At 70.4% G+C, this 57,671-nt stretch carries 44 protein-coding genes and 1 pseudogene (1 of these 45 running past the window's edge); 22 read left to right on the top strand and 23 right to left on the bottom strand.

Translation table 11 applies throughout. The features are described from left to right. Window positions 1-74: 74 nt before the first annotated feature. Genes R6Y94_RS10210 through R6Y94_RS10225 form a run of 4 tightly spaced genes read right to left on the bottom strand, consistent with a single transcriptional unit; the run spans window position 75 to window position 6,140 of the window. The gene (locus R6Y94_RS10210) at window positions 75-1,715 is read right to left on the bottom strand and encodes an extracellular solute-binding protein (RefSeq protein ID WP_318395557.1); all 1,641 of its coding nucleotides are present in this window, start codon (window positions 1,713-1,715) and stop codon (window positions 75-77) included. Between the two features lie 56 nt (window positions 1,716-1,771). Further along, window positions 1,772-2,734 (bottom strand): carbohydrate ABC transporter permease, encoded by a 963-nt coding sequence (locus tag R6Y94_RS10215; RefSeq protein WP_318395558.1) that lies wholly within the window; start codon window positions 2,732-2,734, stop codon window positions 1,772-1,774. After that, window positions 2,731-3,726, bottom strand: coding sequence for an ABC transporter permease (locus R6Y94_RS10220; protein ID WP_318395559.1), 996 nt, complete (start codon window positions 3,724-3,726; stop codon window positions 2,731-2,733). The genes R6Y94_RS10215 and R6Y94_RS10220 overlap by 4 nt, the downstream gene beginning before the upstream one ends. Then, window positions 3,723-6,140 (bottom strand): glycoside hydrolase family 3 N-terminal domain-containing protein, encoded by a 2,418-nt coding sequence (locus tag R6Y94_RS10225; RefSeq protein WP_318395560.1) that lies wholly within the window; start codon window positions 6,138-6,140, stop codon window positions 3,723-3,725. The genes R6Y94_RS10220 and R6Y94_RS10225 overlap by 4 nt, the downstream gene beginning before the upstream one ends. Window positions 6,141-6,432: 292 nt before the next feature. Here R6Y94_RS10225 and R6Y94_RS10230 point away from each other — a divergent pair, with 292 nt between their 5' ends. Further along, window positions 6,433-7,470, top strand: coding sequence for a LacI family DNA-binding transcriptional regulator (locus R6Y94_RS10230; RefSeq protein WP_318395561.1), 1,038 nt, complete (start codon window positions 6,433-6,435; stop codon window positions 7,468-7,470). 71 nt (window positions 7,471-7,541) lie between these two features. Here R6Y94_RS10230 and R6Y94_RS10235 read toward each other — a convergent pair whose 3' ends face one another. Together R6Y94_RS10235 and R6Y94_RS10240 are read right to left on the bottom strand one after the other, a co-directional pair. Continuing rightward, complete coding sequence (locus R6Y94_RS10235; protein WP_318395562.1) at window positions 7,542-8,456, bottom strand: cation diffusion facilitator family transporter; 915 nt, start codon at window positions 8,454-8,456, stop codon at window positions 7,542-7,544. Between the two features lie 120 nt (window positions 8,457-8,576). Beyond that, on the bottom strand, window positions 8,577-9,566 hold the full coding sequence (locus R6Y94_RS10240) for a LacI family DNA-binding transcriptional regulator (RefSeq protein WP_318395563.1): 990 nt from the start codon (window positions 9,564-9,566) through the stop codon (window positions 8,577-8,579). Between the two features lie 324 nt (window positions 9,567-9,890). On the opposite strand from R6Y94_RS10240, the pseudogene R6Y94_RS10245 reads away from it, so the two are divergent. Beyond that, window positions 9,891-11,120: pseudogene (locus R6Y94_RS10245) on the top strand (MFS transporter); the annotation flags it as partial. A 121-nt stretch (window positions 11,121-11,241) separates the two neighbouring features. Here the strand turns inward: R6Y94_RS10245 and R6Y94_RS10250 are convergent. Beyond that, a complete protein-coding gene (locus R6Y94_RS10250) occupies window positions 11,242-13,398 on the bottom strand; it encodes an MMPL family transporter (RefSeq protein ID WP_318395564.1) in 2,157 nt (718 codons plus the stop codon). A gap of 184 nt (window positions 13,399-13,582) precedes the next feature. Here R6Y94_RS10250 and R6Y94_RS10255 point away from each other — a divergent pair, with 184 nt between their 5' ends. The 3 genes from R6Y94_RS10255 to R6Y94_RS10265 are packed head-to-tail and all read left to right on the top strand — an operon-like array spanning window position 13,583 to window position 15,588. Next, a complete protein-coding gene (locus R6Y94_RS10255; protein ID WP_318395565.1) occupies window positions 13,583-14,740 on the top strand; it encodes a sensor histidine kinase in 1,158 nt (385 codons plus the stop codon). Beyond that, on the top strand, window positions 14,737-15,384 hold the full coding sequence (locus tag R6Y94_RS10260) for a response regulator transcription factor (RefSeq protein WP_318395566.1): 648 nt from the start codon (window positions 14,737-14,739) through the stop codon (window positions 15,382-15,384). Before R6Y94_RS10255 ends, R6Y94_RS10260 begins: the two co-directional genes overlap by 4 nt. 48 nt (window positions 15,385-15,432) lie before the next feature. Beyond that, window positions 15,433-15,588, top strand: a complete 156-nt coding sequence (locus R6Y94_RS10265) for a hypothetical protein (protein WP_318395567.1) — start codon at window positions 15,433-15,435, stop codon at window positions 15,586-15,588. A gap of 156 nt (window positions 15,589-15,744) precedes the next feature. On the opposite strand, the gene R6Y94_RS10270 is transcribed toward R6Y94_RS10265, so the two are convergent. After that, complete coding sequence (locus R6Y94_RS10270) at window positions 15,745-17,430, bottom strand: MDR family MFS transporter (RefSeq protein WP_318395568.1); 1,686 nt, start codon at window positions 17,428-17,430, stop codon at window positions 15,745-15,747. Then, window positions 17,427-17,930: a MarR family winged helix-turn-helix transcriptional regulator gene (locus R6Y94_RS10275; protein WP_318395569.1), complete on the bottom strand. Its 504-nt coding sequence runs from the start codon at window positions 17,928-17,930 to the stop codon at window positions 17,427-17,429. Before R6Y94_RS10275 ends, R6Y94_RS10270 begins: the two co-directional genes overlap by 4 nt. 107 nt (window positions 17,931-18,037) lie before the next feature. Here R6Y94_RS10275 and R6Y94_RS10280 point away from each other — a divergent pair, with 107 nt between their 5' ends. After that, on the top strand, window positions 18,038-18,619 hold the full coding sequence (locus R6Y94_RS10280; protein WP_318395570.1) for a TetR/AcrR family transcriptional regulator: 582 nt from the start codon (window positions 18,038-18,040) through the stop codon (window positions 18,617-18,619). A 333-nt stretch (window positions 18,620-18,952) separates the two neighbouring features. Here R6Y94_RS10280 and R6Y94_RS10285 read toward each other — a convergent pair whose 3' ends face one another. Next, window positions 18,953-19,375, bottom strand: a complete 423-nt coding sequence (locus R6Y94_RS10285) for an AfsR/SARP family transcriptional regulator (protein ID WP_318395571.1) — start codon at window positions 19,373-19,375, stop codon at window positions 18,953-18,955. Between the two features lie 359 nt (window positions 19,376-19,734). On the opposite strand from R6Y94_RS10285, the gene R6Y94_RS10290 reads away from it, so the two are divergent. Beyond that, the gene (locus R6Y94_RS10290) at window positions 19,735-24,270 is read left to right on the top strand and encodes a glycoside hydrolase family 2 TIM barrel-domain containing protein (RefSeq protein ID WP_318395572.1); all 4,536 of its coding nucleotides are present in this window, start codon (window positions 19,735-19,737) and stop codon (window positions 24,268-24,270) included. 70 nt (window positions 24,271-24,340) lie between these two features. Here the strand turns inward: R6Y94_RS10290 and R6Y94_RS10295 are convergent, their stop codons facing one another. Further along, a complete protein-coding gene (locus R6Y94_RS10295) occupies window positions 24,341-26,233 on the bottom strand; it encodes an adenylyl cyclase (protein ID WP_318395573.1) in 1,893 nt (630 codons plus the stop codon). Between the two features lie 479 nt (window positions 26,234-26,712). Between R6Y94_RS10295 and R6Y94_RS10300 the strand changes: the two genes are divergently transcribed. Beyond that, window positions 26,713-26,871, top strand: a complete 159-nt coding sequence (locus R6Y94_RS10300) for a hypothetical protein (protein ID WP_318395574.1) — start codon at window positions 26,713-26,715, stop codon at window positions 26,869-26,871. Window positions 26,872-26,937: 66 nt separating this feature from the next. On the opposite strand, the gene R6Y94_RS10305 is transcribed toward R6Y94_RS10300, so the two are convergent. The 8 genes from R6Y94_RS10305 to R6Y94_RS10340 form a co-directional block, all read right to left on the bottom strand. After that, window positions 26,938-27,258, bottom strand: a complete 321-nt coding sequence (locus R6Y94_RS10305) for a transcriptional regulator (protein ID WP_318395575.1) — start codon at window positions 27,256-27,258, stop codon at window positions 26,938-26,940. Continuing rightward, entirely contained in the window at window positions 27,258-27,716 is a 459-nt protein-coding gene (locus R6Y94_RS10310; protein ID WP_318395576.1) for a hypothetical protein, read from the bottom strand. The genes R6Y94_RS10305 and R6Y94_RS10310 overlap by 1 nt, the downstream gene beginning before the upstream one ends. Before the next feature lie 223 nt (window positions 27,717-27,939). After that, window positions 27,940-28,515: a DUF642 domain-containing protein gene (locus R6Y94_RS10315; RefSeq protein WP_318395577.1), complete on the bottom strand. Its 576-nt coding sequence runs from the start codon at window positions 28,513-28,515 to the stop codon at window positions 27,940-27,942. Between the two features lie 317 nt (window positions 28,516-28,832). Continuing rightward, a complete protein-coding gene (locus R6Y94_RS10320) occupies window positions 28,833-30,347 on the bottom strand; it encodes a hypothetical protein (RefSeq protein ID WP_318395578.1) in 1,515 nt (504 codons plus the stop codon). Window positions 30,348-30,424: 77 nt separating this feature from the next. Beyond that, complete coding sequence (locus tag R6Y94_RS10325) at window positions 30,425-33,259, bottom strand: PQQ-dependent sugar dehydrogenase (protein WP_318395579.1); 2,835 nt, start codon at window positions 33,257-33,259, stop codon at window positions 30,425-30,427. 87 nt (window positions 33,260-33,346) lie between these two features. Then, complete coding sequence (locus R6Y94_RS10330) at window positions 33,347-35,077, bottom strand: ThuA domain-containing protein (protein WP_318395580.1); 1,731 nt, start codon at window positions 35,075-35,077, stop codon at window positions 33,347-33,349. Between the two features lie 44 nt (window positions 35,078-35,121). Next, entirely contained in the window at window positions 35,122-37,995 is a 2,874-nt protein-coding gene (locus tag R6Y94_RS10335) for a ricin-type beta-trefoil lectin domain protein (RefSeq protein ID WP_318395581.1), read from the bottom strand. A gap of 145 nt (window positions 37,996-38,140) precedes the next feature. Beyond that, on the bottom strand, window positions 38,141-41,290 hold the full coding sequence (locus R6Y94_RS10340; RefSeq protein ID WP_318395582.1) for a glycosyl hydrolase family 95 catalytic domain-containing protein: 3,150 nt from the start codon (window positions 41,288-41,290) through the stop codon (window positions 38,141-38,143). A gap of 530 nt (window positions 41,291-41,820) precedes the next feature. Here R6Y94_RS10340 and R6Y94_RS10345 point away from each other — a divergent pair. The 5 genes from R6Y94_RS10345 to R6Y94_RS45100 all read left to right on the top strand — a co-directional run bounded on the left by R6Y94_RS10345 (window position 41,821) and on the right by R6Y94_RS45100 (window position 45,080). Further along, complete coding sequence (locus R6Y94_RS10345) at window positions 41,821-42,198, top strand: hypothetical protein (RefSeq protein WP_318395583.1); 378 nt, start codon at window positions 41,821-41,823, stop codon at window positions 42,196-42,198. Between the two features lie 110 nt (window positions 42,199-42,308). Beyond that, the gene (locus R6Y94_RS10350; RefSeq protein ID WP_318395584.1) at window positions 42,309-43,727 is read left to right on the top strand and encodes an amidohydrolase family protein; all 1,419 of its coding nucleotides are present in this window, start codon (window positions 42,309-42,311) and stop codon (window positions 43,725-43,727) included. 419 nt (window positions 43,728-44,146) lie between these two features. After that, window positions 44,147-44,350 (top strand): Scr1 family TA system antitoxin-like transcriptional regulator, encoded by a 204-nt coding sequence (locus tag R6Y94_RS45095; protein WP_412102731.1) that lies wholly within the window; start codon window positions 44,147-44,149, stop codon window positions 44,348-44,350. Window positions 44,351-44,508: 158 nt separating this feature from the next. After that, window positions 44,509-44,799 (top strand): hypothetical protein, encoded by a 291-nt coding sequence (locus R6Y94_RS10355; protein WP_318395585.1) that lies wholly within the window; start codon window positions 44,509-44,511, stop codon window positions 44,797-44,799. A 140-nt stretch (window positions 44,800-44,939) separates the two neighbouring features. Further along, window positions 44,940-45,080 (top strand): ribbon-helix-helix protein, CopG family, encoded by a 141-nt coding sequence (locus tag R6Y94_RS45100; RefSeq protein WP_412102735.1) that lies wholly within the window; start codon window positions 44,940-44,942, stop codon window positions 45,078-45,080. Here R6Y94_RS45100 and R6Y94_RS10360 read toward each other — a convergent pair. Continuing rightward, window positions 45,028-45,285: a hypothetical protein gene (locus R6Y94_RS10360; protein ID WP_318395586.1), complete on the bottom strand. Its 258-nt coding sequence runs from the start codon at window positions 45,283-45,285 to the stop codon at window positions 45,028-45,030. The two genes, R6Y94_RS45100 and R6Y94_RS10360, sit on opposite strands and share 53 nt — an antisense overlap. A 179-nt stretch (window positions 45,286-45,464) precedes the next feature. Here R6Y94_RS10360 and R6Y94_RS10365 point away from each other — a divergent pair, with 179 nt between their 5' ends. From R6Y94_RS10365 to R6Y94_RS10385, 5 genes are all read left to right on the top strand, one after another. Next, entirely contained in the window at window positions 45,465-45,689 is a 225-nt protein-coding gene (locus R6Y94_RS10365) for a hypothetical protein (protein ID WP_318395587.1), read from the top strand. Between the two features lie 615 nt (window positions 45,690-46,304). Next, window positions 46,305-47,603 (top strand): extracellular solute-binding protein, encoded by a 1,299-nt coding sequence (locus tag R6Y94_RS10370; protein ID WP_318395588.1) that lies wholly within the window; start codon window positions 46,305-46,307, stop codon window positions 47,601-47,603. 10 nt (window positions 47,604-47,613) lie between these two features. Then, on the top strand, window positions 47,614-48,639 hold the full coding sequence (locus R6Y94_RS10375; protein WP_318395589.1) for a sugar ABC transporter permease: 1,026 nt from the start codon (window positions 47,614-47,616) through the stop codon (window positions 48,637-48,639). Beyond that, on the top strand, window positions 48,639-49,505 hold the full coding sequence (locus R6Y94_RS10380; RefSeq protein WP_318395590.1) for a carbohydrate ABC transporter permease: 867 nt from the start codon (window positions 48,639-48,641) through the stop codon (window positions 49,503-49,505). Before R6Y94_RS10375 ends, R6Y94_RS10380 begins: the two co-directional genes overlap by 1 nt. A gap of 310 nt (window positions 49,506-49,815) precedes the next feature. Further along, complete coding sequence (locus R6Y94_RS10385; RefSeq protein ID WP_318395591.1) at window positions 49,816-50,949, top strand: Ig-like domain-containing protein; 1,134 nt, start codon at window positions 49,816-49,818, stop codon at window positions 50,947-50,949. Window positions 50,950-51,026: 77 nt separating this feature from the next. Here R6Y94_RS10385 and R6Y94_RS10390 read toward each other — a convergent pair whose 3' ends face one another. After that, window positions 51,027-51,662, bottom strand: coding sequence for a GrpB family protein (locus R6Y94_RS10390; protein WP_318395592.1), 636 nt, complete (start codon window positions 51,660-51,662; stop codon window positions 51,027-51,029). A gap of 147 nt (window positions 51,663-51,809) precedes the next feature. Between R6Y94_RS10390 and R6Y94_RS10395 the strand changes: the two genes are divergently transcribed. Together R6Y94_RS10395 and R6Y94_RS10400 are read left to right on the top strand one after the other, a co-directional pair. Beyond that, on the top strand, window positions 51,810-53,000 hold the full coding sequence (locus R6Y94_RS10395) for a phospholipase (RefSeq protein WP_318395593.1): 1,191 nt from the start codon (window positions 51,810-51,812) through the stop codon (window positions 52,998-53,000). Between the two features lie 407 nt (window positions 53,001-53,407). After that, window positions 53,408-53,785, top strand: coding sequence for a hypothetical protein (locus R6Y94_RS10400; protein ID WP_318395594.1), 378 nt, complete (start codon window positions 53,408-53,410; stop codon window positions 53,783-53,785). A 648-nt stretch (window positions 53,786-54,433) separates the two neighbouring features. Here the strand turns inward: R6Y94_RS10400 and R6Y94_RS10405 are convergent. Beyond that, on the bottom strand, window positions 54,434-55,405 hold the full coding sequence (locus tag R6Y94_RS10405) for a helix-turn-helix domain-containing protein (RefSeq protein ID WP_318395595.1): 972 nt from the start codon (window positions 55,403-55,405) through the stop codon (window positions 54,434-54,436). 237 nt (window positions 55,406-55,642) lie between these two features. Here R6Y94_RS10405 and R6Y94_RS10410 point away from each other — a divergent pair, with 237 nt between their 5' ends. Both R6Y94_RS10410 and R6Y94_RS10415 read left to right on the top strand, forming a co-directional pair. After that, window positions 55,643-56,440: an alpha/beta hydrolase gene (locus tag R6Y94_RS10410; RefSeq protein WP_318395596.1), complete on the top strand. Its 798-nt coding sequence runs from the start codon at window positions 55,643-55,645 to the stop codon at window positions 56,438-56,440. Further along, entirely contained in the window at window positions 56,430-57,224 is a 795-nt protein-coding gene (locus R6Y94_RS10415) for an MBL fold metallo-hydrolase (RefSeq protein WP_318395597.1), read from the top strand. The genes R6Y94_RS10410 and R6Y94_RS10415 overlap by 11 nt, the downstream gene beginning before the upstream one ends. A 60-nt stretch (window positions 57,225-57,284) precedes the next feature. Here the strand turns inward: R6Y94_RS10415 and R6Y94_RS10420 are convergent, their stop codons facing one another. Beyond that, a protein-coding gene (locus R6Y94_RS10420; RefSeq protein WP_318395598.1) for a response regulator transcription factor crosses the window boundary here: on the bottom strand, window positions 57,285-57,671 show its 3' portion. The gene runs 243 nt beyond the window's last position; the window shows 387 of its 630 coding nt (coding positions 244-630); the start codon falls outside the window, past its right edge; its stop codon occupies window positions 57,285-57,287.

Raw genomic sequence — 57,671 nt, forward strand, 5'->3', positions numbered from 1 at the left:
GGGGGGGGGGGGGGGCCGGGGCGCCCCCACCGGGGCGGGGGGGGCCCGGGGGGGCCCCCCCCGGACCGGGAAGGTCAGCCGTGTTCCTTCTGGTACCGCTCGTACGCCTCGTTGACCTTGTCCATGTAGGCGTCCATGTTCTTGCCCTTCAGCTCGGCAAGGTAGGCGTCCCACTGGGCGAGGTCCCGCTGACCGAGGATGAACTGCAGGGTCGCCTGGTAGACGAAGTCCCGCAGCGGCGTCTGCCACAGCGACACCTGCTCGCGCTCCTCGTCGGTGAACGGGAACGGCGGCATCACCGTCCGTGGCGTACGGGCGTTCATTACCTTCTGGAACTCCTGCTCCTCCGGGGAGAAGAAGGACTGCACCAGCTCCGGCTTGCCGCCGTAGGCGAAGACGCCGTTGTAGAACCCGAAGTCCTTCTGCAGGTGCTTGGGAGCCTCGGGGTTCAGCCCGATGACGTTGACGTCGGGGGCCAGGGTGGGCTTGCCGGAGGCGTCCTTGACGAAGGTGGTGCCCTCGACGCCCCAGCGGGCGAACGTCTGCCCGTCGTCGGAGTAGAACAGCCAGTCGATGAACTGCATCATGGCGACGAAGTTCTTGCTGTCCCGGGCCTTCTTGGAGATCATGATGCCGTTCTCCAGCCGGGGGGCCGGGTTGATCTCGCCGGCCGGGCCGATCGGCAGCGGGATCTTGGTCAGTTTCGCGTTCGGCAGGGTCTTCGCCAGGTCCGGGCGGTAGTCGTTGACCAGCGTCTGCGCGTTGCTGCTGATCACGAACGACTTGCCGTTGGCCAGCTTCTGCCGGGCGTTGTCGTCGGTCTGGGTGAAGCTCTCCGGGTCGAGCAGCCCTTCCTTCACCAGCTTGTTGAGGTAGGTCAACATGTCCTTGTACTTGTCGCTCGCGGCCGTGTAGAAGAGCTTCTTGGCGCTCGGGTCCCAGCTCACGTGCTGGAAGTTCCAGCCGGCGCCCTCCAGGCCGTACGAGGCCGCGAGGATGTTCAGCAGGTTGCCGGCCGGGTTGGGCTGGCTGAACCGGTCGGAGAACGGGAAGGTGTTCGGGTACGCCGCCTTCATCGCCTTGAGTACGGTGTAGAGCTCGTCCCAGGTCTTCGGGATCTCCAGGTTCAGTTCCTCGAGGATGTCGGTCCGCATCGCGAGCGAGTAGTCCCACCACGGCTTCTCGTGCACCCCGGGCAGCAGATAGAACTTGCCGTCCGCCTGGCGCCGCTGGTTGATCTCAGGAGTTAGGTTCCACTTCTCGATCTTGTCCTTGAAGTTCGGCATCAGGTCGAGGTAGTCGCTGACCGGCAGGATGGCACCGGAGGAGACGAAGGTTTCCTCCTGGGGCGGGTACGTCTTCGGGATGATCATCGGTGCGTCGCCGGCACCGATCAGCAGGCTGCGCTTCTGCTCGTAGTCGCTCAGCGGTACGGCGACCGGCTCCAGCGTGACGTTGGTCCGCTTGTTCAGCTCCGTCCAGAACAGCCAGTCGTTCTTGAGCGGATAGTTCGGGTGGTTGTTGTAGAGGATGGAGAAGGAGACCGGCTCGGTCGCCTTGAACTGCTGGTTGACGCCGAGTTCGGCCATTGCGCCGGTGCGGTTCTCCGAGAGGTCCTCGGACTCCGCATCGTCGCCACTGCCGCAGGCGACGAGCGAGAGGGTGAGCGCGCCGGCAGCGACCACCGCTGCTCGGCGCCGGGCTCGTTGGAACATCAGGCTTCCTTTCGCTGGTGGTTCGTGGGTTCGACGGCTCACCTCCGCCTGCCGGGCTATCCCTTCACCGCGCCGAGCATCACGCCCGACACGAAATACCGCTGCACGAAGGGGTAGACCAGCAGGATGGGCAGGGTGGTGAGCACGATGGTCACGGCCTTGAGCGTCGCCTCGGCCTGTACCTCGTTCGCCTCGTTGATGGCGCCGACGTTCTCCGCGCCGACGGCCCCGGCGATCAGGTTGCGCAGATAGACGGTGACCGGCAGCAGATCCTGCCGATCCATGTAGAGGAAGGCGGAGAACCACGAGTTCCAGAAGGAGACGGCGTAGAAGAGGATCATCGTGGCGATCACCGCTTTCGACAGCGGCAGCACGATCCGCAGCAGGATCCCGTACGTGTTCAGGCCGTCGACGGCGGCAGCCTCCTCCAGCTCCACCGGCAGGCTCTCGAAGAACGCCTTCATGACCAGCAGGTTGAAGACGCTGATCGCGTTCGGCAGCACGATCGCCCAGATGGTGTTCGTCATGCCCAGGCTGCTGATCAGGACGTAGTTGGGGATCAACCCGCCGTTGAAGAACATGGTGAAGACCGCGATGCCGATCAGCACGGTGCGGCCCTTGAGGTGGTGCTTGGAGAGCACGTAGGCGAAGCAGGTGGTCAGGACCATCGCGATGGCCGTGGCCACGACGGTGTAGACCACGGTGTTCCGGTAGTTGGTCCAGAACAGCGAGTCCGACATCACCAGTTTGTAGGTGTCGATGTTGAAGCCGCGCGGCACCACGCTGACCTGGCCGGCGATGATGTACGCCTCGTCGCTGAGCGACCGGGCCAAGATGTTGAGGAATGGGTACAGCGTCACCACCACGACGCCGGTCAGCACGATGGCGTTGATCACCTGGAACACCCGGTAGCCCCGGGTGGTCTGGATGCCCCGCCGTCGCCGGGGCCGGCCGAGCCGCTCGGCGGCCCGCTCCGGGTCGGCGGCCTCGGGCCGTACGGTGCTGGAATCCACGGTCACCACAGGCTCGTCCCCACTGTGCGACGGGAGATCGCGTTCGCGGACAGGATCAGGGTCAGCCCGATCAGGGCCTCGAAGAGTCCGATCGCGGCGGCGTAGCTGAAGTTGCTGGACTGGAACGCCATCCGGAACAGGTACGTGGAGATCACGTCCGCTGTCGGGTACGTCAACGGGTTGTAGAGCAGCAGGATCTTCTCGAAGCCGACCGCCATGAACGTACCGATGTTGAGGATCAGCAGCGTGACCATCGTGGGCCGGATGCCGGGCAGGGTGACGTGCCAGGTCTGCCGCCACCGGTTGGCGCCGTCGATCCGGGCCGCCTCGTAGAGGTTGTCGTCGACCGTGGTCAGGGCGGCGAGGTAGAGGATCGTGCCCCAGCCGACCGTCTGCCACACCTCCGAGGAGACGTAGATGGTGCGGAACCACTCGGGCCGTTGCAGGAACGGGACGGCGTCTCCGCCGGTGGCCTGCACGAGCTGGTTCACCGTGCCGTCGGTGGAGAGTAGCTGCATCACCATCGCGGCCACGATCACGATCGACAGGAAGTGCGGCAGGTAGGAGACCGACTGGACGAACCGCTTGAGCTTGCGGGTCCGGACCTCGTTGAGCAGCAGCGCCAGGACGACCGGTAGCGGGAAGCAGACCACCAGGGTCAGCGTGCCCAGGATCAGGGTGTTGGTGAAGACTTCCCAGAACGTCGGGTCGGACAGGAACATCTTCACGTAGCGCAGGCCGACCCAGTACTCGCCGAAGACGTTGCCGCCGGGCTGGAAGCGCCGGAACGCGATGATGTTGCCGAGCATCGGCAGGTACCGGAATATCAGGAAGAACAGCAGCGGCAGGATCGCCAGCGAATAGAGCTGCCAGTCCCGGCGGATCGCCTGCCGCCACGTCCGGCGGTGTTTTCGGGACCGGCGGCCGGTGGCGCCGGGGTCCGGCCGGTCGGGCTCGACGGTCACGGGCGGCGGGCCCGCGGTCGTGGGTGCACTCATCGGCGTACCTCCGCGGCGGTGGGCGGGAGCGTGGGGACCGGCTCGACCCGGGCCGGCGACAGCAGCTGCCGCCGGTGGCCGACCTCGCGTTCGGCGCCGGTGAGGTGGAGCCGGATCGTCGCCGTCTGGTCACCGCTGGAGCGGCCGAACCGCAGCTCCACGTCGCCCGGCTCGACGATCCGCCGGCCGTGCAGCCCGGTGAACGAGGCGACGTCGGCCGGGACCGTGAACGTCGCGTACGCCGCCTGGCCGGCCGGAAGCGGGACCCGGGTGTAGCCGACCAGCCGGACCACAGGTCGGGTGGTCTGCGCGACGGGATCGTGCAGGTAGAGCTGCACCACCTCGGTGCCGGCCCGGGAACCGGTGTTGCGGACCGCGACCCGGACGGTCACCTCGCCGTCGACCGGCCAGCCGGTGACCAGGTCCGGATCCGCCTCCGGCCGCCCGTCCGGCCCGACGACCTCCGGGGTACCCCACTCGAACGTCGTGTAGCTCAGTCCGTGCCCGAACGGGAACGCCGGGGTCGGGTCGACCGACGACACCTCCGAGCGGTGGCCCAGCGGCGGGGCGAGATAGCTGGCGGGCAGCCCACCGGAGTCCCGGGGCACGCTCACCGGCAGCCGCCCGGACGGGTTCACCGCGCCGGTGAGCACCTCGGCGAGCGCCTGCCCGCCCCGCTGACCGGGGAAGAAGCCTGCCACGAGGGCGGCGGCCGGGTCGAACTCATCGCCGAGCGCGTACGGGCGGCCGGCCAGCAGCACCAGCACCACCGGGGTACCGGTGCCGAGCACCGCCGCCACCAGCTCGGCCTGTACGCCCGGCAGCCGCAGGTCGACGGCGTCACATCCCTCGCCGGAGGTCCCCCGACCGAACAGACCGGCCCGGTCACCGACGGCGAGTACGCAGACGTCGGACCCCCGCGCGGCGGCCACCGCCTCGGCGAAGCCGGACGTGTCGTCGCCGGTGATGCCGCAGCCCGGCGCGTACCGCAGTCCGGGGTGGAACTGGCGCAGGGCGTCGCGCAGCGACGGGATCTCCACCCCGAGCCCGTGCTCGGGATGCCGCACTCCGACGTGGGCGGGGAAGGTGTAGCAGCCGAGCATGCCGATCGGGTCGTCGGCGAGCGGGCCGACCAGCGCCACCCGTTGCTCCGGGGCCAGCGGCAGTACGCCGTCGCCGTTACGGAGCAGGACGACGGACTCCCGGGCCAGTCGCAGCGAGACGTCCCGGCTGACCTCGTCGTCCAGGCGCAGCCGCTCGACGTCCTCGGGCATCGGCCGCCAGTCCTCGTCGAGCAGGCCGAGTTCGGCCTTCTGCGCGAGTACCCGGCGCAGGGCCCGGTCGACCAGCGCCTCGTCGACCGCGCCGGTGCGGACCGCCTCGACCAGCGGGGCGCCGAAGGCGTCCACAGTGGGCAGTTCGACGTCGATCCCGGCCCGCAGCGCGAGCCGGGCGGCGTCGCCGGGCTCGGCGGCAACCCGGTGCAGGGTCTGGAGGAACCGGACCGCGAAGTAGTCGCCGACCACCGTGCCGGTGAAACCCCACTCGTCGCGGAGCAGCCTGGTCAGCAGGCTCTCGTCGGCGGCGACCGGTACGCCGTCGATCTCGGCGTAGGAGTTCATCACCGAGCGGGCGCCACCGAGGCGCAGCGCCATCTCGAACGGGGGCAGGATGACGTCGGCGAGTTCCCGGCGCCCCATCGGCACCGGGGCGAGGTTGCGGCCGCCCCGGGATGCCGAGTAGCCGGCGAAGTGCTTCAGGGTGGCGACCACGCCGCCCTGCTCCAAGCCCCGCACGTACGCCGCGCCGATCGTGCCGACCAGGTACGGGTCCTCGCCGATGGTCTCCTCGGTCCGGCCCCACCGGTAGTCGCGGGTCACGTCCAGCACCGGGGCCAGGCCCTGGTGCACCCCGGCGGCGCGCATGGAGCGGGCGATCCGGCCCGCCGCCTCCTCGACCAGCTCGGGATCGAAGGAGGCTCCCCAGCTCAGCGGCGCGGGATAGACGGTGGCCCGCCAGGCGGCGAAGCCGGTGAGGCACTCCTCGTGGACCTGGGCCGGAATGCCGAACCGGCTCGCCGCGACGATCTCGGCCTGTGAGGCCGCCAGTGAACGCGCGCCGGCGACCGGGTCGACCGGCGCGGTGCCGAACGGGCGGGTGAGCTGGCCGAGCCCGTGCCGGATGACGTCGTCCCACTGCGGCGCGTCGTCCATCATCTCGAACTGGTGCGGGGCGACCCCCTCGCCGGAGGCGTCGGCACCGACCCACACCCCGACCAGTTGGGCGACCTTCTCCGCCAGCGACATGAGGGGGATGAGAGCCTCGGCCCGCTCGGTGGCGGAGAGTTGCGGATCGTGCCATGGCGCGGCGATGTCCGTCGTGGCGCCCCGGGCCACGGGCAACTGGCTCTTCATGCCACCCCTTCGGGCCGACCGTGGCACCGTCCGGTCCGGACAGCGGGCTGGTCAGGCCGGCGAGTCTTCGAAACTTTCGGCAATATCCGCGTTACCTGTGCGGGGGAACCTATGCGTCGTGGCGAAGATGTGTCAAGGGTGTCTGAACTGCTGGATCCGTGACCACATCGCATATCGTGCGCAGAGCGGTCCGGACGGTCAGCCGGAGGTCACCGCAAGATCGAACCGTGGCAGGTCCGCCCGGTGTTAGGGTTTCGCACCGAAAGTTTCGGATAGTTGCGGGAGGCTGTCGATGACGAGGTCCCGGCGGATCGTCAGTACCGGTGCCGCGACGATCGCGACCATCGCCGACGAGGTCGGGGTCTCCCTGACGACCGTCTCCAAGGTCCTCAACGGCCGCTCTGACGTGGCGCCGGATACCCGGGCCCGGGTCGAGGCCAGCCTCGAACGGCACCGATACCGACGTCGCACGAAGCGCCAACCGACCGAGGTGGAGCAGATCGACCTGGTCTTCCACCAGCTCGACTCGGGCTGGGCGACGGAGATCATTCACGGGGTGCAGGCGGTGACCGGCGCCGCCAAGGTCGACGTGGTGCTCTCCCAGTTGGGCGGCGAGCACCGGCCCTCACAGCAGTGGCTGGAGGGGGTGTTGCTGCGGCGGCCGCTCGGCGTACTGCTGGTGCTCTGCCACCTGACCGAGCCGCAGCGGCAGCAGCTCCAACGCCGGTCGATTCCGCTGGTGGTGGTCGACACCGACAGCGCGACCTCGGCCTCGGTGCCGACCGTCGGCTCCAACAACTGGAACGGTGGACTGCTCGCCACCCGGCACCTGCTGGAGCTGGGCCACCGCCGGGTCGCCTGCATCTCCGGCCCCGAGGACGTGCTGTGCAGCCGGGCCCGGGCCGCCGGTTTCCGTTCCGCACACGACGAGGCCGGGATCCCGGTCGACCCCGAGCTGGTCCGGTACGGCATGTTCGCCGCGCACGCCGGCTACCAGCACGGGCTGGAGCTGCTGACCCGGCCCGACCGGCCAACGGCGATCTTCGCCGGTTCCGACATGCAGGCGCTGGGGGTGCTCCGGGCAGCCCGGCAGCTCGGCCTCGACGTGCCGGCGGACCTCTCGGTGATCGGCTACGACGACCTGCCGGTGGCGTCCTGGGTCGGCCCGGCCCTCACCACCGTCAACCAGCCGCTGCGGGACATGGCCGGCACCGCCACGCAGATGCTGCTCGACCTGGCCCGGGGGGTGGAACTGTCGACCACCCGGATCGACCTCGTCACCGAGCTGGTCGTACGGGAGAGCACCGCACCACCCCGGCGGACCGGCTGAGCGCCGGCTGCCCGCCACGCGCTACGGCGGGCCGGTGCTAGGTCGGCCACCTGGGGCTTGACCGGCCGTCGTCACCAGTCGGCGTCCTGGCACACCTTGTGCGTGGTGGGCGGCTCGATCTGCAGAGTGCAGTGGTCGATGCCGAAGCCGTCGTGCAGTCGGGCACGCGCGGCGGCGAGTACCGGGGCGACGTCGGCGCCGGCGGACAGGGCGAGGTGTGCGGAGGCGACGTCCATCCCGGAGGTCAGGGTCCAGACGTGCAGGTCGTGCACTCCGGCGACGCCGGGTACGCCGGTCAGGCTGGTCGCCACGGCGGCGACGTCGATGTGCGGCGGTGCGGCCTGCACCAGTACCCGTACCGCGACCCGGGCCAGTTGCCAGGTGCGGGGCAGGATGAACAGGCCGACGGCGACCGCGACGACCAGGTCGGCGTAGCGCCAGCCGGTGGTGGCGATGACAACGGCGGCGACGATCACCCCGACCGAGCCGAGCAGGTCGCCGAGTACCTCCAGGTAGGCGCCCCGGACGTTGAGACTCTCCTTGGCGCCGGCACGCAGCAGTAGGAACGCCACGACGTTGGCGGCGAGGCCGACGATGGCGACCACCAGCATCGGCCCGGCCAGCACCTCCGGCGGGTCGTCGAACCGGCGCACCGCCTCGACGATCACGAAGATTGCCACACCGGAGAGCAGTACCGCGTTGGCCAGCGCGGCGAGCACTTCGAGCCGGTAGAGCCCGAAGGTGCGCTGGGCGTGTCGGGCGGCCCGGCTGGCGGCGGTGATCGCGGCCAGGGCCAGACCGATGCCGAGCACGTCGGTGAACATGTGCCCGGCGTCGGAGAGCAGCGCCAGCGAACCGGTCCACCACGCCGCCACGGCCTCGAGCAGCAGGACGGTGCCGAGTACGGCTACTGCCGCCCAGAGCGGCCTGCGATGCCGCTCGCCGGCCCGCATCGCCTGGCCGCCGTGGTCGTGGCCCGCGCCCATCTGCCCAGCCTCCCGCCGTCGACGCCGATGGGGACAACATATGCGGACATTGCAATGTGTGCAACTTGAAACTGGATCCCGATCCCGATCAGCGGCAGCAGCTCCTCCGGAGGACGAGCGTCAGGCACTCTCCCGGAGGATCAGCTCGGACGGGTACGCGGTGGCCGGCGGCACCCAGGCCCGCTCGAGTACCGCCGCCGCGGCCGCCGTGGCGATCTGCTCGACCGGATGGCTCGCGGTGGTCAGGGCCGGCGCGCTCAAGGCGGCGAACGGCACGTCGTCGAAGCCGGCCACGGCGATGTCCCCCGGCACGTCGATCCCGCGCCGCCGCAACGCCGCCAGCGCACCCAGCGCCATCGCGTCGCTGTTCGCGAAGACCGCGTCGGTGTCCGGCCAGCGCTCCAGGATCCTCAGCATCGCGGCCTGTCCGCCGGTGGCGGTGAAGTCGCCCGGCACCAACCGGATGGGCAACCCCGCCGCCCGCGTCACCTCCCGGTAGGCGGTGACGGGCCGCCGGGTGCAGGGCATCCACCCCGGACCTGTGATCATCGCGATCCGGCGGCGCCCGGAGGCGAACAGGTGGCCGATGATGGTACGGGCCGCGCCGCCGTTGTCGACGTCGAACGACGGTACGGTCCGGGAGCCGATGCCGATCGACACCGTGCGACCCTGTAGCGCGGTCGGCACCGCCTCCAGAATCCGTTCGGTGGTGTTGACCATCAGCACCCCACGGACGCCACGGTCCTCCGCCAACTGCCGTAGTCGGGCCGGCGCGTGCAGCGGCAGCCACTCCAGGGACACCCCGACCTCCCGGCGCGCGCAGACCTCGGCCGCGGCTCGCACCACCCGGTCGACGTACGGGTCGTGCAGCACCGTCGGCACCGCGCCGGCCACCGCCACGACCAGTCGTACCCCGGCGCCGGTGGCCAGGGCTCGGGCCGCCGGGTCGGGCGCGTAGCCCAGTTGCGTGGCGGCCGCGACGACCCGGTCCCGGGCGGTCGCGGAGGCGGCGCCGTATCCGGCGATGACCCGGGAGGCGGTGGACCGGGAGACCCCGGCCACCCGGGCGACGTCCTCCAGGGTGGCCCGGCGCGGCGCCCGGCTAGCCACGCCGGCTCCCCGACGCGACCTGACACGGGCACGGTGGTGCGGGGAGGTAACGACCGGGCTGACGCATGGGGAAATGATGCACCCGTGCGGCACGTGTCGGCGAGCCGGTAACCGGCCGACAGGGGCAATCGGCGTGCCTCGGCGTTGTCGGGTTGCGCCGAGAGCGGTCTCAGGGGTGCGATCACTGGACCTTTGTCAACGTGGAAGCGCAGCGCGTGCGCCTCGACCTGCATCCGCCGGACAGGGCGGACGGTACGGGGAGTGGAAGAGGCTCACTCGGCGGCTCGCCCGACCAGGGGAGTCGAGGAAGCGGAGGTACCCCAGGTGAACACGTCCGCCGGCACGGTCCGGCCACCGGTCGTGCCGCGGCAGGTCCTTACCGCCCGGACCGGCGTCGCGGTGGTCTTCGGGCTCAACGGGCTGGCCGTCGCCTCGTGGTTCGCCCGCGTGCCCGCGGCCCGGGACGCGCTCGGACTCACCCCGGGACGGTTGGGCCTGCTGCTGCTGGCGCTCTCCGCGGGCGCACTGCTGGCGCTGCCGGCCGCCGGCATGCTGGCCCAGCGGCTGGGCACCGCCCGCACGGTCGGTGCCGCGACCGCGCTGGCCGCGTTCGGACTGGCGCTGGCCGGGGTCGCCGCCGGGAGCTGGCACTCGGTACCGGCCGTCGCGGTCGGGCTGTTCGCCATCGGGTACGGCGCCGGCACCTGCGACGTCGCCATGAACGTCGAGGCGGCGACCGTCGAGCGGCGGCTCGGCCGTACCGTGATGCCCCGGTTCCACGCCGCCTGGAGCCTCGGCACCGTGGCCGGGGCGGTCGCCGGGGCCGGCAGCGCCCGGCTCGGGGTACCGATCGGGCTGCACCTGGGGCTGGCCGCCGCGCTGATGCTCGCCGGTACGCTCCCCGCGGTCCGGTCGTTCCTGCCGGCCCGCGCCGCCCCGCCGCCCGACGCGCCGACCGGCCCGACCCGGGGCACCGGCGCGCTGTCCGCCTGGCGTGAGCCCCGTACCCTGCTGATCGGCCTGCTGCTCCTGGTGATGGCTTTCACCGAGGGGACCGCCAACGACTGGCTGGCGCTGGCCTTCGTGGACGGCCACCGGGTGAGCGACGCGGTCGGCGCGCTGGCCTTCGGGGTCTTCGTCGCCGCGATGACCATCGGCCGCACCGCCGGCACGATCGCGCTGGACCGCTGGGGCCGGGTACCCGTGCTGCTCAGCACCATCGCGCTGGCCGCGATCGGCGCCACGGCGGCGGTACTGGCGAGCCCGTGGCCGCTGGCGATGGCCGGGGTGCTGCTGTGGGGGCTCGGCACCTCGCTCGGCTTTCCGATGGGGATGAGCGCGGCGGCCGACCAGGAGGACCGGGCCGCCGCCCGGGTCAGTGTGGTGGCGGCGATCGGCTACACCGCCTTCCTGGCCGGGCCGCCCCTGGTCGGGCTGCTCGGCGACCGGGTCGGCAGCCTCCGGGCCCTGCTGGTCGTGCCGCTGCTCCTGCTGCCGGCACTGCTCCTGGTGCCGGCCGCCCGCCCGCCCGCCGACGCCCGGCCCGAACCTGCCGAGGATCGGGCCGAACCCGCCGACGCGCGGGACGGATCCGCCGGGGTCCGGGCCGAACCCGCCAACGGCCGGGCCGGAGCCGTCGGCGGCGGGGACGAATCCGTCGACCGGTCGGCGGCGGTCAGTCCCCCCGCAGGCCCCAGCGCCGGTGGAGCCGGCTGAGCGGGGCCGGCGCCCACCAGTTCGCCCGGCCGGCGAGTCGCATGACGGCCGGTACCAGCAGCCCACGGATGATGGTGGCGTCCACCAGGATCGCCAGGGCGAGGCCGATTCCCATCAGCTTCAGGAAGCTCATGCCGCTGACTCCGAAGGCCGCGAACGAGACGGCCAGCACTACGGCCGCGGCCGTGATCAGCCGGCCGGTCTTGGCCAGCCCGGCGGCGATCGCCTGGGCGTTGTCGCCGGTGCGGTCGTACTCCTCCTTGATCCGGGAGAGCAGGAAGACCTCGTAGTCCATCGACAGGCCGAAGGCGACGCAGAACATCAGGATGGGCATCGACACGTCGAGCTGGCCGGTGGCGGTGAAGCCGAGGACCCCGGAGAGATGCCCCTCCTGGAAGATCCACACCATCGCGCCGAAGGTCGCCGTCAGGGACAGCAGGTTCAGCAGGATCGCCTTGACCGGGACCAGGATGCTGCCGAAGACGGCGAAGAGCAGTATCGCGGTGGCCGTCGCGATGAGCGCCAGCGCCAGCGGCAGCCGGTCGCCGATGGCGGCCTTGGCGTCCACGAGTTCCGCCGCGTCACCTCCGACACCGAAGTCGAAGGGCGGGTCCAGCGCCCGGATCTCCTCGACGAGCCGCTCGCCCTCGGCCGAGCGCAGCACCACGGCGGGGACCACGCTCAGCCAGGCGCCGCCCGGCGCCGTGTGCGGCGTCACGTCGGCGACGCCGTCGACCGCGCCGACCTGGCCGGCGAAGGCCGTTACGAACCCGGCGTCCGCGCCGTCGGCGTCGACGCCGGGCAGGGCGATCCCGAACTCCTCGGTGCGGTTGCCGGCGAACCCGCGCTCGATCGCCTCGACGACCTGCCGGGCCTCGTTGGACGGCGGCAGCGCCTGGTGCGACGGCAGCCCCGGGTCGACGCCGAGGAACGGGATGCCGAGCGCCAGCAGGAAGACGACGACTCCGGTCGCGACCGGTACCGGCCGGCGCATCACCGCACCGGAGAGCCGGTACCAGAAGCCCGGCCCGGCCGGCCGTCCAGCCTCGCCGGCCCGCCCACCGGTGAGCCGGGCCGTACGCCGGCGCGACCGCAGCGACCCGGCGTTCACCCTCGGGCCGAGGGTCGCCAGCAGGGCCGGCAGGGTCAGCAGGGCCCCGGCCGCGGCGCAGACCACCACCGCGATTCCGGCGTAGGCGAACGACCGCAGGAAGGACAGTGGAAAGACCAGCAGCGCCGAGAGCGAGACGGCCACGGTGAGCGCCGAGAACGCCACCGTACGGCCGGCGGTCCGCACGGTCCGCACCACCGCCTCCTCCGTCGGCCGGCCGGCGGCCAACTCCTCGCGGAACCGGCTCAGGATGAACAGCGAGTAGTCGATCGCCAGCCCGAACCCGAGCCCGGTCATCAGATTGATCGAGTAGACCGAGACGTCGGTGAGTCGCGCGATGCCGGACAGCGCGAGAAGCGCGCCGAGCACCGCGACCACCGAGACGGCCAGCGGCAGGGTCGCCGCCACGATCCCGCCGAAGACGAACAGCAGCAGAAGGAGTGTCGCGGGGACCGCGATAAGCTCGGCCCGGACCAGGTCGCTGTCGAGCTGCTCGCCGATGGCCTCGTCGATCGTGTACCCGCCGCCCACCCGGACGGTGAGCGGGCCGCGATCTCCGGCGTACTCCGCCGCGATACCGGCCGCGGCCGCCTCGCCCTGCTCCTCGTCGCCGGCCAGGTCGACCACGACCAGCGCTGCGTCGCCGTCGGTCGAGCGGAGCGCCGGCTGCCCGCCCGTCGACCAGTACGAGCTGATCCCGAGCACCCCGGGATCGTCGGCGAGTTCCCGGATCAGCGCCGTGCCGGCCGCCGCCACCGCCGGGTCGTCCACCCCGGCGCCGTCGGCGGCCCCGACCAGCAGGACCAACTCGGGTCGGGGCGCGCCGACCTCGGCCAGGAAGGCTTCGGCCCGGGTCGACTCGGCTTCCGGGTCCGCGAAGCCGCCCCCGCCGAGCTGGCCGAAGACGCCGGATCCGGCCGCACCGGCGGCGACGACGAAGAGGACGGTCAGGGCCAGCACCACCCGGCGGCGGTGGACGACGAAGTGACCGATTCTGTTGAACACGGCGATCTCCTGGGGTGGCGGGAAGGGACTGCCCGCCATGGTCTGTTCCGGGCCCGTCCGGCCACATCGGACCGGCGAACGCCTCCGTACGGGCCCGGGCAGGAGCCGGACCCGTACCGGAGACCGGGTCGGGGCGTACCCGGGGACGGGGTCGACCGACCCGGCACGGCGGTAGTCTGCGGGCGTGGAGCAGACGGGGCTGCGGGCCTGGGGTGGTTCGTTCACCACCGGCTTGGCCTTTCCGCTCGCGGCCCTGGTGGCGGCGCTGCTCGTCTTCCTGACCACCGGCATCACCGTCGGCCTGGTCGGTACGCTCGTCGTCGCCCTGCTGCCCTGGGCGCTGCTGGCCGGCCAGGTCCGGGTCGGGCCGTGGCCGATGGCGGCGTTCGGCGTCGGCGTGCCGGCGCTGGTGACCTTCTGGTACGACGCGCCGGGCGCCATCTTCCTGGCCATGCTCGCGGTGGCCTGGCTGGCGGCGATGGGCCGGTCGTGGCCGGCCGAGACGGTGGCCGTGGTCGGCGCGGCTGCCGTGCCGGTGGTGCTCGTCGCGGTCGACGGCGAGTGGCGCGAGGACTATCCCGCCGTCGTCTTCTTCGGCACCGGGACGCTGTTCACCTGGTTGATCGGCCGTATCCTCCGGCGGGAGCGGCAACTCGTCGCCGCGCTGACCGAGGCGCACGAACGGCTCGACGTGGCGGCAGCCGCGGCCGAGCGCCGCCGGATCGCGCACGACGTGCACGACGCGGTCGGGCACGGGCTCACTGTCGTGCTGCTCAACCTGGTCGGCGCCCGACAGGTGCTGGACCGCGACCCGGCGGCTGCGGCCGAGGCGCTGGACCGGGCCGAGCAGGTCGGCCGGGACAGTCTCCAGTCCGTACGGGCGATCGTCGGCCTGCTGCGCGATCCGGGCGAGAGTGGCGGGGCGCAACCGCCGCTGCCCGGTGCGGCGGACATCGTCGACCTCGTCCGGGGTGCGGCCGAGGCCGGGTTGCCGGTCCGCACCGAGCTGGTCGGCGACCTCGGGTCGGTCGACACCTACACCGGGCTCGCCGCGTTCCGGATCGTGCAGGAGGCGGTCAGCAACGTCCGGCACCACGCCCCGGGGGCCGAGGCGGTGGTCCGGATCGTCCGGCAGACTGACCGCCTCGCGGTGTCGGTACGCAACGGCGCCCCGGCCCGGACCCCCACCCCGAGCGGTCGGGGCGGCGGCACCGGCCTGGCCGGCATGCGCCAGCGCGTCGACGCGCTCGGCGGCACCGTGTCGGCCGGACCGGACGGCGACGGTTGGCTGGTCGAGGCGTCGCTGCCGGTGCGGCGTACCGGCGTGGAGGTGCCTGGGTGATCCGGATCGTGCTCGTCGACGACCAGGAACTCGTCCGGGCGGGACTGCGGCTGATCCTGTCGACCCACGACGATCTCGTGATCGTCGGTGAGGCGGCCGACGGTCGGGCCGGCGTCGACCTCGCGGGTCGGCTGGGCCCGGACGTCGTGCTGATGGACATCCGGATGCCGGTGCTGGACGGGATCGAGGCGACCCGGCGGTTGGCCGGAGTGGAGGGGGCCCCGCCGGTGTTGGCACTGACCACGTTCGGGGACGACGAGGTGCTCTGGGGTGTCATCGAGGCCGGCGCGGCGGGTTTCGTGCTGAAGGACGCGCCTGCGGCGGAACTGGTCGGCGCGATCCGGGTCACCGCCCGGGGCGGCTCGTGGTTCGACCCACAGGTTGCCGCCCGGGTGCTGGCGCTGGTCCGGGGCCGCCGCGCGGGCCGGCCGGCGTCCTCGGTGGCCGCGCTGACCGGCCGCGAGCTGGAGGTGCTCCGCCTGGTGGCGTCGGGCGCGAACAACGTCGAGATCGCCGGGACGCTGCACCTGAGCGAGCGGACCGTGAAGGGACACGTCTCGGCGATCTTTCTCAAGCTCGGCGTCCGGGACCGGGCCGGCGCCATCGTCCGGGCCTACGACGCCGGCATCGTGCCCGGCCGGTGACGGCCGCGACATGCCACGCTGGTCCGGGCACTGCGTGACCGGTACGGGTTGGACGACGACGCCTGTGCCTTCCTGGGCTTCTTCGTCTCGCCCCCGCCGGAGCTGGAGCGGCAGGCGGTCGACGCGGCGCAGGCCGGGCTGGACGCGGGACGGCCGCTCCGCACACCCGGCGGTACGGCCGACTGTTGCGCGACTACGAGCTGATGTTCTGGAACACGATGGTGGAGTCGTCGAGCCGACGATGCGTCGGGCAGCCTGTGCGGGGCGCCTGCGTGCTTCCGGGCTGGAGCCTGGGGCCGACGCCGGACGACCAGCCCGGTGGGGCTGGTCGTCCGGACCGTGCGGTGCCCGCCGGCCGGGTCACGGCCGGCGGCCACCGGTGTGCGGGGTCAGCGTCGGGTCGCCACCGGCGTCCGGTGCCGGGTCGGTGGCCGGCGGGGCGCCGTCGATCGGGGCGCCGTCGATGGCACCCGCCGCGGTGGCCGCGCTGGTGGCCGGGTCCGGCAGGTCGAGGCTGGTCCGCAGGGTGACCGGCTTGAGCAGGGCGGCGGCGATCACCCCGACTACCGCGATCGCCGCGGAGATCAGGAAGATGTGCCCGGTGGCGTCGCCGTAGGCGTTGCGGACGATGTGCGCGACGGCGTCCGGCAGCCCGGACAGGTTGAGACTGCCGCCGGCGCTGCCCGCTCCGGACGCCGGGATACCGGCTGCGGTCAGGTCCTGGGTGATCTGCTCGGTGACTCGACGGGCGAGCACCGCACCCAGTACGGAGACCCCGATGGTGCCGCCGAGTGAGCGGAAGAACGCGACCGAGGAACTCGCCGCCCCGATGTCCTTCAGCGGTACGGCGTTCTGCACGGCGAGGACCAGGTTCTGCATGGTCATTCCCACCCCGATCCCGACGAGCAGCATCGCCCCGCTGATGAAGACCAGGGACGTCTGATGGTCGATGGTGCCGAGCATCAGGAAACCGGCGACCAGGAGGATCGCCCCGACCACGATGTACGGCTTGATCCGTCCGCTGCGGGTGATCAGCCGCCCCGCGACGATCGACGACGCGAGCACCCCGACCATCATCGGGATGGTGAGCAGGCCGGCCTCGGTCGGGCTGTAGCCACGGCCGATCTGGAAGTACTGGCCGAGGAAGACGGCGCCGCCGAACATCGCCATCCCGACCGCCAGGCTGGCGACGATCGACAGTGCCGTGGTGCCCTGCCGGACGATGTCGAGTGGTACGACCGGCTCGGCGGCGCGGGCCTCGACCACGACGGCGAGGCCGAGCAGGACCAGCGCGGCGCCGACCATGGCACCGGTCTGCCAGGAGAGCCAGTCGAACGAGCCGTCGACGAACGAGATCCAGACGAGCAGCACGCTGACCCCGGCGGCGATCAGGGTGGCGCCGAGATAGTCGATCTTCACATTCTGTCGGCGGACCGTGACCAGGTGAAGGGTGGCCTGGAGGACGAGCAGGGCGATGATCGCGATCGGTACGCCGACGAAGAAGCACCACCGCCAGCCGAGCCAGGACGTGTCGACGATGAGCCCGCCGAGCAGCGGTCCGCCGACGGTGGCGAGCGCCATCACACCGCCGAGGTAGCCGTTGTAGCGGCCGCGCTCCCGGGGCGGGATCATCGCGGCGATCACCACCTGGACCAGGGCCTGCAACCCGCCGACCCCGATGCCCTGGAAGGCGCGGGCGGCGATGAGCTGACCGGCGTTCTGGCTCAGCCCGGCCACCACGGAGCCGAGAACGAAGATCACGATGGCGGTCTGGACCAGGGCCTTCTTGTTGAACAGGTCGGCCAGCTTGCCCCAGATCGGGGTGGTCGCGGTCGCGGTGAGCAGGGTGGCGGTGACCACCCAGGTGTACTGGGTCTGCGTTCCGTTCAGCGCTCCGATGATCTTTGGCAGCGCGGTCGAGACGACGGTGCTGCTGAGCATCGCGACGAAGAGCACCAACAGCAGGCCGCTGAGCGCCTCCAGGGTGCGCCGATGGGTCATCGGCTCCGCTTGCGGCGCGGGTGCGAGGGTTGTCGGTGCGCTCATCGCGCGGCCTCCAGCTTTCCTTGAGGGTTGATCTGTCCCGGGGCCCGGTCGAGGCTGCCCTGGATGTCGGTGACGAACCGGTCGAGCGCGCTGGTCAGTGCGTCGATCTCCGCCGGGCTCCAGTCGGCGAGCGCGGCGCAGAGCAGGTCGCCGTACCAGTCGCGGGCGTCGGCCAGTGCCGTACGCCCCTCGTCGGTGAGCACGAGGAAGCTCGCCCGCCGGTCGGCCGGGTCGGCGCGCCGGGTCACCAGGCCCCGCGCCACCAGCGCGGCGACCGCCCGGCTGACCGTCGACGGGTCGAGTCCGGACCGGCCGACGAGTTCCTTGGCGTGGCAGCCGGCCGCCTCGTCGGCCAACTCGTCGATCTGCAACAGCATGCCGACCAGGCCGGACGGCACGGCCGGCCGTTCGATCGCGCGTCGGTGCCGGATCAGCCGCATGGCCGACATCAGGTCGCGGAGCCGGTCACCGAGCTCGGTGTGCCGAGCGGTGGTGTCCACCTCGCCTCCTCGGTCGGTTGGTTGTCACACGCAAGGATTTCGAATCACTGCTCACTGCGCAAGTTTTCGCTTTGAGAAATGAATCACCGCCACGTAGGCTGTTCCCGATGGATGAGACGGTGGGGCGGCGGGAGCGCAAGAAGGCTGCGACGCGCGAAGCACTGCACCGGGCGGCGCTCCGGCTCGCCGCCGAGCAGGGACCGGACCGGGTGACCGTGGAGGCGATCGCGGACGCCGCCGACGTGTCCCGCCGAACGTTCTCGAACTACTTCGCGAACAAGGAAGAAGCTCTCTTCCATGCCGATCTGGTGCGAATCCGGCGTCTGCTGGAGTTGGTGCACGCCCAGCCGCTCGACGAGCCGCCCTGGACCGCGCTAACCCGGGCTGCCGAACAACTGGCGCGGGAGAGCGACGGCCTCGACCCGCTGTGGTTGGCCCAGCGGCGGTTGATCCGCAACCATCCCAGCCTCGCCGCCCACCAGATCACCGCGTACGGCGCCGTTGAGCAGGAGTTCACCGCCGAGATCGCCCGTCGCCTGCCCGAGGCGCCGGAGACCCCGCTACGCGCCCGGGTACTCGCCGGGACGTTCCTGCACGCACTTCGCGCGGCGACCCAACACTGGACCGACCATCCGGAGCGCCCCCTGGTCGAACTGGTGCGTGCCGCCCTCGGCTACGTGACTCCATGACCGGTGGCCCGGCCCGGTCGCCCGGCGGACTCCGGGGCCGGTGACACCGGGGTCCGGGATCGGTGACACCGGGGTCCGGAGCCGGGAGGCCGAGCGCCCGGGGCCTGGCCGAGCCGGCATCCCGACTCGCGGTGCAGCGTCAGCTCCGCGTCGTCCGACGCGTCGTCGACCCGGCCCTCTCGTAGCCGCACTCGGGCGCGCAGCACCAGGGCCGTCGCCTCCATCAGCCGCAGCCCGGCCGCCCTCGCCCGGATCACCGGGTCCGGCTGAGCCTCGGAAACCGCGGTGCCGGACGGACCGGCCGGTGTGCCCGGGCCTCCGGATCCCGGCCGGTCAGGCCGTGCAACTCGGCGACCAGAGCCGAGTGGTCGCCTGGTCCGCCGCCTCCCTCGCCGTCTCGGCCCGCCGCAGCGCCGCCTCGAACCGGCTGACGTCGACGTCCTGCGGGTCGATCACCAGCCGGTAACCGCCGACCTGGCGCTCGATCCGGACCGGTTCGGCGCCGGCCCCGTCGAGACTGCGGCGCAGCCGGGTCACGCAGGTGTGCACGGCGGCGCGGGGATTCTCCGGCGCGGCCGGCCCCCAGACCGCCTCCACCAGCTCGTCGATCGCGACGGACCGGGCCGGGTGGACCAGCAGGGCGGCGAGCAGGGCGGCGAGCAGGGCGGCGAGCAGTGCCCGCTGCCGGTTGGAACCGATCCGAACGGGACCACGAGCCGAGCGGATCTCAAGTGGTCCGAGAATCCCGAAGCGCATCCCTTGCCCCCCGCAAGGATTTTTTCGAGTCTATTCCGTGGGTACGTCACTTCCGCAGTGGCATGTCCGGTTGTCGTCGGTAACGGTCTCGGCAACCGTCCAGGTGCACTTCGCCGCAGTGGTCCGCCAACTCCGATCCTGACTGGACAACCTCGGCTCGCTACGGGCCCTTCCACCTCGAAGCGCGGGAGGCCAGTGACCGAGGTGCTGGCCGACGGGAACCCCGGTCGACCGGCCCCTGCGGTCCGGCCCGGTCGAGAACCCGAGTCTCTTGAATATCGTCACTTCTGGATGTTAGGAAGAGTTGATAATTTTCGGTCTCTGTGCGGATCTGTCGAGATCCGGGTGGGAGGGTGTTGATGCCAGCACGAGGAGTCCTCGCCGGGTTCACCCTCTTCGCCCTGCTGGTGCCCGGTGTGCTGCCGCCGGCCGCCGTGCACGCCGCCGAGCGCCGGGGCAGCACCACCGCTGCCGGCGGTCCGGTCACCGTCGAGGACGTCTACCGCTACCTGGAGGATCCCGGGATGACCGGTGAGGGGCAGCAGTCGCCGCACGCGATGCTGCGCCCGTACCCGGACGCCCGCACCGCCGCCGCCGACATCACCGAGCACAGTGCCCGGTCGCCGTGGATGCTGCCGCTGAACGGCGACTGGCGGCTGACCATCGCCGACCGCCCCGGCGAGGTGCCGGCCGGCTTCCACGCCGAGGGCTACGACGTCTCCGGCTGGCCGACCGCCACGGTGCCGCACACCTGGCAGTCCGACTTCGTCGACCACCCGATGTTCCGCAACATCCCCGAGGAGATCTGGCCCGACGACCCGCCCCGGGTGCCCCGGGACGTCAACCCCACCGGCGCATACGTGCGCGCCTTCGAGGTGTCACCGTCCTGGTCCGGCCGGCGGACGTTCCTGCGCTTCGAGGGCGTCACCAGCGGCTACTTCGTCTGGGTCAACGGCCGCTACGTCGGCTACGACCAGGGCGGCTACACCCCGGCCGAGTTCGACGTGACCGACGCGCTGCGCCCGGGCACCAACCGGGTCGCGGTGCAGGTGCACCGGTGGGGTTCGGGGGCGTACCTGGAGGACGTCGACCAGTGGCGCTACAGCGGCATCTTCCGCGACGTCTGGCTGTACGCCACGCCCCGGACCCACCTGCGCGACGCGTACGTCACCACCGACCTGGACGACCGGTACCGGGACGCCACCCTCACCGCCCGGGTCGCGCTGGCCGGCCCGGCCGACGGGTACACCGTGCGGGGCACCCTGCGCGACGCCGCCGGCCGGACGGTCAGCGCGATGACCGGGCAGGGCACGCTCAGCACCACGGTACGGGACCCGGCGAAGTGGAGCGCGGACGCGCCGCACCTGTACGCGCTGGTGCTGGAGTTGCTCGACCCGGACGGCCGGTTGGTGCACACTACCGCGCAGGCGGTCGGCTTCCGTGAGGTCGAGGTGCGCGACGCGCAACTACTGGTCAACGGCGAACGCATCCTGATCAAGGGCACCAACCGGGCGGAGACCGACCCGGAGACCGGCCGGCACGTCAGCCGGGCGGCGCAGCGCCGCGACGTCGCGCTGATGAAGAGCCTGCACATCAACGCGGTCCGCACCTCGCACTACCCCTCGGACCCCTACCTCTACGACCTGGCCAATCGGCACGGGCTGTGGATCGCCGACGAGGTGGACATCGAGACCCACTCCCACGAGAACTGCCCGAACAACTGCCTCGCCTCCCGGCCGGAGTGGCAGGCGGCGTTCGCGGACCGGTTCCAGGCGATGGTGCATCGCGACAAGAACCACCCGAGTGTGATCATCTGGGACACCGGCAACGAGGCGGGTCTGGGCACCGCGCACTTCGCGATGGCCGAGTGGGCGGACGCCAACGAGCCCACCCGGCTGCTCTACCACCAGTCCAATAACCCGAACGGCGACGCGCCGTACGCCGACGTGTGGGGGCCGCGCTATCCGACTCCCGGGTACGTCGAGTCCATCGCCGGCACCACCACCCGGCCGGTGGTCTTCGGCGAGTACGCCCACGCCATGGGCAACAGCGTCGGCAACTTCGACCGGTTCTGGGCGCTCGCCCGGCGCTACCCGTCGCTACAGGGCGGCTTCGTCTGGGACTGGGCCGAGGCCAACCTGCGCCAGCCGCTGCTGTTCACCCCGGACTCGTCAGCCAACCGGATCCAGGCGTTCTTCGTCGGCAAGCCGTCCCTGGTCGAGGGGCGGCGTGGCAAGGCGGTCGCACTGTCCAGCCTGGACGACTTCGTCGATGTGTTCCGCGATCCCCGGCTCGACCTCACCGGGGCGGTGACCCTGGATGCCTGGGTACGACCCGGCGAGTGGGCCGGCAGCTTCCCGGTCGTCACCAAGGGCCGGGCGTACGCCCTGCAGATGCGGGACCGCACCACCCTGGAGTTCGGGGTCAGCACCGATGCCGGCTGGGCTTCGGTGGCCGCGCCGGTGCCGGCGAACTGGTACGACGACTGGCACCGGGTCAGCGGCGGCTACGACGGCACCGCCCTGCGGCTCTACGTCGACGGCGTCGAGGTCGGCAGCCTCGCCCGCTCCGGTGCCCTCGACCCGGGGCTGTCCGAGGTGAACGTCGGCCGCAACGCCGCCACCCAGCAGGACGACCTGCGTACCCGGTTGGCCCGGGGGCTGGTCGACGACGTCCGGGTCTACGGCGCGGCGCTGACCGCCGACGAGCTGGTCGCCGACCCGGTGCACCGGGCCGCACTGGCCCTGGACTTCGACCGGGCGCAGCCGCGCGGCGAGTTCGACAGCCTCGGGCTCAGCCTCTCCGGCACGGACGGGCTGGTCGGCACCGACCGCTACCTCCAGCCGGAGACCGTCGAGGTGGCCTGGGCGCACGCGCCGGTCCGGTTCGGCACCGACGACGCGGCGACGGGCCGGGTCCGGGTGCAGAACGAGCAGCCGGCGGCCGCGCTCGACCTGCGGCTGCGCTGGTCACTGGTCGAGGTGGACCGGACGCTCCGGTCCGGCACCCGCTCGCTGCGGCTCGGCCCGGGTCAGACCGTCGACCTCGCCCTCGGTGCCGCGCCGCCGAACCCGCAGGACCGGCAGCGCCGGCTGCGGCTGGAGGCGATCGGCACCGACGGTGTGCGGTATGGCTGGGACGAGTTCGCCGCCGGTGGCCGGGTGGTGCCCGGCGTACTCCCGTCGGCACCGGCCGGCGCTGCCCCCAGGTTGACTCGGGACGGCGAGACCGTGCTGGTCTCCGGTCCCGGTTGGCGGTACCGGTTCGACACCGGCACCGGCATCCTGCGCTCGATGACCTCTGGCGGGCGGGAACTGCTGCGTACCGGTCCGGAACTCGACGTCTACCGGCCGCCGACCAGCAACGAGACGTACGGCTGGGGCACTGCCGACCGGGAGATCTGGCACGCGCTCGGCCTCGACCGGCTGCGGACCGAGGTGACCGGCGTGTCGTCCGCCACGCAGGACGGTGCGGCGGTGGTCGAGGTGCGCAGTGTCGCCCGGGGCTCGGCGACCTTCGAGATCGACCAGACCATGCGCTACCGGATCGACGGGCGGGGCACCATCACCCTGCAACACCGGGTCACGCCGCGCGGGGCGGGCGTCGGGCAACTGCCCTACCTGCCCCGGGTCGGCCTGCAGGTCCGGGTGCCGGACTCGATGCAGCGGTTCGCCTGGTACGGCCGGGGCCCGCAGGAGACCTACAACGACCGGCAGCGGGGCGCCTTCACCGGCGTCTGGCGCAGCACTGTGCACGAGGAGTACGTGCGCTACTCCCGGCCGCAGGCGTACGGGAACCACACCGGGGCTCGGTGGGCGTCGCTGACCGACGGCCGGCAGGGACTGCTGGTCGGCAGCTCCACCGGCGCCGACCTCGACGTCAGCGTCACCCCGTACGACGAGTTGGCCCGCGCCGAGTACGACTTCCAGCTTCCGCTGGTCCGTAACCGGGGTTGGGTGACGCTGCACGCCGCCGCCGGCGAGACCGGGATGGGCGAGACGCCGAACTCGGTGCTGGACGAGTACCGGGTGCCGGCGGACCGGTCGCACGAGTACACCCTGACGCTGCGCCCGCTGACCGGGCGGGAGATCCGGGCCGGCGGGGTACCCGACTCCCGGACGGCCGCGCCCTGCCCGCCGGAGGTCGCGCTGGCGGCCGGAGCGGAGATCCGCCCCGGCGAACCGCAGCGGGTCGCGGTCACGGTCACCGCCCGGTGCGCCGACGGCCTGCGGGACGCGGTGGTGAGGCTGGCCGCGCCGGCCGGCTGGACCGTCAGCCCGGCTGCCGTCCCGCTGGCCGAGGTGGCGTTCGGGACACCCGAGGAGGCGGTCTTCACGGTCACCGCGCCGCCGGAGACCGACTACGGCAGCTACGAGCTGACCGCGACGGTGGACGCCGTCGGCAACGGCTTCCCGAGCACCGTCGAGGCCCGCACGACGGTACGCGCCCCGCTGCGGCCGGGCGACCGCTGGGTGAGCGACCTGCCGTTCCTGGTGGCCGAGAACGGGTGGGGGCCGGTGGAGCGGGACATGAGCAACGGCGAGCAGCCGGCCGGTGACGGGGGGCCGCTGCGCATCGGCGCGACGACGTACGACAAGGGGATCGGGGCGCACGCACCGTCGCGGATCGTGGTCGACCTGGCCGGCGGATGCCGCGCGTTCCGGGCCGACGTCGGGGTCGACGACGAGGTGGACGGGGGCTCGGTCGGCTTCGAGGTCTGGGTCGACGGCGAGCGGCGGGCCGCGACCGGGGTGCTGACCGGTGCGGCCGGGCCCGAGCGGATCTCCGCCGACGTCACCGGCGGCCAGCGGCTGGAGTTGCGGATCACCGACGGCGGCAACGGCAACGGTGAGGACCACGGCGACTGGGCAGCCGCCCGGTTGACCTGCTCCTGACGCCGGTCGAGCTGGTCCTCGCCCGCGATCGGCGGCCGGCCGGACACCCCGGCCGGCCGCCGGTGCCCGGCTACGGTGCCACCGGGTACTCCGCGAGGTAGACCGGTGCGCCGACCCGGGTGGTGTCGGCCGGCCCGCCGACGCCGTTGACCACATGGTCGATGGTGCCGGCGCTGAGGTTGACGGTCATGATGTGGTGCAGCCGCACCCCCGGCGCCTCCGGCACTTCGAAGCCGTTCTCGGTGTGGATCGACGGGTTGTTCTGGTTGAAGACGTAGACACCCCCACCGTGCAGGGTGTGCCGCTTCACCCGGTCGCCGACCTTGTAACCGGCCCAGCCCTCGACCTCGCCGTTCATCCAGTCCGCCTGGGTCGGCGGGTCGTACGGCAGCTCGTTCTGGTAGAGGATCGTCGTGCCGTCCTCGCCGTTCCAGACCGTGTTGTAGCGCTGGAAGTGCTCGACGAAGAGGCCGGTCGCGGTGACGTGGTCGCCGTTGATGACCGCGCCGTACCGGCCGGTGTTGGTCCGCCAGCGGTCGGTGTCACCGTTGACGCCCTCGGTGAAGCCCTCGACGCCGTGGTCGCCGCGCCACACCCAGGTGTGGTCGATCAGGACGTGGTCGCTGTTGACCTCCAGCGCGATGTTGGTCCGGCCGATGTGCGGCCCGCCGACCCGGAAGTAGACGTCGGAGAGCGTGATCGGGTTGTTCGGGGTGCTGTGGCTGCGGCCGTGCCGGCTGCCCACCCGGAGCAGCACCGGCGATTCCCGCAGGCCGGCGTCCACGGTGAGCCCGGCGACCACCACGCCGGGTACACCGGCGATCTCCAGCGGGGTGGCGCCGTTCACGGCGGTGAGGGTGGCGTGCCCGATGCCCAGCACCACCGTGTCGGGGCGCTTGACCTCGATGCTGCGGGCGACGTCGTAGACGCCGGGGGTGAGCAGCAGGTGCCGGCCGCGGGCCAGCTCCCGGTTGAGCACGTGTACCGGGTCGGACGGCCGGGCGACGAAGAAGTCCCGCAGCGGGACGGTCCGGCCCGGGGTCAGGCCGGCACCCCAGGTGATGCCCCGGGTGTCCTGCCGCGCGGCGGGTACCCGTACCTGGTAGCTGCCCTTCGCGTCCACGAAGAGGTACGGCTTCTCGCGGCTGCGCGGCGTGCTCTCCAGCGTGGTGTACGGCGGGTCGGGGAACCCGGCGTCGTCGGGGGCGCCGACCACACCGGCGAAGACCTGGTTCCAGACCGCGTTGGACCAGCTCGCTACCTCGGTGTTGCGGGTCAGCCACTGCTGCTGGGAGCCGTTGGTGGTGGCGGGCAGCCGCGAGTCGGCGATGAAGCCGCCGCTGGCGTACTGCGGGCCGGCGGTGCAGTAGTCCATCAGCGACAGTCCGCCGCCGCCGATGTTCATCCGGCGCAGCGACACCGCCTGGGAGACGGCCCAGAAGTTCGCGGACGCCCGGCAGTCGTCCTGGCCTGCCGCGACGATGTTGAGGGACAGGTTGGAGAGGGTACGCCAGAAGTTGACCAGGGCGATGCAGTTGCCGGTGCCGCCGCCCTCAAGACAGCGGTTGTAGACCTCGACCTTGCCGTTGATCACGACGTCGGTGGGCGAGGCGCCGAGTCCGGAGATCTCGGTGTAGTACCCGACTTTGATCTGTAGCGGCTGCTCGGCGCTACCGTAGCTGCCCGGATTGAACAGATACGCGTACCGGTCGGTGCCCATCTCGTTGTTGACCTGCCGGGCGTGTGCCGCGTCGAGCGTCGCCTGGATCTCGCTGACCGGCATGCTCGGGTCGAAGACGGTGACGTTGCGTCCGAGGTCCGGGGCGCCGGGCCGGGGCGGGTGGGCGTTGGCCGGCACGTCCGTCGAGGTGGTGACGGTGGCCAGCACGAGGCCGAGCACGAGCGCCCGACGGAACCGGTGGCGCGCGGGGCGCCGCCGGAGGCCGGGGGAGTGGGTCGTCATGCGGTTCGTCCGTCCTTTCCGCTGGCCGGGCCGGGAGCGCCGGGCGCAGCGACGGGGTGGGGTTGCTGCGGTGGTGCGGGGTCGGGCGTTGACGCACCTCTTCGGACGGTGGCGGATGCCTCCGGCGGTCTCTGAGAGCGCTCTCTCGACTGTCCGACGGGCACCACGGCACTGCACGAAGATGGGTTGAGATGTTTCTACCGGCTGCGCGCCCGGTACGCCATCCGACGAGCGGGGTTGATGCCCCGGCACCCCCGCGCGACCGTCGGTCCGTTGCCGGGTCTGCTCGGCCACGGCGTCGCCTTCTCCCGGCCGTTGGGCCCTCGTCGTGGCGCGCGGTTCCCGTCGACCCGGACGAACCAGCCGGACGAACCAGCCGGTTTGCCGAGTCGGCAAGTTTGCTTGCCGCTGCGCCGCTAGCGGCGGATCGTCGGTGCCGGAAACCGAAGTCCGGGCCGAAGCGGCGGGAGGAGCGACCCATGACCGACGAGAACGACGCCGGGCGGGCGGGGGCGGGGCAGCGCGACGAGGCGCGGACGGCGTCGGCGTCCCCTGACGACGAGCCGTTCTCGGCCCGCGCCGAACAGGAGAACTGCGAACGGGTTCTCGGCGACCGGCGGCACGGAATGGCGTTCTGAGCGCTGTCCGGCTCGTGTCCGCAGACCCATGGCCGCAGATCACCGAGAGAGCGCGTACCGGACTGGCTAGGCGATGTCCGAGTCGGCCGGCTGTGGTGCCCGCGCGGCCATGGCGATCCGTTCCAGCGCTGCCGCGTGGGCCAGAAACGCCTTCCGGCCGTGCGGGGTGAGCCGCGCCAAGGTGCGTCGCGCGCCCGCCCCTGGCTGTTTGCGTACCTCGAGGTAGCCTTCGGCGGCGAGCGCGGAGAGCTGCTTGGACAGGGCCGAGTCGCTCGTGCCGACCGAGTCCCGGATGAAGCCGAACTCCGTCCAACTCGCGGGTGCCAGCAGTGCGACGATTGTCAACCGGGCCGGGACGTGCAGGAACTCGTCGAAGTCGGGGTCCATCAGTTCTGCCGGCCCGCCCGGTGCCGTATCAGCGCCCCGGCGCCCCGGCAGGCACGAGCGGCGATCGGCAGGCAGACCACTGATCCGACGGCGGCCGCGACCAGGTGCGGGGCCGGAAGTCCGCCCGCCTGAGCGGCCGCCGCCAAGCCCTGGAGCACCGCTGCGAGGACGATCCCGGAAGCGACCCCTACGAGCAGCTCGCCGGAGCTGGGCTTGCGGAGGACCGGCGCCCTGCGCACATAGACGAACGCCAGCAACGCCAGCAGCATGACCACCGGGAACAGCATCGCGCCACCCCACGGATTGGGCAGGTCGTGCGAGGCGTAGGAGAGCAGCACGACCGACGCCAGGACACCCAGATAGAAGGGGGACGAGCTGTGCCGCACCTCTTCGGCGCGGGACTGCTCATGCCGCTTCCGGATGTCGTCGAGCGCCGCCTGGGCGTCGTCAGGAGTCATCAACCTTCCACCTCTCCCCAACAGGGGTACTTTCCTCCGAGGAAAGTACCTGGCGATCGCCGAGCCGACCTGGTGGACCGGCGGCACGCGAACCTGGTCGACAACGAGCCGGATCCCCGGACCGTCTCCACCGGCATGCCGCCGGTCACCCCGACTGTCTGCCGATCTGTATCCGCCGCGGCCAGGAGGGCCGGATGGTCGTCCTGTCTCCATCCGCCGCCGGTTAGGAGAGCCGGATGGCCGTCCTGGTCGCGCTCGCCGGGCAGATGACAAGCAGGCAGCTCTCGACGCGTACGGCGTCGATGACCGGGCCGTAGACGCTCGGCGTGCTGCTGGCGAACCGGATGGTGGTCGAGCCGGAGATCAGGTTGGTGAAGTAGGCCGTCCGGTACACGAATCCCATCTCGGACGGCGTCCGACCGGTGGTGTCGAAGGTGGAGCTGTCGATGGTCTGGCCGTTGGCGGTGACCGTGCCGGTGGCGAGCAGGGGTCCGCCGTCGGGGTTACCGGCCGGGGCGTACCGGACCCGGTAGGTGGTGAGCGGGGTGGTCGGCACGCTACGGGCGACGGTGCCCGGGCTGCTGTCGTTGAGGTCGAGTGACTGGTCGCCCTCCGCGTCCTGCCAGTCCTGGGTCAGGTCGACTGTGCCGGTGGTGACGGTCCACGGACCGAGCTGCTGCCCGGCGGAGAATGTCACGAAGTCGTTGGAGATGGCCGGTTCCTCGAAGCCGTCGACGAAGACGACGGCGGCGTTGGCGGGACTCGGGGTGAGGAGGGCCAGCAGGGCGGTCAGGCACACCGCCAGGCTCGCGCCGATCGACGGGCACGCGGGTACGTCCTTGCCATGCTTGTCGTTCCCGGCGTGGGTGCCCGGCCAGCGGGTGCCGGGACTCCGTGTCGCGCCCGATCGCCGGTAGCCGAGACATCGATGTCTGTCGGTGACGCTACGGTGACGCGATGACGTCTCGCCACCCGTGCAGGCCGCCACCTGCGGCCGCCATCCGACAGCGGAAGGAGTAGTCGTCGGCCTTGACACGGCCGGCGCGCGGGTGACGCGGACGCGCCGGAATCCGGAGACGGGGCCCGGCCGTGGCCGGACCCCGTCGCGGCGGGTTCTCAGCCGACCAGGTCGAACCGCTCCCAGGGACCGATCCCGGTTCGGTTCGCGATCAGCGGGGCGGCGCCGGCGTTCTCGGCGACCACGTACCGGTTGTTCACCGTGGCGCGCAGGCTGACGCTGCCGTCGCCGTTGCGGACCAGTTGGAACGTCTCCCAGCCGCCGACCGCGGTCCGGTTGGCGGTCAGCGGGGCGGTCCCGGCGTTCTCGGCGGCGACGTACCGGCCGTTGGCCCGGGCGCGCAGCGCGACGTTGCCGCCGCTCAGCTCCACCAACTCGAACTGTTCCGCCGTGCCGATCGCGGTGCGGTCGGCGATCAGCGGGGCGGCGCCGGCCGGATCGGCGGTGACGTACCGGCCGTTGGCGTGGGCGCGCAGGCTCACCGAGCGGCCCGGTTCGGGCTGTGTTCCCGGGCCCACCGCAGGGTTGAACTGGCGCACCCAGTGCCGGGTCCGGTCCAGGTACGCGGTCTCGGCGGCGACACCGGTCAGCCCGTACGCCCCTGAGTAGTGGAGATAGCCGTGCCCGGCCGGCGGGCTGCTGCTGGCCGGTTCGATCGTCGAGCCCTCGTGCCACTCGTTGAACGAGGTGATCGAGACCCAGGTCGGCGGGCCGCCGTCCGCCGCGTTCAGCGCGTTGCCCCACTGCCGGTCGTAGGCCGCGCCGTTCGCCCGGTCGACGGTCGGGGTGGTGTTGCCGGGTACCGCCCGGTCGTCCAGGTAGCCGGGTGCCACCGAGGGGGCCCAGACCAGGCCGTTGGCCTTGCAGAAGGCGCTGGCGTCGGCCCAGCCGGGCGCGGTCGCCCCGGCGATTCCGTCGTAGGTGTACATGCCGCCGAAGTGCGCGACCTTGGTGGTGTCGGTGGTCTGGGCCAGCACGATGCTGTTGCCCTTGACCTGCTCCAGCGGCGTCCAGTCGGTGATCCGTAGGCTCTCGAAGACGTAGAACGCCGACCGGTTGCCGTGCGCGGTGTCCCGGTGGAAGGCCGGGTGGCCGCCGTACCGGTTGTGGATGTAGTTGATGTCGGCGACGGTCGACGCGGCGGTCCGCCCGCCGTACGGCTCCAGGTGCCAGGCGACCTGGAGACCGTGTTCGGCGGCGGCGTCCAGCACCACCGGGGTCAGGTTGTCCTCGAAGGAGCCCTGTCCCCACCAACTGTGCACCACCACCCCGACCCCGGCCCGGCTGATCCAGGCCATGTGCTGCCGCACCGCCGCCGGGTCGCCGGAGTCGTACGCCCCGAGGGTGGGATAGAAGTTGGCGCCGATGTCCTGCGGCGGGGTGTGGCCGCCCTGCTGCCAGTGCCGGTAGCTGCCGGAGTGCGCCGGGTTGCCGTACCAGGAGTAGTAGAAGATGTGCACGTTGCCGGCGGTCTGCGGCGGCGCCGCCAGCGCGACCGGCGCCGCGCTGCCCGGCGGTGCGGCGGCGACCGCCGGTGCGGCCGGCGCGGCGAGCCCGGTCGCCAGCAGCAGGATGGCGGCGGTACTCCGTAGCCAGTGTTTTCTCAGGTGCATAAGGGGTTACCTCCGTTGTCGCGCCGGGCCGGGGCGGTGGTCGGTGACTTCCGACCGCACCGCCGGCCCGGCGGTACTCAGCCGTTGACGAGGGTGAACTTCTCCCAGGGGCCGATCGCCGTCCGGTTGGCGATCAGCGGCTCGGTGCCGGCGTTCTCGGCGGCGACGTACATGTTGTTCACCGTGGCCCGCAGGCTGACCGTGCCGTCCGAGTTGCGGACCAGTGCGAACGTCTCCCACCCGCCAGCCGAGGCCCGGTTGGCGACCAGCGGGTTCGCCCCGGAGTTCTCGGCGCAGACGTACATCCCGGTGTTCCGGGACCGCAGCGCGACGTTGCCGCCGCCCAGGTCGACCAGGTCGAACTGCTCGGTGGCCCCGAGGCTCGCCTTGTCGGCGATCAGCGGGCTGCTGCCGACGGCGCTGACGTACTGGTTGTTGGCCGTCGCCCGCAGCCCGGTCGCGGGCCCGCCGCCGGTGCTGCCGGTGGCGAAGGTGAACGAGTCCACGTCGAAGAGGTTGCCGGCGCCGCCGGAGAAGACCAGGAAGAGCGTGGTCGTCCCGGACGGCTGGTTGGCGAGGTTGGTCGAGACGTTGGTGAAGGTGTCCCAGCTACCGGTGTTCGACACGGCGACGCTGCCCAGCAGGGTGCCGGTGGCCGAGCCGGCCCGGACCTCGATGGTGCCGCCGGGACCGCCGGAGGAGACCCGCGCGGTGAACCGGGTGGCGTTGCCGAGCTGGTAGGGCTGGTACGAGATCCAGTCGTTGTTGTCGATGAAGCCGGCGGTCCGGCCGCCCTCGGCGGTGGCGTGCTCGGCGGTCTGCACCCCGCCGGACTGGGCGCCGAAGTGCTCACCCTGGCGGTGCCGCGGTTGCAGCGTCCGGATGCTGTGCGAGGTGAGGCCGCCGTTGTCGGTGTAGCTGGCGTCGAAGACGCCGTAGATGTTGGCGGCGGCGTCGTGTTCACCGTCCACCGGTACGTTGATCGTGCCGGAGCAGCCGGTCTTCGAGGTGATCTCGTGGGTGTGGCTGTCGTGCCCGAGGCCGTACGCCACCCGGACCCGGGAACAGTCGACGGTGCCGTCCTCCGGATCGGTGACGGTCACCTGGAACGGCACCGTGTCGCCGAAGCTGAACAGCGTGCCGTTGCCGGGAACGGTCAGGTTCACCGTCGGCGCCGAGTTGCCGACCGTGACCACCAGGCTGGCGGTGCCGGTCAGCCCGGCCGGGTCGGTGACCCGCAGCGTCGGGGTGTACGTCCCGTTCGCGGTGTACGTCTTCGTCGGGTTCGCCGCCGTCGACGTGGTGCCGTCGCCGAACGTCCACAGGTAGCTCAGCGCCCCGCCCTCCGGGTCGGAACTGCCGGCCGAGGAGAAGTTCACGGTCAGCGGGCTCGGCCCGGAGCTGCGGTCGGCGGCGGCGACCGCGATCGGGCTGCGGTTGCCGCCGCCGATGTACTCGATCCGGTACAGCGCCTGGTTGTTGGAGCCGGTGCCGTAGTCGAGCACGTAGAGCGCGCCGTCCGGCCCGAACGCCTGGTCCATCACCTGGGTACCGCGCCAGGGGAAGTCCGAGATCTCCCCGGGTGAGCCGTCGGCGTTCACCGCGATCGCCTTGATCCAGCGCCGGCCGTACTCACCGGCGAAGAAGCGGCCGTTGAGCGAGGCCGGGAACTTGACGCTGGAGTTGAGGTTGGGGTCGTACCGGTAGACCGGGCCGCCCATCGGCGACTCGGAGCCACCGCCGAACTCCGGCGGCGAGCCGGCGTCGCCGTACCTGATCCAGCTCGGCCTGGCGGGCGGCAGGGTGCTCAGGCCGGTGTTCCGGAACGAGTTGTTGGTCGGCCCGCCGGCACAGTTGTACTTCGCCTGGGACGGCCCGGACGGGAAGGTGTACTCGTTGTACGTCTCCGCCGCGGTGTTCGTGCCGGTGCAGTACGGCCAGCCGTAGTTGCCCGGCCCGGTGACCCGGTTGAACTCGACCTGCCCGCCCGGTCCCCGGTTCGGGTCGCCGACGCCCGCGTCCGGGCCGTAGTCGCCGAGGTAGACGATCCCGGTCGCCTTGTCGACGCTCATCCGGAACGGGTTCCGGAAGCCCATCGCGTAGATCTCCGGCCGGGTGCCGGCGGTACCCGGCGCGAACATGTTGCCGGCCGGGATCGTGTACGTGCCGTCCGGCTGCGGCTTGATCCGCAGCACCTTGCCGCGCAGGTCGTTGGTGTTGCCGGAGGAGCGCTGCGCGTCGAACTGCGGGTTCCGGTCGGTCCGCTCGTCGATCGGGGTGTACGAGTTGGATTCGAACGGGTTGGTGTCGTCGCCGGTCGACAGATAGAGGTTGCCGGCCGCGTCGAAGTCGATGTCGCCGCCGACGTGGCAGCACTGGCCCCGGTCGTTCGGCACCTGGAGGACCACCCGCTCGCTGCCCATGTTCAGGGTGTCGTCGGCGTTCATGGTGAACCGGGACAGCCGCAGGTGTCCCTTCCAGCGCTCGAAGTCGGCGGCGGTGCCGGTGGTCGGGGCGTCCCCGGCCGGGGTGTTCAGCGGCGGCGAGTAGTAGAGGTAGACGTAGCGGTTGCTGGCGAAGTTCGGATCGGCGGCGACGCCCTGCAACCCCTCCTCGTCGTGGGTGTAGACCGGGATGTTGCCGGCGACCTTGGTGTTGCCGGCCGCGTCGGTGACCCGGACCGTGCCGTTGCGGGCGGTGTGCACCACCGACCGGTTCGGCAGCACGGCCAGGGACATCGCCTCGCCGATCTCGGCCGAGCCGGTGGCGAGGGTGACCTGCTGGTAGTCGGCGGCGGGGACCGGATCGGCCTGGGCCGCCGTCGAGGGCAGCGCGGCGAGGATCGCGGCGGCGGTGCCGACCGTCGCGATCGCGGACGACCACGGTCGTCGTCTGCTGGGGTGCGGTGACACGGGAACCTTCCTTCTTGGCGGGGTGTGCGGCCGCCGCCCCGGGTTGCGGGGCGCGGCGCGCGGTGGGGGTGGGGAGTGCCGGCGGGGTCAGCCGCCGTAGACGTTGAGGTCCCAGAGCGAGTAGCCCCACTGGGTGGCCCGCTGGGTACCGGTGATCCGCAGGTAGCGGCCGTTCGCCGAGATCGGCATGTCGTCGACGCCGCCGTCGCCGGTGGTCGTGGCGTAGACCTGGGTCCAGGTCGCGTTGTTCGGCGAGACCTGGATCTGGTACGCCCGGCCGTACGCCGTCTCCCAGTTCAGTCGGACCCGGTTCAGCGGGTACGACGCGCCGAGGTCGACGGTGATCGACTGCGGGTCGCTGTACGCGCTGCCCCACCGGGTACCGGAGTTGCCGTCGACCGCGTTCGCCGCGACGTGCGGGCTGTTCGGCTCGACGCTGGTGGCGGTGACCGACTTACCCCGGGCCAGGTCGGTGACGGGCGGCTGGGACGGCCCGTCGGTCCTGATCCGCACGTTCCGGTAGCTGATGTCCAGCCCGGCGCCGTCGTTCTGGAGTCCGATGTAGCCGTTGGCGATGTCCCGGCTGCTGACGTAGTCGTTCACCTTGACGCCGTTGAGCCAGACCTCGACCCGCTGGCCGTGCACGCCGATCTCGTAGGTGTTCCACGAGCCGGGCGGGTTCAGCGCGGCGTCCCGGATCGCGGCGTTCGGCGCGGAGAAGCTGTAGACGCTGCCGGTGGTCCGGGACGGGTCGCCGTCGGTGGCGTCGATCTGGATCTCGTGACCGGCGTCGACCGGCCGCCACGGGTCACCCTGCGGGTCGGGGAAGCCGATGAAGACCCCGCCGTTGTCGTCGCCCGGCATCATCCAGTCGACCTTGAGCGAGTAGTTGCCGAAGGTACGGACCGGATACCAGAGCAGCCCCATCCCGCCGAACGAGGTCAGCGTGCCGTCGGCCAGGGTGAAGCCGCCCGGCCCGGCCTGCCGCCACTGCCCGAAGGACTCCTGGGTGCCGTCGAAGAGCGCGGTGTAGCCGGCCTCGGGGCGGCAGTCGGCCGGGGCGGCCCCGGCGGCCACCCGGATCCCGCCGAGCAGCATTTCGGTGAAGAACGGATCCGAGTACGACTCGTCGGTGTGCCCGAGCCCGGTGTACCAGGCACGCCCGCCGCCGTAGTTCTGGCACCAGGTGATCGGGTGGTCGCCACCCATCGAACCGCCGCTGTACGACGACTCGTCCAGACTGGCCAGCACCTTCACCCGGGACCGGGGATTGGTCCGGTAGTTGTACCACTCGTCGGTGCGGGTCCAGGTCGGGCCCAGGTGCGAGGTGGAGACGTTGCCCCGGTCCTCGACCCGGATGGTGGCGTGCTGGGTCGCCGGATGCGAGGCGAAGTACGCCCCGGCCAGCCCGCCGTACCAGGGCCAGTCGTACTCGGTGTCGGCGGCGGCGTGCACCCCGACGTACCCGCCACCGGCCGCGATGTACGACTCGAAGGCGCTCTGCTGGCCGGCGTTGAGTACGTCGCCGGTGGTGTTCAGGAAGACCACCGCCTGGTACTGGCCGAGGTTGCCGGTGCGGAACGCCGCCGCGTCCTCGGTGGCGGTCACGGTGAAGCCGTTGGCGGTGCCGAGCTGCCGGATCGCGGCGATCCCGGGTGCGATCGAGGAATGCCGGAAACCGGCGGTCTTGGAGAAGACCAGCACCCTGGTCAGCGGGGCGGCCCCGGCCGGTGCCGGTGTCACCACCGTGACCGCGCCGGCCAGGGCGAGCCCGGCAGCCACGGCGGCGGCTGCCAGAGTGCGAAGACGTCTGCGCATGCGAACTCCTTGCGAGGGGTTGGGGCCTGGCGGTCCGGTCGCGGTCAGGGCAGGGTCCAGTTCTGTGCGGCGGTGCTGTTGCAGTCGTAGATCTGCAACTGCCGGCCGTTGCCCGGGTTGGAGGCGGGGATGTCCAGGCAGCGGTTGGCCTGCGGGTTGCGCAGGCTGCCGTTGGCGCCGGCCACCCACTGCTGCGCCCCGGTGCCGTTGCAGGTCCAGAGCTGCACCAGGGTGCCGTTGGTGGTGCCGCTGGCCGCCACGTCCAGGCACTTGCCGAGGGCCCGTACGGTGCCGTCGCCGGGCAGCGTCCACTGCTGGTTGGCCGAGCCCGCGGTGCAGTCCCACATCTGCACCCGGGTCCCGTCGGCGGTACCACCCGCGTTGACGTCGACGCACTTGTTCATGCCCCGGATCGGCCCGGTACGCGGCCCACCGCCACCGGTCGGGGTGCTCACCCCGGCGCCGGTGAAGGTGTAGCTGTCCAGGTCGAGCAGGGCTCCGCCGCTGCCGCCGGTGAAGACGACGTAGAGGTCGTGGGTGCCGTCGTCCGGCTTGGTGACCGGGGCGGTGACCTCGGTGTAGGTGTCCCAGCCGCCGGTGTTCGGCACGGTGACCCGGGCGACCTCCGGGCCGGTCGGCGAGTCGTACCGGAACGAGACGACGTTGCCGGCCTTGTCCGACGAGACCCGGGCCCGTACCCCGGTGATCCCCTTCAGGCTCACCGCGTGGTGCCGTACGTACTCGCCGGTCTGGATGTCGCCGAGCCGCCGGCCGCCCTCGGCGCCGGAGGCGTTGATCACCTGCGGGCCGTGCACCGAGACGTAGTGCTCGGCTTGCCACTGCTTGGGCCAGAGTGTGACCTCGTGCTGCCCGGCCAGCGGCACCGAACCGGTGGCGCCCCGGTCGGTGTAGCTGGCCCGCAGCACGAAGAAGAGCACCGCGTCCGGGCCGGAGTGCACCGGGCCGGTGTTGACGGTGAAGCCGCAGCCGGTGCCCTCCCCTTCCTCGTGGGCGTGTTCCTGGTGCCCGAGCGCGGCCCGGATCACCACGCTGGCGCAGGGCACGGTGCCGTCCTGCGGGTCGGTCGCCGTACCGGTGGAGGTGAGGTTCTCGTCCCAGGAGAAGAGGCCGCCGTTGGGGACGCCGCCGAGGGTGACGGTCGGCCGGTTGTTGCCGACCACCACCGCGACCTGGGTGGTGCCGGAGCGGCCGGTGCCGTCGTGGACGGTCAGCCGGGCGCGCTTGTCCCCGTTGCCGGTGTAGGTGTATGTCGGGTTCGCCGCGGTCGAGTCGACGGTGCCGTTGCTGTCGAAGTCCCAGGCGTACGTCAGCGGGTCGCCGTCCGGGTCGGTGCTGCCGGCGCTGGAGAAGCTGACCTGGAGCGGGGCGAGCCCGTTGTCCCGGTTGACCGAGGCGACGGCGGTGGGGGAGCGGCCCCCGGCAACGTAGTTGATTTTGTAGAGGCCGGCGGCGACGTCACCGGAGAAGTAGCCGTTGCCGTACTCCAGCAGGTAGAGCGAGCCGTCCGGGCCGAACTCCATGTCGATCGGGTGCACGAACTGCATGCCGGCGAGGACCGGCTCGATGACGGTCGGGTTGCCGGTACGCGGGTTGCCGTTGTCGAACTGGACCTCCTTGATCCAGTTGCGGCAGTACTCCGTGATGATCAGCTTGTTGTCGTAGTACGCCGGCCACTTCACCTCGGAGTCGAGGTTCGGGTCGTGGTGGTAGACCTCGGCGTGGTTCGGCGAGCCGCAGCCGCCCGGGTTGTCCAGCGCCGGCCACTCCTTGCTGCCGCCGTGCTGCTCCCAGACCAGCGCGCCCCGGGTCGGCGGCAACTGCCGCTGGCCGGTGTTGTTCGGCGAGTCGTTGACCGGGCCGGTGCTGCCGCCGCAGGGGAACCAGCCGCGCGGCGATCCGGTGGCGAAGTTCCAGTCGTTGTACGCGACGTTCGGCCCGCCGCAGTACGGCCAGCCGTGGTTGCCCGGCGCGGTCGCCCGGTTGTACTCGTCGTACGCCGCCGGCCCCCGGTTGGCGATCGTGGCACCCGCGTCCGGCCCGACCTCGCCCCAGTAGAGGGTGTTGGCGTTCTTCTTGTCGACCCAGATCCGGTACGGGTTGCGTACCCCCATGATGTAGACCTCGGGACGGGCCTGCGCGGTACCCGGCGCGAAGAGGTTCCCGGCCGGGATGGTGTAGCTGCCGTTGTCCTCCGGATGGATCCGGTTGATCTTCCCGCGCAGGTCGTTGGTGTTGCCCGAGGTGCGCTGGGCGTCGTACTGCGGGTCGCGGCCGGCGCGCTCGTCGATCGGCGCCATCCCGGCGGAGTCGCCGCCGGAGTTGGTGTTGTCGCCGACCGCGAAGTAGAGGTTCTCGTCGCTGTCCCAGGTCATCGAGCCGGCCGAGTGGCAGCAGAGCCGCCGCTCGGTGGGCCACTCGATCAGCTTCGTCTCACCGCCCAGTTGCAGCGTGCTCGGGTTGAAGGTGAACCGGGAGATCCGGTTGACCAGCGGGGTGGCGACCGGCGAATAGAACAGGTACACCCAGTGGTTGGTGGCGAACCGCGGGTGCAGGGTGATGCCGATCAGCCCGTCCTCGAACCGGGCGTCGAGCGGCAACGTCAGCGCGACAGTGGTCGAGCCGCTGGCCGGGTTGTAGAGCCGGACCTGCCCGCCGCCGGAGCTGGAGCCCCGGTTGATGTAGAGCACCTTGCCGTCGGGCAGCACGGACAGCTCGATCGGCTCGCCCATTCCGAGCCCGCCGTCGAGTTTGACCTTTTCGAACTGGCTTGTCGGTGGGGGCGCGGCTGCTGCCGGTGGGGCGGCGACGCCGACCGCGACCAGCGGCGGCAGCAGCGCCGCGACGGTGGCCAGCACGACGGCGGCGACGGTACGACGCGGAGGGGTTCTTCGGTTCATTGGCGCGCTCCGGCGGTTTCTGGGTGGTGGTGGGCGGGGCGGTTCTGCCCCGGCGGGACGGGGGCGTACGGGCCCGGGGGTCGGGACCCGACAGGGCCCGGTCGACCCCGGGGCGGGATGGGTGGAACCCGCCGGACGTGGCGCGTCAGGCGGGGACCAGGTCGAACTTCTCCCAGGGGCCGATCGCGTCCCGGTTGGCGATCAGTGCCGCCGCGCCGCCGTCCTCGGCGACGACGTACTTGTTGTTCACCGTCGCCCGTAGGCTGACCGAGCCGTCCGAGTTGCGGACCAGGGCGAACGTCTCCCACCCCCCGGCCGAGGGCCGGTTCGCGATCAGCGGGTTGGCCCCGGCGTTCTCCGCGCAGACGAACTGGTTGTTCACCCGGGCCCGCAGTCCGATGTTGCCGCCGCCGAGGTCGACCTGGTCGAACTGCTCCCACGACCCGACGGCGGCGGCGTTGGCGATCAGGTTGCCGGCGCCGGCGCTGCTGGCGCTGACGTACTGGCCGTTGGCCTGGGCGCGCAGCGCGACCGCGCCGGTCGGCTGGGTACCGCCGGTGAGGATCCGGAGCGCGTCGATCATGCCGACCGAGGTGGTCTTGTTGACGATCCGGATGGTGTGCTGGCCGTTGGTCAGCCCGGTCCTGCGCCAGACGACCTGCTGGGCCTGGCGGGCGCCGGAGGCGTTCAGGTTGACGTTGGCCTGGAGCACATCGTCGAGATAGACGTCGACGTTGCCCATGTCGCTGAAGCGTTCGGAGAGGTATTCGACGCCGGTCCCGGTGAAGGTGTAGGAGGCGGTCGCCCCGACCGTGGTGCTGTGGTGGGTGTCGTCGTTGTAGTCGCCGTACCCGCGTGCGGTGGTGAGGTGCCAGTTGGCGTCGTAGCTCAGCAGCGTGTTGTTCACCAGGTCGCCGCCGCCCGGATTGCCGGGGCCACCGCCGAGGCCGAGCGTGGAGGCGGTGCCGGAGAGCGACTTCGCGCCCTGGTTGGCGCTGCCGGTCAGCGTGGCGGCCGAGTAGTTCGACAGCGGCTTGCCGGTCCGCTCCACCAGGTAGACCGCGTTCGCCGTCGTGGCAAAGGTGATCTCGCCGGCCGAGCTGGTCGTCAGGACGGCGTTGTCCGAGGTACGCCGGACGCGTACCTCCTGGCCGCCCCACGGGTTCACCACCCGGGCCTGCTTGCCGTGCAGGCTGCGCAGCCCGACGTACTTGATCTCGCCGGCCTCCCGCTCGGAGCTGACCAGGAAGCCGTCCTTGGCCAGCAGGGTGAACTTGCCGACGAAGCTTGCGTCGGTCGGCACCGCCGGGAAGACCCGGATCTTGTCGTTGTACGACTGCATCAGCGACTCGTTCATCGCCGCCAGGTGGATGCCGAGGTACTCGAAGACCCCGTTGGTGTTGTTGGTCATCCCGTTCGGGTAGTTCTGGTACTTCTGGAGCATCGTCTTCATGCCCTGGAACGCCTGGTTGCCGAGCCCGAGCCTGGCGGCGTGCACGTGGTCGTTGGCCCAGACGTTGCCGTACGGGTGCGGCCGGACGTTCCAGGTGTTCACCGCGGTCTGGTGGTCCGGGTAGCCGATGCCGGTCAGGTCGTAGGGCCAGACGAGTTCCAGCGCCACGTTCTCGCCGTTGCGGGTCGGCGACGACGGCGGATCGTGCGGCAGGTACGCCCCGTTCGAGATCTGGTACGGCGCCAGGTTGTTGACGATGTTCTGCCAGTTGGCCCGCAGCCCGGAGTCCAGCCCGAGCTGCTGGCTGACCTGAATCGTCAGCGGGAAGAGCAGCCGTACCGCCGCCAGGTCGGTGATCGCGTTCCGGACGTCCCAGTAGGTCTCGTGGGCGTTGGAGTTCGCGATGTAGTAACGCCCGGAGGAGTCCCGGCTCAGGATGTCCTCGTAGAACTTCACCGCCTCCCGCATGTACGGGTACGCGGTGTTCCGCAGGTACGCCTCGTCGTTGGTGTACCGGTACTGCAGGTACATGTTGTAGGCGGCCTCGGTGCCGGTGGAGTAGAGGTCGTTGACGTAGTCGCTGTTGATGGTGCCCCGGGCGTTGCCGTCCCAGCCCATCGTCTCCGGCACCCAGAGCCCGTCACTGCCGTACCGAGTGGTGGTGTAGGACTTCAGCGCGGCCAGGTTGCGGCTGTAGAGCCGGTTGAACCCGGCCATCAGGTCGACGTGGTTGCTCGCGTAGAACGAGTTGTAGACATCGCGCTGGTTCCAGTACCAGTAGCCGTTGCTCCACTTGGAGTTGTCCTGGGTCGCCCGGAAGACTCCGTTGATGAAGTGCAGCGGATAGTTGCCGAAGCCGCCCGCCGCGATCATGTAGGTGGCCAGGTAGTAGACGTTCTCCAGGTAGTCGGCGTCCCCGCCCGCGCTGGAATACTGCACGAACGACTTCGCCCAGAAGTTGTGCCACCAGTTGCGGTAGTTGTTCAGCGTGGTGGCGTAGCCGGTCGCCTTCACCGCCGCGAGCTGGTTGCGGGCCTGCTGCACCGAGTTCTGCCCGGGGGAGTTGATCCGGGAGGCGGCGGTGAACCAGACGGTGTAGTTGCTGGTCGGGGTGATGTTCAGGCGTACCCGGGTGCCGTTGACCGTCTGCGAGGTGTAGCTCGCGCCTTCGACGGTGGCCGCCAGGGTGTAGCCGAAGTTGTTCGGATCGGCCTGGCCCCGGCTGATCCCCACCCCGGTCGAGTCGGTGAAGGTGCTCGCGGTGCGCCAGGTGGTCAGGTTCGGCACGTCCGCGATGTTCTGGACGCTGTTCAGGTCCCAGAGACTCAGGTCGAGCCCGACACTGGTGACGCCCGGCCGGCTGTCCTCGACGTGGATCCCCATCACCTCGGAGTTGGGCGAGCCCATGATGGTGACGGCGCGATTGTTGTCGTACTTCGTGGTCAGTGTTCCGTCGTAGAGCGACAGCCGCTGCTGGAACGTGGTGTAGCCGGTGTCCATCTGCGGGTTGCTGAACAGATTGACGTTGCCGGCCGCGTAGGTCGACTGCTGGGCCAGGTCGACTCCGGAGACCTGCATCGACAAGCCGTTCTGGTTCCACACCATCGCCCCGGTCTTCCCGTTGCCGACGGTGAGCCCGTGCAGCGGGTTGGTGTTCGGCCTGTTGTAGACGATGTCGTGCTTCGACAGGTAGTTGGCATAGTTGACGTTCAGGGTGCCGGTGCTCGAATTGAACGCGGCGTCCGTGGGCGCCGCAGCGGCCGGGGCAGCCGGGCCGGTGGCGACGAGGCCACCGGTGAGCAGGGCGGCGAGCATGACACTGATCGGCGTACTCACCTTCATCGACACGATCCCTTTCTAGATCGTCCGGTGGGTGGCGTCTCGCGCCCCGGAGGCCGGTGCAGCTCCCCATCCGCCGAAAACGGGGAGCGACGTCGAGACGGACCGGGCCGGTGAAGCCGCCCGAGGTCGCCTGACCTGCGGGTAACCATCGACCCATGTCTGTGACTTGCAGTTAACATTGGATGTCTTGCATCCGTCAATCCCTTGCCGTGATCTTTTTGGACCTACTGGCGGTAGGTTGCAGGCTGAGATCGGGCAAATACATCGGAGGTATATCCGGTCGGGGCGCGGGTCGGCGAGGCGGCGGGTCAGCAGCACCGCCAGCACGAACAGTGGGATGCCCACGATCAGCGGGATGCCGGCAGGCAGGCTCAGCATGAACGCCCAATCGAGCAGCCTGAAGCGGTATCGCAGGTTTATGCCGCCATTCCCGCCGCCGGGCGCGCGGGCGCGCAGTGGGGTAGACCCGACCTCCGTTCCGGGTGCTAGGTCCACTGACTTCGCCCTCGATCCCGACGAGGGTGACTGGCATGACCAAGTCGGACGACCGGATCGCTCGATGGAGCATCCGACATCCATGGTGGGCGACCAATGTGTGGCTCGCCTTCGTCGCCACCACCGTGGTGCTGGGCGGCATGACCCAAGCCACACAGGCAGAGTTCAGCGAGTACGGGGTGGGTGAGTCCGCCTGGGCCGAGGAGCCCCCGAAGGCGGCCGGCCTCGAGCGGCCGGGGGTCGAAAGCGTGCTCGTGACCCCCGGCGGGCCCGAGGGAACCGCCGCGATCCAGGGCGCGGCGGCGCGGCTCGCGCCGCTTGCGGAGGTGGCGGAGGCCGGTGAGCCGGTGCTCTCGCCGGCGGGTGTCCTGGAACCAGTGACGGTGATGGCATTTACCCAGAGGAGGAGTTAGTGCTGCACAGCATCTCTCGTCGGAATGTCTTCAGGGCCGGGTTGGCCGCGGGCGCTGGCGCAGTGATAGGACTGACTCAATCGGCGCCCGCGAGTGCGGCGAGGCGAAGCGTGATCGCGTTCGTCGGGGTCACGGTGATCGACACCACCGGTGGGCAGCCAATGCCAGACCAAACCGTGGTCGTCGAAGGGGATAGGATCATCGGGCTGGGTGGGCGGCACGATATCCGCGTCCCGCGTGGTGCGACGGTCGTCGACGGCACGGGAAGGTTCCTGATCCCGGGTCTGTGTGACATGCACGTCCACAGTGACGTACATGAGGCGATCATCCCGCCGCTGTACATCGCGAACGGGATCACCACGGTGCGCGAGATGTCGGGAGCCGACCATCTCCACCGATGGCGGGATCGGGTCGAGGCCGGCAGCCTGCTGGGCCCACGCTCGATCATCGCGAGCCCTTTGATCGACGGCGCTCCGGGTCTTTGGGCGGGCCTGAACGCGGTCTCGTACATCGAGGTGACCAACGAACCGGAGGCGCGAGCGGCGGTTCGCCGGGTCGTGCTGGACGGTGCGGACTTCGTCAAAGTCTACTCACGACTGTCCCCCGAGGCCTACTTCGCCGTCGCTGACGAGGCCCGACGCCAACAAATTCCGTTCGCCGGACACTGCCCCGACAACGTGCCGATCACCGAGGCCAGTCAGGCCGGGCAGCGCAGCCTCGAGCACATGTGGGGGACCTGGTACTCGACCTCCAGCCGGGAAGCGGAGATACGCCGGGCGATCGCCGAGATCCGGATCGAGCCTGGTGACTACAACAGCTGGTTCAACCAGGTGCATCCGGTGAACTGGCTGGCCGCGCACAGCTACCATCCCGGCAAGGCGGCGGCGGTCTTCGCCGGATTCGTTGCCAACCAGTCCAGGCAGGTCCCGACCCTCATCGCGATGCGGGCAATCGCCATGCCCGACGAGGTGTCGCGAACCGACGAGCGGCTGAAATATCTGCCGGCCGTTACGGCCGGGGAATGGTGGTGGGCGCTGGACGAGTTGTTCGCGGCCGGCCGCGGTCCGACCGAAGTTGCCCAGCACCGGGAGCTTTTCGACCGCCAGCTCCGGCTGGTTGACGAGATGCGCCGGGCCGGGGTGCCGATGCTGGCGGGCACCGACAGCGCCACGCCGGGGTGCTTCCCCGGGTTCGCCTTGCACGATGAGCTGGCGCTGCTCGTGCAGGCGGGGCTCACCCCCATGCAGGCGCTCCAAGCGGCGACCCTCGAGCCTGCCCGGTTCCTCGGCCGGCAGGACCACGAGGGGACGATCCGCCGCGGCAACCTAGCCAACCTGGTGCTGCTGGACGCCGACCCGCTCGACGACATCCGCAACACCCAGCGGATCCAGGCGGTGGTGGTGCGGGGCCGATTCATCTCCGCCAAGGAGCGAGAGCGCATGCTCGCCGGGGTCGAGGCCGCGGCGAGGGAAGTCCCCGCCGATGCCCGCGCCACGGTGGGCTGTCCCTGCATGGGCCGATCAAGCTGATCACTGCCACTACTCTGATCACTCCCATGCGTATCGCGGGTTAGTGAACCTTTTTCAAGGTTCCCTTGCGGTCCGACGGACCGCAAGGCCGGACGCGGTCCGTAAGCGCCGCGCGGTCCAGGTTGAAAAGGGTTCAGTGGTCAGCTACTACACTCTGCCCGCTTACCGGCAACGTCCGCGACCGCAGGCCACGGTCTTGGTAACGCCGGGCGTGATTCCGTAGATCCAGGGATGCTCAGCCACCAGGGCGGCGCCAGTCCCTGCGGTGATAGGGCTTCATTTTCTGCCAGCGTTTCATAATCGCTGTCTCCCGTCGGCGGAATTGGACGGGGGCGGCGCCAGGCTCCGACCTAGGCGTCGCCCCCGTAGGTACCCACCCGGTTGAGAAGGTCACGGAGGCGGACAAGTGCCTGATTCCAGTGACCCAAGAGATCCTGTGCCGCCGGCCCGATCCTTGCCAGTTGGTCGCGGTCATTGACGAAGGGGTGCTGCACCGCCGGGTCGGAGACGCGGAGGTCATGCGCGACCAGTTTGTAGGTGTGATAAGGATCCACAAGCAACGACCGTTAACTGCACTTGAGTTCGAGCCGTGGTACAGGACGCCGGAGAGGGGGCCTTTCTAGCGAGGCGGTCGCTGGTGAACGGACCCAATGCGAGCCGCTCGCTGTCGTCAGGTCGACCGGAGGCGGACGATCAGAGAGGCATCAGATCGAGCTCGCAGTTGGCGCGCGGCCGTGCCGCCGGGCGTGGCGACCTGTAACCTGACGCCGGCGTTTACGCGTTGCGCGCTGGCGTGGTGATGGAGCGGGAGTACGGCTGGACGGAGGCCGGCAAGGCCAGCGCGGCCCGGCACGGCGTCTCCGGGCAGGAGTCGATCGAGGCGCTCTACTCGCCGCAGCGGATCGAGAGCCACATCGGGACGTTGCTGCTGGCCGTAGCCGGCCTGGCCGACACCGCCCGGGTGATCGCCGTGCTCTGCGAGCGGGTCGGGAAGGTCAGCAGCTACGCGATCCTGGCGGTACGGCCCGCCACGCCCGAGGAGGTCAAGCAGTGGATGGAGGGCGCCCGATGACCGCGAACCGGGACCCGCGGACGATGAGCCGCGAAGAGCTGGTGGCGTATTTCGACCGGGGCGGAGACATCTCGGACCTGCTACGCGATGCGGCCAGGGGACCTGACCTGGGGCCGGCCCCGAGTCCGGACAGCATACCGATGATCGTGACCGGAGTCCGGCTCTCCTCCGCGACCGTGCGACGGCTGGACGCGCTCGCGGGTAACGACAAGGGCGGTCGTTCCGGCCTCATCCGCCAGGCGATCGACGAGTTTCTTGCCCGACACTCCGATGCTGGGTGAGGGCGACCAGTTCCGCTTCGGTGAGCTGGTCGCCGTCGCCGTCGCCGTCGTCGCCCGCCGCGAGCAGTGCGGTCAGTAGGTCGTCCTGTCCACCGGTACGGGACTGCGCACGCTTGCGCGCCACCAGGTCGATGACGTACTGCCGCAGGAGCCGGCGGCCCTCCTCCCTGGACATCGGGGCGTCGGTCACGAACGGCGGGTGCATCGCCGCGATGGTCCAGGCTCGGAACCGGCCGTGGTCGATCGACGGCAACACAAGCCGAGCCGAGTGGCGCGGCGGAAGTTCGACTGCGTCGCACCGAATCGCGTAGCGCACCTCCGTGGAAGGTCGACTACCCGTCGTCCCGAGCACCCCGGGGGCCGCCGGCGGAGCCCGGCCACACGATGACGCCGGCGAACCGGGTGGTTGCCGAGGGCACCTGGCCGCAGGAGCGTGGCCGGCGGATCGACTACCTCTTCGTCCGCTGCGTCCACCACGGGCCGACCCTGGACGTCCTCGACTGCCGGCAGGTCTTCGCCCAGCCCGTGGACGACGTGTGGGCCAGCGACCATTTCGGGGTCCTCGCGGACCTCGGGATCCCGAGCAGGGCACCCGCCACCCTTTACTGAAGGTAATCCGGCCGAGTGGATCCGGCGCGCTCCTCGTGCGGCTGCTCCCCGTCCGGGCCTGTCTCCGGACGCCGGGTTCGCGATGCGACTGACATCGGTGGTGCCGGTGCCGTCGCACCGGACCGGCATGGCGGCGTAGCCGACCAATCCTTCCGGAACTTCTCCGATACCAGGGCTGATGTAATCGGAGGTAACGTATCGACAGGCCGGCCACGGGTGAACCCGATAGACGGTTCGGGAGTGAGCACTGTGGTCGCGGAGCGCACGGCGCCGGGTCCGTCGTACCCTCTCCATGCTCCCGCAGGAGGCGTCGGTGCCGGCAGTCCCGCACTGCGGCGGTGCCGCGAGGCGCGGCGCCCGCGAGCCCTGGAAGTTTCCGAAACGAACCTTGTATTTTTCTGTTCGGTCTGCGAGTCTTTGCCCGTCGATAGACAGCTGTTGTGACGCCCGACGGACATAGTGCTGAACTTGAGTGCTGCGGATCAGCCCCCTGGCCAGCGCTGGTCGACAGGAGGGGACAGCAGCCCGCGCGTCCACGGTGGGCACCGGAACGGGGCATTCAGGCTCGCCCGGTGAGCGCGTTTCATCTGGGCACTCGGCAGAGAGGACAGGTTGATGAGGGCAGCGAATCTACTCACCGTGTCGATGGTCCTGGTGACGGGCGTCCTGACAACGGCCGCCTGTGGGGCTGGGGATTCGGACGGCGGCGGCGGTAGCGGCGGCAAGGTCACGATGAGCTTCTGGCACAACGCCACGACGGGTCCTGGTAAGGCCTTCTGGGAGAAGACCGTCGCCGACTTCGAGGCCGCCAACCCAAACGTGAAGATCGAGATCCAGTCCATCCAGAACGAGGACCTGGACGGCAAGCTCCAGACCGCGCTGAACTCCGGGGACGCCCCTGACGTGTTCATGCAGCGCGGCGGCGGCAAGATGGCCGCGATGGTCAAGGCCGGCCAGTTGCTGGACATCACCGGCGGGATCAGTGACGCCACCAAGAAGGTGGTCTCGGAAGGCTCGTTCAAGGCACAGACGATCGACGGCAAGGTCTACGCGATGCCGGTGGCGGTGCTGCCCGGCGGCTTCTTCTACAGCAAGGACCTTTTCGGCAAGGCCGGCATCACCCAGCCGCCGACCACGCTCGCCGAGCTGCGGACCGCCATCGACAAGCTGAAGGCCGCGGGCACCCAGCCGATCGCCCTCGGGGGCAAGGACGCCTGGCCGGCCGCCTTCTACTACTACTTCTTCGCGCTGCGCGAGTGCAGCACCAGCACGGTCACCGAGACCGCCAAGAGCATGGCCTTCGACGACTCCTGCTGGCTGAAGGCCGGTCAGGACGTCCAGAGCTTCGCCGCGACCCAGCCGTTCAACAACGGCTTCCTGACGACATCGGCCCAGCAGGGCGCGGGCAGCTCTGCCGGTCTTATCGCCAACCACAAGGCGGCGATGGAACTCATGGGCGCCTGGAACCCGGGTGTCATCGCCTCGTTGACGCCGGACGAGAAGCCGCTGCCCGACCTGGACTGGTTCCCGTTCCCCAGCATCGATGGCGGCGCGGGTGAGCCCGGCGCCATCCTCGGTGGCGTCGACGGCTACTCCTGCTCCGCGCAGGCCCCCAAGGCGGAGTGCACCGCCTTCCTCAACTTCCTGGTGCAGACGCCCGTGCAGGAGGCCTACTACAAGGCATTCCAGGCGCCGCCGGTGAACGGCGAGGCGCAGGGCGTGGTGACCGAGCCGCATCTGAAGTCCGTGCTCGCGGCCTACAACAAGGCCCCGTTCGTCTCGCAGTGGCTCGACACGGTCTACGGGCAGAAGGTCGGCAACGCCCTCAACACCGCCGTGGTGAACCTGCTGGCCGGTAAGGGCAGCCCCGAGGACATCGTCAAGGCGGTCAAGACCGCCGCCAAGAGGGCCTAGAGATCCGTACATGAAGTTCGACACAGACCGCGAGAGCGTACAGCTCGCGCAGGACCGGTCGGCGGGTGTGACGGCGGTCGGGGGTGGCGCGCCTGTCGTGCCGCCCCCGACCGGGCGCCGTGCCCGGAAGGGCATCGGGTGGCCCGCCCGGCTGGAGATCGCGCTGATGACGGGGCCGACGCTGCTCGTCTTCCTCTCCTTCGTCATCTTCCCCGTGGCCATGGCCGCCTACTACGGCTTCTTCAGCTGGCAGGGGTACGGCCCGCCCACGGAGTTCGTCGGCCTGCGCAACTACGTGCTCGTCTTCCAGGACGGCACGTTCATCGACGCGTTGCAGCACAATGCCGCGATCGTCGTGCTGTCGCTGGTGTTCCAGGGGCCGGCCGCCGTCCTGCTCGCCCTGCTGCTGAACCGGCGGATGCGGGGCCAGACGCTCATCCGGGTACTCGTCTTCGTCCCCTACGTGATCTCCGAGGTGGTCGTCGGCACCGGCTGGAGCCTGATGCTCCAGGGCAGCGGCGCCGTCAACGCCGTCCTCCAGGATGTCGGACTGGGGTGGTTGCAGAGCGAGTGGCTAGCCGACCCCGAGAAGGCGATCTGGACCCTGATGGGCATCCTCACCTGGAAGTACATCGGCTTCGCCGTGATCCTCTTCCTCGCCGGGTTGCAGGGCATCCCGGACGAGCTGCTGGAGGCCGCGGCGATCGACGGGGCGTCCTACTGGCAGATCCAGCGCCGTATCACGCTGCCGCTGCTCGGGCCGACGATCCGGATCTGGGCCTTCCTGTCGATGATCGGTGCCCTGCAACTGTTCGACCTGGTCTACATCATCTGGGGCCAGTATGTCGCCTCGACGGCCGGGACGTCGACGATGGCCACGTACATGGTGGCCAACGGCCGCAACGCGGGCGAGTACGGCTACGGCAACGCCGTGGCCGTGGTCCTGTTCTTCCTCTCGCTCGTCGCCGCGCTGTCCTACCAACGGTTCGTCCTGCGCCGTGACACCGAGGGCGCGATCACCGGAGGGAAGAGCTGATGGCCGCGACTGCCGTAGCCGCGCGCAGGCCGACCCGGGGCGGCCGGAAGACGGCCTGGGGAAGCCCGGCGGTGTACTTCGTCGCGCTCCTGCTCATCGGGGCGATGCTGGCTCCGGTCGTCTACATCGTCCTCGGCGGCTTCCGCACGAACGCGCAGATCACCACCGACCCGGCGGGGTGGCCGAGCCCCTGGCAGGCCGGCAACTACCTCGACGTCCTGACCGGCGGGGTGTTCTGGCAACAGGTGCTCAACTCCACCATCGTCGCCGGATTCACCACAGCGGGCGTCGTCACCCTCGGCCTCATGACGAGCTTCATCCTGGCCCGCTACCGGTTCCGGGGCCGGGGAGCGATGTATTCACTCTTCGCCGCCGGCCTGATGTTCCCGCTCACCGTGGCGATCACCCCGCTCTACATCCTGGTCAGGACCCTCGGACTGATGAACACGCTGCCCGGGGTGATCCTCCCGCAGATCGGGTTCGCCATCCCGATGACGATCATCATCCTGGTCCCGTTCGTGCGGGCCATCCCGGACGAGATCCAGGAGGCGGCGTCGATCGACGGATGCAGCCGACTGGGCTTCTTCTGGCGCATGGTGCTGCCGCTCTCCAGACCCGGCGTCATCACCGTGGCCATCCTGACCTTCATCGCTAGCTGGAACAGCTACCTGCTGCCGCTCTTCATCCTCAACCGGGAGGAGACCTTCACGCTGCCCCTCGGAGTGCAGGCGTTCGCGTCGCAGTACTCGGTCGACACGGCCAAGGTCCTGGCATTCACCTCCCTGTCGATGCTCCCGGCGTTGTTGTTCTTCAGCCTGTTCCAGCGTCGGATCGTCGGAGGGCTGACCGGCGCCGTGAAAGGTTGACCCCGCCCAGGGCTGTCCGACCGCCGCACGTCTCGGCGCGGAGAGCGCATGGTCTTCCCTCGGCGTCGGGCCCGGCGCTCACCGTACCGGCCGCAGGCGTGCCGGAAGCGAGGCTAGTTGCCGTACGTAGTTGACCCGTCGCGGTGTCGTCTACTGGACCGGCGTGCAGGCCCGCTGGCGCATAAGCCGCGTTGTGGTGCTAGCGGACATGTCGGATCAACGGTTGATCCCTCATCACCCGCACATACCTCGCCTAGCCTGCCGGTACAGGTAGCTGCCGCCAGCCAAGACGGCGCCAGAGGGGGATCTCATGTGCGGAAGACGACTGGTCATGGCGGTGGTGCTGACGCTGGCCACCACGGTGACGACCGCGCCGCCGGCAGTGGCAGCCAGGCCCGGCGAGCCGTTCTACGGTGACGTCAACGACGACGGCCATCGCGATCGGCTCACCGTCTACACCGGTGCTGCCGGCAACCGCGGATGCTTCGTCTCGGTCGCTTACGGCAGGCCGGGCGGCGGCTACCTGCCCCCGGTCGGCCACCGCTACATCGAAACAAATGCCATCCGACCGCACATCTGCCCGGACATGGGTACCGTCGCCGACCTGCGCGGGGACGGCCGCCCGGAACTGCTGCTCGCCTTCAGCGACAACAACAACGCCAGTGGATACCAGGACGTGCTGGTGCTCGACCAGAACTTTCGGTTGGCGTACGACCGGCAGATTGGCGGCGGCTTCCACTGGTTCGTCGGGACTGCGGACTTCAACGGTGACGGTAAGGAGGACGTCTACGTCGAAGGCATCGAGTGCGCGGGGTTCGCCCGCCTGATCAGTGACGGCACCGGAGGATTCCGACCCGACGAGTTCAGATGGGCGGGCGACGTCTCGTCGATCGTCGACGACCTCGACGGCAACGGCACCAGCGAGGCGGTGATCACCTGGTCGTTCCCGAACCATTGCGGGTCCTCCTCCGACGCCGGCACCGGGGTGCTGGTGCTGCACGGCGACGGCCGGATCCAGCACCTCGAACGCTGGATGACCGAGGACGAGTGGTACGTGAGATGGTCCATCAGCAAGGTACGGGCCAACAACGACCGCTTCTACGACGTCCGGACCGAGCACGACAACGGCCGGGTCGACTACCACCTCGGCGCGGCCGACGGCACCTTCGTCCGGGCCCCGAAACTCACCGGCGACCAGGTGTACCTGTCGAAATCCCAGCCGGTCGTCGTGAACGTCACGGCCAACGACTGGATCACCAGCACCGCCCCGATCACGATCAGGGAGTACCCCCGGCACGGCCGGGTGATGATCACCACCGACCGGAAGGTGCGGTACACGCCGAATCCCGGCCAGCGGCAGACCGACCGCTTCGCGTACCAGGTTACCGAGACCAACGGCGTGACGGCGGCCACTGCGGTCCACATCCGCTGGCGAGGCATGTGAGCGCGGACGGGTTACGGCGCGCCGAGTGCTGCCGAATTGGAGTGCGTCCTACGGCAAACGCGGATCAGTGAACCTTTTCAACCTGAACCGCGCGGCGTGCACGCACCGCGTCCGACCCTGCGGTCCGACGGACCGCAGGGAGAGGTTGAAAAGGGTTCAGTGGGTACGTCCAGTTGTCGAAGGATGTCCTGGATGAATGGTGCCTTGCCAGATCTGTATCTCGGCCGGTCATGCTCGTCCGCCGCCGCGAGATCGGTCTTGATCCGGGCGTACTCGGTGGCGAGGTCCGGGTGCCGGCGGAGGTGGTCGCGAAAGAGCAGCAGGTGTCGCCAGCGCCGGGACCCGTTCTCCCAGATGTGCAGGTGGTGGGTGCGCCACGCGATGTCGGGAAAGCAGAACGACCACTTGCGCTGCTCCCGGTCGCCAGGCTCGGGAGCGTGGACCCAGCCGATGGCGCCCAGCTCCGCCACGACGCGGGCGCTCTGGTCATAGTCCTCGACCAGGGCGAGCATGTCGATGATCGGCTTGGCGGCCAGGCCGGGGATCGACGTGCTGCCGATGTGTTCGACGGGGCCGACGAGACGTTTTCCGAGCGCGGCTTCGATCCGGGTCTGCTCGTGAGCGAAGGCGGCCGGCCACCGCGCATCGTACGGAACGATTTTGATGGGATCCCGTCGTCGCGGTGGTCCCTCGGAGCCGGTGCCTGCCGCCACCCGTCCAGGGTATGACGAGGACACCCGTCGCTGTCCGCACTGATCGCTCGGACCTACCACCACCGAACCACCTCCAGTCGGCGTCCAATCTCCGTTCAGGCCGCGCTGGGAGCTTGTCGGAAACCGACACCAGCGATGGAGGCAACCGTGAAACGGACAGGCACTGCACGGATCATCAGCCGGAGATCGGCGTGGACACTGGCGTTGACGCTGGCGCTGGTCGGGGCGCTGGCGAACACCCTACCGGCGCAGGCCGGGGCGCCAGCGGATCCCGGCGCACCGAACCTTCCCAAACTGGCGGCCTCAGCTCCGGCCGGCGTCTCCAACTCGACGCCCGACGCCGCCAAGCGACCCGCCGGCAGCCAGCAGGCGCTGCGCAAGCTGGACGGCACCGCGATGAAGCTGGGTACGAAGGACGCGGGTGCAGCCACCCGCAGAGTCGACGGCACCCGGGCAGAGGCCCCGGGCTGCACGCCGTACATCAGTGGATACGTGACCCGGGTCGGTCTCGACGTGCGGATCGACTACCTGGCGGAAATCGTCTGCAACTTCTACCTCGCGGGCGCCGGCCAGGCGTACCTGATCGAGCGGACGACCGGTTCCCCGTACGACGGGCAGGTGGTCGCGGCCGCTGGTGCGTTCAGCTTCGGCAATGACTACTACGGCTACAGCCTCGGGGCGGTGCTGATCGACGGCCGGGTCTACGACGGTGGTAGCCAGATGGAGATCGGGTTCAATCTGGCGTTGCAAACGCTGGACGGATCAACCTGGGCCGGCTGCTTCGCACTGCCGGCCGGGCAGCGCTACCTGAGCGCGTGCGCCGGCCTTGGCACTCCCACCATTTCCGTGGCGGTCGGGTCCGGAGTCTTCGGCACCGGGCTTGCCCCGAACCGGCTGGCGGTGCTGGCGAGCCTGACGCAGACCGGTTCCGACAGCTATGCCGCGTGGGACGCGGCCCGGCAGAACCAGGCACTCTTGGCCGCGTACATGTTCGACTGGTCCAACGACGGCTGTACCGGGGCTCCGGACAACCCGCTCGGGTTCGCCTTCGAACTCTCCTGCATCCGCCACGACTTCGGTTACCGCAACTACAAGGCGGCCCAGCGGTTCGCGGAGAACAAGGACCGCCTCGACCTCGCCTTCTACGGCGACATGCAGCGGGTTTGCGCGACCTACTCCGACGCGCTGCGGCCGCCCTGCTACGGCCTGGCGACGGTCTACTACGAGGCGGTCCGGATTTTCGGCCGCCCGAACGTCACCGCCGAGCAGCTCAAGGCCGCCGAGGAGCTGATGCCGGAGGGTACGGCCGGCAAGGCCCCGCTCGCCGAGACCCGCTGAGCACAAGGAACGCGCGGCCACCAGCCGGCGACCACTCCTAACGGACCTCGGCCGCCACCTGCCGGAAACGGCGGCAGGCGTACCAGATCGGTCCCCGCCCGGCGGACCCGGCGGTACCCGTAACCCCCGTCAGCGATACGGCACGGTGCACGGTGCGCCTGCGACCAGGCTCGCCGTGCACCGCATGCTCTCGCACCGTCGACAAGACACTGGCACATCCCTCGTACGGCTGCTGCCGGTCCGGGACTACGCTCCGCCCAGTAACCAGAGCTGATCATGAGGACGGCCGAGAAAGTGGACGCGCGGAAGTTCGTAGGCGCGGATGGCAGACGTCAGGCTGGGGGTGCGCCGGCTCCGATCGCGACGACGGACCTGGGAACGGCAGGTGACGGAGGTGGTGGTGGCAAATGACACGGGCTGAGGAATGCTTCGCCCTCGATCTCGTCGAGAACTTTCCTAGTCTGGGGGAGAACCTCGACTTCTACTATCATGATCCGGAAGAGTTCCTTGCGCACGTCTTTTTCGGGGTGGAGGTGACGCGCAAAGTGGTCGCTGCGTACGTCGCCAACCCTGGCGGTGGCGCGGGTGGTGACCAACTCGACTGGCGGGGGGTGCTCAATTTTCTCAACGAGTGCTTGCGGTCCGGCGACGACGCCGTGAGAACCGTGATCGGGACGTCATTCTTGTTCCAGCTTCCACTGCCGGGCCAGGACGGACATCCAATCGTGGAACAATTGGATGATGAGTTGGGCCGGCTCTTCAGGCTCGCGAGACCGAATGGCTGATCAGCTGCTTTGCCGTAACCATCCCGTAGCGTATGACGGCCGGTACCTCGCTCCTACATCAGGTACGCCTACGCCACCACGGCATCCCGGTCGCTGCCATCGGGTCATGATGGGTGCGACGTTGGAATACCTCGTCCAACGGACCGAGTATGCGCTGCACCTCCCGGCGCGCCCGCGGGCCGAGCGCCGTCAAGGCTTGCTCCAGCACGTCGCGGTGCTCAAGTGGGTCACAACAGGGGCAGCCCGCGTTGGCGGCGTCCTGCAGCAGGCGTGCGGACGGCCCATGAACGGCGCGTTTCCACGCCGCCAGAGCACCAGCGACCGCACCGGGCCACAGACGCGCACGCTCGACGGTCGCGATCTGCCTGACGGTTCCGGCGCTGAGCCCGTCGATCGCCGCAGTCGTGCGGCTTTCACCCCGGCGGGGTAGCCCTGCCCGCATCACCGCCGGTGACCTACGCGCCATCGATCCCTCTGATCATCACCATGAAGACGATGATCGCATTCGCGGGTGTTTGGCGCGAGTCGGTACGCATCCGGATCTGCCGCTGTGTGTGCGTGCTGGCCCGAGCTGGCTCCCTGACGGCGGGGCAACCTTACTGACCGTGACAGCCGCAGGCTGCTCGGAATACGCCCGGTAGCCGGCAGCTACGAGTGCTGGCGGGGCACCTCGGGGGAGATTCGCCGCCACTCGCTCGGAGTGAGACCGTACGTGGCGCGGAACCGTCGGGTGAAGTGGGTCGGGTCGGTGAAGCCCCAGCGGCGGGCCACTGCCGCGATCGTGCGGCCGTGGCTTGCCGGCCGCCGCAACTCCTCGCGGGCGCCCTGCAGCCTTTCGCCGATGATCCACTGTTCCAGGCTGAAGTCGGCCTGGGCGCAGATCTTGTAGAGGTACCGGAGCGAGACGTTGTGCACGGCGGCGATGGTGGCCGGGCGCAGGTCGGGGTCGGCGAGGTGCTGGCGGACGTAGGCGCGGACCTGGGTCAGCAGTGTCTCGGCGAGGACCGCGCGGGTGAGCGGCTCGGCGCGGGCGGCGGAGGCGAGCAGGGCACGGACCAGCTCGATGCTGGCCCGGCCGAGCGCGTCGACGGCCGGGTCGGCGCTGAGCCGCTCGGCGTCCTGGACGACCTGGCTGACGTGGTTGGCGACCAGGTCGTACAGCGGGCTGGTGCGCAGGTTCGCCGCCGCGCGGCGGATCAGGTCGAGCGGGAGGCCGACCTGGTCGATGGGGACCTGGATGCAGCCGGCCGCGCCCTCGCCCGACCAGGAGAAGTCGTACGGTGCGGAGAGGTCGACCATCAACATCTCGCCGCGCGGCACGACCTGCCGGTAGCCGAGCTGTTCGTGGCGGCCGTCGCCGAGGCGCTGCACGGAGAGCGCGATGACCGGGGCGGCGTCCTGGCGGGCCTGCTTGGGCGTGCGCAGCAGCCGGAGGCCGGTGGACCGGGCGGTGAAGATGTTGGCGCCGCCGAGGTTCCACACCTCCAGGCGGGTCCGGACGTCGCCGTCCGGGTCCTCATGGATCACGTACGACGGAACGGACGCCTGCACCATCGCCGCGTAGATCGCCTCGATGCGCTCACGCAGCGGGATGTCCGCCGTATCCAACACGAAACCCATTTACGCCACCCGATGTGCACGCTGAGCCGACAACGGTGCACGCACAGCCCCGGCCCGGCGCGCTCCGCTCACTAGGTTCGCATGCGGTTGTTACGAGAGGGGCGCCGTGCTCAGGGTCTCCGCCGCCCGCATCACGAATGCGACGCCCACCGTGCACGAGGGCGCACCACACGGCATCGCCGACACCCGCAAGCAGCAGTTGTCCGAGGACCTGCTCTCGTTTCTGAGGAGCCTGCCATGACCACGCCCGACACGATCGTCCTCGTCCACGGCTTCTGGGTGACGCCGCGCAGTTGGGAGCAGTGGATCACGCACTACGAGGCGAAGGGCTTCCGGGTGATCGCGCCCGGCTACCCGGGCTTCGAGGTGGAGGTCGAGGCGCTGCGGGAGAACCCGCAGATCATCACCGACGTCACCGTGCCGGCGATCATCTCCAAGATCGAGGGGATCATCCGGGAGCTGGACCACCCGCCGATCATCATGGGCCACTCGGCCGGCGGCGCGTTCACCCAGATCCTGCTCGACCACGGTTTCGGCGCGGCCGGCGTCGCGCTCAACTCCGCACCCACCGAAGGGGTACGGGTCGTTCCGCTCTCCCAGGTGAAGTCCACGTTCCCGGTGTTGAAGAGCCCGGCCAACCGGCACAGAGCCGTCGGCCTCTCCTTCGAGGAGTGGAAGTACGCCTTCACCAACACGTTCACCGAGGAGGAGTCCCGCGCCCGCTACGAGCGTTACCACATCCCGGCCAACGGCGGCATCCTCTGGGGCAGCGTGCTCGCCAACTTCCAGCCCGGCCACCAGGACACCTGGGTCGACTACCACAACGACAACCGGGCGCCGCTGCTGTTCATCTCCGGCAGCGAGGACCACATCATGCCGCCGGCGATCCAGAGGTCGAACGCCAAGCACTACAAGTCCAACACGGTCACGGAGATCAAGGAGTACGAGGGGTACGCGCACCTGCTGCCCGCGCAGAAGGGCTGGGAGGAGATCGCCGACCACGCCCTCGACTGGGCTCTGTCACATGCACGCTGACGTCCGCCTCACGCACATCGGCGGCCCCACCGTGCTGATCGAGGCGGCTGGCTGGCGGTTGCTGACCGATCCGACGTTCGACCCGGCCGGGCGTACCTACGCGTTCGGCTGGGGTACGTCCTCCCGCAAGCTCGCCGACCCGGCAGTACCCGCGGACGCGCTCGGGCCGGTCGACGCGGTGCTGCTGACCCACGACCACCACGGCGACAACCTCGACGAGGCCGGCCGCAGGATCCTTCCCTCGGCGGGCACGGTCGTCACCACCGTCCCCGGTGCGGGCCGCCTCGGCGGCGGTGCGCGCGGTCTCGCGCCGTGGGCGACGACCACGTTGGAGGGTGACGGCCGGCCGTCGATCGAGGTCACCGCCACGCCCTGCCGGCACGGGCCGCCGCTGAGCAGGCCGATCGTCGGCGACGTCGTCGGCTTCGCCCTGCGCTGGGAGGGGCAGCGGCACGGTGTGCTGTGGATATCCGGCGACACCGTGCTCTACGGCGGCGTCCGGCAGGTCGTCGGGCGCATGCCCGTCGGGCTGGCGCTGGTGCATCTCGGCGGGGTCCGCTTCCCGGTCACCGGCCCGCTCCGCTACACGATGACCGCCCGCGACGCCGTCGAATTGCTCGGTGCCCTACGCCCACACACCGCCGTGCCGGTGCACTACGAGGGGTGGCGGCACTTCCAACAGTCCCGTGCCGTCATCGAACGGGAGTTCGCCGATGCTCCACCGGGGGTGCGCGAGCGCATTCGCTGGCTGCCGATCGGCACCCCCACCGACGTGGAGACCTGACCCGTAGCCGTACGGCACAGCTCATCACATCGATGTGCTGGACACCCGACACGCTAGCTGTCAGCCCCGTGGTGTCAGGTAGCCGCGGGAGAAGGCGGTGGCCACGGCCGCCGCCCGGTCGTTGACCCCGAGTTTCGCGTACACGTGCAGCAGGTGGGTTTTGACCGTCGCCTCGCTGATGAAGAGCTGTCGGGCGGCCTCGCGGTTGGTCGAACCCTGGGCGATCAGCTCCAGAACCTCCAGTTCACGCTGGGACAGCGGCTCCGTGGCCGGCTGGCGGATCTGGCCCATCAGCCGGGTCGCGACGGCGGGGGAGAGGACCGCCTGTCCGCGCGCGGCAGCCTCGACCGCCCGGAACAGCTCCTCCCGCGGCGCGTCTTTCAACAGGTACCCGGTGGCGCCGGCCTCGATCGCGGGCAGCACATCGCTGTCGGTGTCGTACGTGGT

The sequence above is a fragment of the Plantactinospora sp. KLBMP9567 genome, from assembly GCF_033446045.1.
In the GTDB taxonomy this organism is placed as follows: domain Bacteria; phylum Actinomycetota; class Actinomycetes; order Mycobacteriales; family Micromonosporaceae; genus Plantactinospora.

Bases quoted from the DNA above. Each gene is read 5' to 3' on its own strand.
- R6Y94_RS10225 (WP_318395560.1), bottom strand. From the start codon at position 6,140: ATGAAGAGCCAGTTGCCCGTGGCCCGGGGCGCCACGACGGACATCGCC.
- R6Y94_RS10220 (WP_318395559.1), bottom strand. From the start codon at position 3,726: ATGAGTGCACCCACGACCGCGGGCCCGCCGCCCGTGACCGTCGAGCCC.
- R6Y94_RS10415 (WP_318395597.1), top strand. From the start codon at position 56,430: ATGCACGCTGACGTCCGCCTCACGCACATCGGCGGCCCCACCGTGCTG.
- R6Y94_RS10385 (WP_318395591.1), top strand. From the start codon at position 49,816: ATGTGCGGAAGACGACTGGTCATGGCGGTGGTGCTGACGCTGGCCACC.
- R6Y94_RS10405 (WP_318395595.1), bottom strand. From the start codon at position 55,405: ATGGGTTTCGTGTTGGATACGGCGGACATCCCGCTGCGTGAGCGCATC.
- R6Y94_RS10365 (WP_318395587.1), top strand. From the start codon at position 45,465: ATGACGCCGGCGAACCGGGTGGTTGCCGAGGGCACCTGGCCGCAGGAG.
- R6Y94_RS10270 (WP_318395568.1), bottom strand. From the start codon at position 17,430: ATGAGCGCACCGACAACCCTCGCACCCGCGCCGCAAGCGGAGCCGATG.
- R6Y94_RS10335 (WP_318395581.1), bottom strand. From the start codon at position 37,995: ATGAACCGAAGAACCCCTCCGCGTCGTACCGTCGCCGCCGTCGTGCTG.
- R6Y94_RS10230 (WP_318395561.1), top strand. From the start codon at position 6,433: ATGACGAGGTCCCGGCGGATCGTCAGTACCGGTGCCGCGACGATCGCG.
- R6Y94_RS10305 (WP_318395575.1), bottom strand. From the start codon at position 27,258: ATGGACCCCGACTTCGACGAGTTCCTGCACGTCCCGGCCCGGTTGACA.
- R6Y94_RS10410 (WP_318395596.1), top strand. From the start codon at position 55,643: ATGACCACGCCCGACACGATCGTCCTCGTCCACGGCTTCTGGGTGACG.
- R6Y94_RS10345 (WP_318395583.1), top strand. From the start codon at position 41,821: ATGACCAAGTCGGACGACCGGATCGCTCGATGGAGCATCCGACATCCA.
- R6Y94_RS10280 (WP_318395570.1), top strand. From the start codon at position 18,038: ATGGATGAGACGGTGGGGCGGCGGGAGCGCAAGAAGGCTGCGACGCGC.
- R6Y94_RS45100 (WP_412102735.1), top strand. From the start codon at position 44,940: ATGATCGTGACCGGAGTCCGGCTCTCCTCCGCGACCGTGCGACGGCTG.
- R6Y94_RS10375 (WP_318395589.1), top strand. From the start codon at position 47,614: ATGAAGTTCGACACAGACCGCGAGAGCGTACAGCTCGCGCAGGACCGG.
- R6Y94_RS10210 (WP_318395557.1), bottom strand. From the start codon at position 1,715: ATGTTCCAACGAGCCCGGCGCCGAGCAGCGGTGGTCGCTGCCGGCGCG.
- R6Y94_RS10320 (WP_318395578.1), bottom strand. From the start codon at position 30,347: ATGCACCTGAGAAAACACTGGCTACGGAGTACCGCCGCCATCCTGCTG.
- R6Y94_RS10290 (WP_318395572.1), top strand. From the start codon at position 19,735: ATGCCAGCACGAGGAGTCCTCGCCGGGTTCACCCTCTTCGCCCTGCTG.
- R6Y94_RS10330 (WP_318395580.1), bottom strand. From the start codon at position 35,077: ATGCGCAGACGTCTTCGCACTCTGGCAGCCGCCGCCGTGGCTGCCGGG.
- R6Y94_RS10285 (WP_318395571.1), bottom strand. From the start codon at position 19,375: ATGCGCTTCGGGATTCTCGGACCACTTGAGATCCGCTCGGCTCGTGGT.
- R6Y94_RS10295 (WP_318395573.1), bottom strand. From the start codon at position 26,233: ATGACGACCCACTCCCCCGGCCTCCGGCGGCGCCCCGCGCGCCACCGG.
- R6Y94_RS10380 (WP_318395590.1), top strand. From the start codon at position 48,639: ATGGCCGCGACTGCCGTAGCCGCGCGCAGGCCGACCCGGGGCGGCCGG.
- R6Y94_RS10300 (WP_318395574.1), top strand. From the start codon at position 26,713: ATGACCGACGAGAACGACGCCGGGCGGGCGGGGGCGGGGCAGCGCGAC.
- R6Y94_RS10400 (WP_318395594.1), top strand. From the start codon at position 53,408: ATGACACGGGCTGAGGAATGCTTCGCCCTCGATCTCGTCGAGAACTTT.
- R6Y94_RS10360 (WP_318395586.1), bottom strand. From the start codon at position 45,285: ATGCACCCGCCGTTCGTGACCGACGCCCCGATGTCCAGGGAGGAGGGC.
- R6Y94_RS10340 (WP_318395582.1), bottom strand. From the start codon at position 41,290: ATGAAGGTGAGTACGCCGATCAGTGTCATGCTCGCCGCCCTGCTCACC.
- R6Y94_RS10235 (WP_318395562.1), bottom strand. From the start codon at position 8,456: ATGGGCGCGGGCCACGACCACGGCGGCCAGGCGATGCGGGCCGGCGAG.
- R6Y94_RS10310 (WP_318395576.1), bottom strand. From the start codon at position 27,716: ATGACTCCTGACGACGCCCAGGCGGCGCTCGACGACATCCGGAAGCGG.
- R6Y94_RS10370 (WP_318395588.1), top strand. From the start codon at position 46,305: ATGAGGGCAGCGAATCTACTCACCGTGTCGATGGTCCTGGTGACGGGC.